The sequence below is a fragment of the Candidatus Electronema sp. JM genome (assembly GCF_048287415.1).
GTDB lineage: Bacteria > Desulfobacterota > Desulfobulbia > Desulfobulbales > Desulfobulbaceae > Electronema.
Genome location: NZ_JBLWEN010000015.1, coordinates 1 through 44,625, shown reverse-complemented (window position 1 = coordinate 44,625; position 44,625 = coordinate 1). Strand labels below are relative to the sequence as shown.

The window sequence follows — 44,625 nt, the reverse complement described above, 5'->3', positions numbered from 1 at the left end:
TGCTGTAATTTCAAGTTCCATGTCTTCCTCTGTGTGCGGTTATATTCGTGCTGGACAGCAGAAATATAACACATGCGGGGAAGCATGGATTTTTCAAGATTTATAGGTCACAACTTGGGTTGTTGATAAGCAAATGATTCACGGCGCAACTTTTGGCGATGAATCAGAGTTGTTTATTATATAAATTATTTGGTTAGAGTTGGAGGCGGCAAGCAAAGCCATAACGAGGTGCAGCTTTTTATGGCGAAGTGTGTTTCTTTTAGATGGTCAATAGCGGAAAAATTGATAGAACAAGAATTGCCTTTCGTCTTATAATGAAATTACATCAGAATACATCAGAAAAATGTCATTAAAATAAACATACATCGCATCGCAATAACGGTGCATTCTGTTTTATTATTGAGATAATCGTTGACGGAATATCTGAAACTGACAGAACGAGATCGGGTTGTATAAGATAACAACCTATCTCTATCTTTGAGTAAGAGATGAAAATTTGGGAGATATTCGCCGGACTTGGGGTTCCTGGTCTTGCTATTGGTACGCTTTATATGCTGTTTCGGCAATTTCATTGGAAATTGCCGACGGTACCCAAAAGTTGGACAGGGCCACTTTTGCTAACTTTTATGCTCATAGTTGGAGGTGTAGTTTTTTATACATTGCATATTTGGGCACCTAACAAGTCTATAGATAATAATACCTACAAAAAAACAAAAAGAGATCTTTGGGTGCGTATTACATCACAAAATGTGATTTATCATACAATTCGTCAAGATTCGTCAGACAAAGATTACCTTGTAGTGTCTGACGGAAAAGTCACTGGCATCGTATCTGATCCAGCGAGCCATGTATATTTATTAATTCGTCGTTTTAACAGACCTCAATTTCTCAAATCATCTGAACAATGGATTCCAGAAAAATATTGGGGTATAAAAGAAGCAGTTGTTAAGGCAGGAGGCGATTGGGAAGGGATAATCTGTGATTACCCAGAGATAGAACATAATACTCCTGATTATGGTTATTGGGAATTAATGGCGATAGCAACATATGATAAAAATAAAATTGATTCTGAGATTGTTTGGCAAACATGCGGCATCAATCATTCAAATATATTGATAATTGGCAATACAGATAATACCTCTTGTTCTGAGACAGTTATTTCTATGCGGCCACCAATAAGTAAAAAAGGATATTATATAGATAAGTCGTTAGCTCCAAAAGAAACAACCTATTGTGTGTATTAATTTTCATGAAAATAAAAATTTTACATCCAGATAAAAATTTTACTTTCAGCGATTTTTTCGAGCTAGCCTACTCAACTGAAGATATTGTCCAAGAGTTTGGCTATAAATTTTCTTTTGAGCTGCTTACGTTGCCGAGAGAACATATCGCTGAAACTGCAGTGAAGGATTTTCAAGGGAGAATGATTAGAAGTTTGCCGAAAATCAGCCTGACTTCCGAAATCGGGAGAAGAGATTTTTTGATCGCTCCCGTATTGCTTAATCTTCTTGAATTTATAGATATAAAAATTTCTGCCGAATATCCTATAGATGTTGAGAAGAATTTGCGCGGGACTTTGGATTATTTAATCCGATCGGAGAAGAAGCTAACAGTAATTGAAGCAAAAAAAGGGGACATTGAGAAAGGCTTCACTCAGTTAGCTGTCGAACTGATCGCTATGGAAAAATACGAAGACGGGCAGCAGGATATTCTTTTCGGTGCTGTCACCACTGGCGATTTGTGGAAATTTGGCAAATTGGAATGTGCGGAAAAGAAACTCACAAAAGATATAAACAGCTATAGAGTTCCTGCTGATTTGCAGGAGCTTTTCAGTATTTTGATAGGAATATTGAAATAAACTTATGCCAACTGCATCTCATCTTTTCTCATCTGCTGCAAAAATTTACATCGCCGGGCATCGCGGTTTAGTTGGCAGCGCGATTTGCCGTGCGCTGGCGCAGGCTGGCTGCGTGAATCTGCTCACCCGCACCCACGCCGAGCTGGATTTGACGGATCAGGCTGCCGTGCGCCGCTTTTTTGCTGAGGAAAAGCCGGAATATGTCTTTCTTGCCGCAGCCAAAGTCGGCGGCATTCATGCCAACAACAGCAGCCCGGCTGATTTCATCCGCGACAACCTGCTGATTCAGACCAACATCATTGACGCGGCATGGCGCAGCGGCGTGAAGAAGCTGCTTTTTCTTGGCTCTTCCTGCATTTATCCCAAATTCGCACCGCAGCCGATGCGGGAAGAGCACCTGCTCACTGGCTCGTTGGAGCCGACCAATGAATGGTATGCCATTGCCAAAATTGCGGGCATTAAAATGTGCCAAGCGTACCGTAAGCAGTACGGTTTTGATGCCATCAGCTTGATGCCGACTAATCTTTATGGGCCGGGCGACAACTTTGATCTGCACAGCTCGCACGTTCTGCCTGCGTTGATCAGGAAATTCCACGAGGCAAAAAACAATAAACTGCCGGAAGTGGAAATTTGGGGCACTGGTGCGCCAAAGCGGGAGTTTCTTCATGTTGACGACCTTGCTGCAGCCTGTCTGTTCTTGATGGAACACTACAGCGATGCGGAAATTGTCAATGTCGGCTCCGGGCAGGAAGTCACCATTGCCGAACTGGCGGCCTTGATCAAAGATGTTGTCGGCTTCACAGGCAGAATTCGCTACAATACTGCCATGCCTGACGGCACACCGCGTAAGCTGCTTGATGTCTCCAAACTCTCTGCGCTTGGCTGGCAGAGCAAAATCTCTCTTGCGGAAGGCGTGGCATCAACCTACGCTTGGTTTCTCCAACATGGGCAAAATTCCCGCCTCTGATTTGCAATGCACAGCCTGCTTGCTTTCCTTCGCCTGCTGTATAACCGCCGCACCTTAATCACTGCGATGGCGGCGCGGGAGCTGCGTGTTCAATATGCAGGATCCTCGCTGGGGTTGCTCTGGACGCTGATTCATCCTGTGGTGATGATCACCGTATTTTGGTTCGTCTTCAGTATTGGATTTAAAGCGAAACCACTTAATGACGTGCCCTTTGTGGTCTGGCTCACGGCTGGTCTTGCTCCATGGTATATTTTTTCTGATATCATCAGCGGTTCGACCGGCATTATCGTCGCGCACGCTCATTTAGTGAAAAAAACGCTCTTTTCCTCCCAACTGCTGCCGCTGGTGAAAATGCTTTCCAGCTTGGCGACGCACGGCATTTTCATGGTGGTGCTCTTAGTGCTGCTGATTTTCCAGCGGATGCCAATTAGCCTGTATTATTTGCAAGCCCTGTATTATCTTTTTTGCCTGCTGACACTCTCGCTCGGCATTGCGTGGGGCTTGGCCGCCCTGAATGTCTTTATCCGCGACGTGGCCCAACTTGTTGCAGTTGCTTTGCAAATAGCTTTCTGGGTTACGCCGATTTTTTGGGATATCAGCATGATGACACCAAAGGTGCAGCGGTTGCTCAAGCTCAATCCGGCCTATTACATCGTACAGGGCTACCGGGAGTCATTCATCACTTTTCAGCCATTCTGGTCGCATCCTTTGCATACGGCCTATTATTGGCTGATTGCCTTGAGCACCTTGGTCGGCGGCGCATACATCTTTCGGAAGCTGAAACCTCAATTTCCTGACGTGCTGTAATCATGCCAGATTCGGTCATCGCGGTCCGCAACGTCAGCAAAGTGTACGCTCTGTACAGCAAGCCAGTGCATCGGTTGCTGGAGGTGTTTCATCCGGCAGGCAAAAAATACCACACGCCATTCCGCGCCTTAGACAGCATCAGCTTTGAGCTGGGCAAAGGCGAAGCTCTTGGCATCATTGGCCGCAACGGCAGCGGCAAATCTTCGCTCCTCCAGCTCATCACCCGCATTCAGCATCCGACCAGCGGCACGGTAGAAGTGCATGGCCGCATCTCTGCCTTGTTGGAGCTGGGCGCAGGTTTCAACCCAGAATTTACAGGCCGGGAGAATGTCTATCTCAATACTGCGATTCAGGGGCTTTCCGAAGAGGATACCGATGCCCGCTTTCAGCGCATCGCCGAGTTCGCTGATATAGGTGAATTCATTGACCGCCCGGTGAAGACCTATTCCAGCGGCATGTATGTCCGCCTCGCTTTTGCCGCTGCGGTCAGCGTGCAGCCGGAAGTGCTGATTGTGGATGAGGCGTTGGCTGTCGGCGATATTTTCTTCCAACAGAAGTGCATGACGCACATGAAGAAAATGATGGCAGGCTGCACTATTGTTCTGGTCAGCCACGACATGCACTCCATCGTCAATCTCTGTAACCGTGTGTTGCTGCTGGAGAACGGCAGAATCACCTTTGATGGCGATCCGGTGCAGGCGGTGAGCCTCTATACTAAAATCCTGCACGATGAGCAATTCAGCAGCGGCAGGAAAAAAAAGATGACAGCTGCAACCGCCGACCCGCCTCCTGCTGTGGAACGCAGTCCAGTTGAGGATATTTCTGAATGGCTTTCCGTGCCGCCAGAAAAACGCTCCGGGGCAGGACAGGCAGTAATTGAACGTCTGAGTGTCACCTGTGAAGGTAAACCGGTCAATTTGGTGCAAAAGGGCGATTTGATCAACATCCGCCTGCTGGTTCATGCGGAAACTGCCCTTGATGACATTATTTTTGGTTATAATATCCGCGACCGGGTTGGCAATGCCGTGTTTGGCGAAAACAGTCTATGTCTGAATGAGCCAGTTTCGCATCTTGCTGCCGGAACGAGTGTGGTTGAATACACATTTTATTGGCCTGAAGTCTATCCTGACACGTACACCATCACGGTCGGCATTGGTCAAGGACTGACTGCCCTTGATCATGTCATTCAATGCTGGGCGCACAATATGGTTTCCATGAATGCTATCGCACCAGGACGAGCTGTGCATGGCATGTTCAACAATAATCTGGTTTCGCTGGCGGTTTCATCATCTGGCAGTGCTGCATCAGCTTTATGAAAATAGGCTTTCTTCTCGGTTCTCCTGCAATCAGCGGAGGCAGCTATGTCATCTATGAACACGCCTCCCGCCTGAAGCGCAAAGGGCATCACGTTTCGATCATCACCCGGCAGAAAGTTCGCCAAGAAGAACACGCGTGGCATAGCTCTGCTGCCGAGCTGAACTGGCTGACCGTCAAACAGGCGCGGAAAGAGCAGTTTGATGTTGTGCTGGCCACTTGGTGGGAGACCTTTTTCTGGCTTCATCAGCTCAAAACTGTGCATTATGCCTATTTTGTTCAATCTATTGAAAGCCGCTTCTTTGATCCGCCCAATCCGCTCAATCCCCGCAACACGGAAAGCCTGATTTGGAAAAAGCTGTGCGAGAAGACCTATGCCTGCGCCATTCCGGTGATCACTGAGGCGGCGTGGATACAGAATTATCTGCATCAGCATCATAATAGCTGGCCGTTTTTGGTGCGCAACGGCATCCGCAAGGATATCTACTCGCCTGAGGGCAAAACGGTGGAACCTCGGCAGCCGGGCCGTTTGCGGGTGCTGGTGGAAGGACCGGTTGAAGTGTCCTTCAAAAATGTGCCGCTCTCACTTCGGCTGGCGCGGCGGGCAGGTGCTGACGAAGTCTGGCTGCTCACTTCATCGGCTCTCCAAGAGCATCCTGATGCGGACCGAGTTTTTTCGCGGGTGCCGATTCATGAAACTCCGGCGATTTACCGCTCGTGCGATGTGGTGCTGAAGCTCAGTTATGTCGAAGGAATGTTCGGGCCGCCGCTGGAGATGTTTCATTGCGGCGGCACTGCGCTGGTCTATGATGTCACTGGTCACGACGAATATATCGTGCATGACCAAAATGCCTATGTCGCAGCGACTGATGCAGAAGAGGACGTAGTGCGCCTGCTCCGGCAGCTCAAAGAAAATCCGGCAGAGCTGGAGCGGCTCAAGCAAGGCGCAGCGGTGACGGCAGCGGCATGGCCGGATTGGGAACTTTGTTCCATCCAGTTTGAGCAGGCTCTGCTGGCCATCGCGGCGAAACAGCCTGCGAGCCGGAAATATCTCAGCAAATACACCAAAGAGCTGTATGACCTGCTGCGTTTTTCTGTCAAAGCGAAAACCTGCAAGGAGTTTGCTCTCCGGGAAAAAGCGGATAGGCAGGGCAGGCCAGACGCTTCCGGCGGACATAATTTTGTCCGCTTTCTTTGGGACGGCAAGGGCAATTTCAACGAAAAAAAAATACAGTTCGAACATTACTGGAGCGGCGATTGGACAACACTGTCTTTCACACTGCACACTGAGGAATGTCCTATTTGGCTCCGGTTTGTTCCTAGTGTCCGCATCGGCATCCTTGAGATTTCCTTCCTTCTTGTGCGGAATATAACTCAAAATAAGGAAATCATCCTGCTGCACTATGAAGAACCAGAGGAATTTAGGGATCTCCTTTTAGAAGGAGATATTGCATGGATCATCCCGGAACAGAAGAATATTCTTCTTTCTTATGGCACGCATCCCTCTTTCATCCTGCCGCAGATTCAGCAGGAGCATTTTTGCCTTGGCGACACACTGGAAGTGTCGTTGAAACTGCGGGAGAGCAGTATTCAGCAATTTTTTGCCGAGCAGCAGCAGAAAAAAAAGCAGGATGAAGACACACAATTCAATACAGCGCGGTTGCACTGGGATGGCGAAGGGCATTTCAAAAGAAAAAAATCGCTGCTACAGTCGTATCGCAGTGGTGAATGGGTTGAAATTTGTTTTGAACTGCCTGTAGCCGAGGTGCCGCTCTGGCTCCGCCTTGACCCCAGCCGCCGCACAGGCATCTTGCAATTTGCTTCGCTGGTCGTGCGGAATGCGACGCAAGATAAAGAAATCCTGCGTGTTGCTGCCCAAGAGGACTTTCGGCGGCTCTTTCTGAGCGGCGATTTAAAATGGATTTTTCCTGACCGGCCAGACATCGCTCTTGCCAGCGGAGCAGAACCGATGTTGATTTTGCCACGCGTGGAGGCGGAGCAAGCTCGTCCCGGCGATCAGCTTCAACTTGTTGTCCGGCTGAAGGAATATGGGGTGCAGGAATTTTTTGACAGCCACCCGCTTCATTTCGCTCAAGGAAGCCGCCCCGTTGCCGTTTCGTGGCGGGAACGGCTTCTGCGGCTGATTAGGTGTTGAATTATTTGATGATGAAATTCGACCGGCTGCAAGTCGGCAGCTTCGTTGTGCAGCTAAAGCTGACGAGGCCGACTTCTCGCGGACCTCGCAGTCAACTTTGAAATCGGCATAGCCTTTTAGGCAAAAAAACTTGGGTTACGCCAAATTTTTGCAACTGAAAATGGCCGCCGCATGGACTTCCGTCCGGCTCACGCCCCGGTAGCTGCTCTCCTTCAGCCTGAAAGCCAAATCCACCGCCCCTTCTGCCGCCGCCTCAAACTGCGCGGCCATGAAAAAACCGATGCCCTTGACCAAGCCGCCGTTGAACGGCACGGCAAAGCGCAGATGCTCGCGCAGCGTGTTGACCTCGCGCAGCCGGATGTTGCGCAGCAGAAAGACCGGCTCCGGGTTGCCTTGGCCGAACGGCTCCAGCAGCCGCAGACTGTGCGCCAGCGCACGGAAATCTGTGCGCTCATCCAGCACTGCGTCAATGACGAGACCGGCTGGCGGCAGGCCGCTGTCCAGAACGCGGACAGCCTCGGCAAAGGCGGCGCGGAATTGGGCAAAATCATCGTCCCGCACGGTCAGGCCAGCCGCCATCGCGTGGCCGCCGAAATGTACGATCCACGCCCGGCACTGCTCCAGTGCCTGATGCAGATTCAGGCCCGGCACCGATCTGCCTGAGCCTTTGAGCATTTTTTCTTGGCCGCTGTCGCCGGTGAAGACCAGCGCAGGCAAATGAAAGCGGTCAACCACGCGGGAGGCGATGATGCCGATCACGCCGGGATGCCAGTCCGGGCCATTCAGGACAAGACTCCTCTGCCCTGCCGCAACTTGCTGTTCCGCCTGCTGAATTGCCGCTTCCAGCACCTCGGCTTCCAGCTCACGGCGGAGAATGTTGGCCGCCTCCAGCTCCTCAGCCAGCACCGCCGCCGCGCCTGCGTCCTGCGTCAGCAGCAGCTCGGCGGCCAATTGCGGATTGCCCAAACGTCCGGCGGCGTTGATGCGCGGCCCAAGCTGGTAGGCGACATGTTCCGCAGAAACAAGCTCTTCCCGCAGACCGGCCCGCTCGCACAGCGCGGCGATGCCCGGCCTGCCGCGTCCGCCGATGACCTCCAGTCCGGCGCGGACCAAGATTCGATTCACCCCGGTCAGCGGCATCACATCAGCGATGGTGCCCAAGGCGGCAAGGTCGAGAGAATCACGCAGATTCGGCATCTTGTCCTGCGTCCACCAGCCCTTTTCCACCAATTTTCTGCGCAGGGCCACAAGCAGGAAGAAGGCCACGCCCACGCCGGCCAGCTCGCCGTCGGCAAAGGCGCAGTCCGCCTGCCTCGGATTCACCACTGCGTCGGCCAAGGGAAAATCTGCCGCATCTGCGGGCGGCTCATGGTGGTCGGTGATGATGACGGTGAAGCCTAAGTCCTTGGCGCGTCGGACTTCCTCCGGCGTGGAGATGCCGCAGTCCACCGTGATCAGCAGCGCGGGCATGAGCACCTGCTCCGCCAGCTCGGCCACAGATTTCATGGTCAGGCCGTACTCGTCGGTCAGGCGGTTGGGAAGATGCCGGATCGGCTCAAGGCCGGTTTTACGCAGGAAATCAGCGAGCAGCGCAGTGGCGGTGATGCCGTCCACATCGTAATCGCCGTGAATGACGATCTGCCGCCGCTGGACAACGGCCTCGGCGAGCAAATCCGCCGCCTTGTCCAGCCCTTTCATCGCGCTGGGCGCAGGCAGATCAGCGAGCTGCGGCTGAAGGAAGCAGCGGGCGGCCTCGGCGGTGGTGAAGCCGCGCCGGAAGAGGATTTCGGCAATGACTGACGGCAGTTGCAGATCGTCAGCCAGCCGCTGGCAGCAGGCGGCATCAGCTTGGGAAAGCGGCGGCGGAAGGGACAAATTCCCTGTCCTGTTGTTTTGATGGCACATAGCTTTACTGCTTACAATCCGCCTTATCTAACTATGCTGGCAATTCTCACTTAATCGGATCCCATTTCGCGTCCTTCCGCCACTCCGCATCGTCCTTCTGCGCCAGCCGGAACTCGCAGTTGGTGACTTGCTCGCCGTTCAGGGTGACGACCACCATCTCCTGCCGGGCCGGATCAGCCCAGCGCCGGACCAGCGGCAGGCTGCCCAGCGTGCTCTGCTGATTCTCAGAGTAAATAAACTCCTCCACACCCGGACTGACTGTGCGGCGGCCATCCGGCTCGCCCAGATAACGCAGCACATCCTTGCGGGTTGATTCGCCCGCCTTGATCAAGGCCGCATCCGAAGCCAAGTGCCGCACCGGCTTGTAGGAGCAGCCGACAGACAGGACAAGGCAGGCCAGCATCACAATGATCATCCGCCACATGACAAGAACCTCCGCTCAGGTTTGCAGTTACAAGGAAAGGCGGCCCGCGCCGCTGCGTCCGCCGCTCTGTATCTTACACGCTTCTTCGCTGCCATGCCAGCCCGGAGCTTATGGTTTGCCCTGCGGGGCTGAGGAGCAGCGGCAGCCTGCGTCTTTTTCCTGTGTCCCGCAGCAGGACGAGGACGGCGTTGCCGCAGTCTTGCCGAAGCGGCGTTGCAGGCCGTGCAGCAGCGGGCGCACGGACAGGGCGAAGAGGACAACGACCGCCCCCAGCATAACCCAGTGCGGCAGCATCGCGCCGTGCTTGCCGACTGTCGCTGCCGCTTTGATGCCGAGCGAAAGATAGATTGCGTCCACAGTCAGGCCGCAGAGCAGGCTGACCACAGCGATGGAGAGCAGATACAGAGCTGTCGCCCGCTTGCCGAGGATGCCGATGAGCACGGTGATGGAGGTGGCGTTGGTGGCTGGCCCGGCGAGCAGAAAAACCAGCGCAGTGCCCGGGCTGGCTCCTTTGAGAATGAAGGCGGCAGCAATTGGCGTGGAGGCCGAGGCGCAGATGTAGAGCGGAATGCCGACCGCCAGCATCAGCAGCATGGAGGAAAAACCTCCGCCCAGCCAGGTGGAAAATATCTCGTCCGGCACCAAAGCAGTGATAATGCCGCCCGCGATGATGCCGATGAAGAACCAGCCCGCGATGTCCGGCCAAAGATCGTTGACCATGTATTGCACACCGGCTTTCAGCTTGGCGGCAATGCCCTGCGGCGGCGCAGGACTTGCAGGCGCGGCAGTCCCGGCCATGCGGAAGGGCGATGGCGCAGACTGCGGCTCCGCTGGCGGCGTGAAGGAGATGAAATTCTCCAGCAGACCGGCCACGGCGGCGGAGATGAAGGCTGAGACTGGACGGGCCACGGTCATGATCGGATCGAGCAAGGCCCAGCTCATGGCGATGGAGTCCACCCCAGATTCCGGCGTGGAAATAAGGAAGGCCGCCACCGCGCCGTTGTTCGCGCCCTGCTTTTTCAGCGTGGCAGCGGCGGGCAGCACCCCGCAGGAACAGAGCGGAATCGGAATGCCGAGCAGGGCTGCCTTGAACACCGAGCTGAAGCGGCCTTTACCCAGATGCTTGGCCACGTAGGCGGGCGAGAGAAAGGTTTTCAGCAGACCGCCGACGAGCAGACCGAAGAGGATGTAGAAGGCCGCCTGGTTGAGCAGCTGCCACGAGGCTTGGACAACCTCGGCGAGGAACGAGAACATGATGGCACCTTATGGAAGGAAAGGACTGTGTCTGCGCATCTAAGCGCACTCTGCGCCTGCCGTCAACTGGAAACAGCCAATGCGGCGCGGCGCAAATTTCGCCCTGCTTGACAGGCGGCAGCAAATCACGTACATTGTGGCTGTCATTCCTTTTCTTTCTTCTTTCCACCGCACCTTCACCAGGAGGAAACGCTATGTTCGGCATAGGTTTTCCTGAAATGCTCGTCATTTTGGTCGTGGCCTTGCTTGTGGTCGGGCCAGACAAACTGCCCGACTTGGCCCGCTCGCTGGCCAAAGGCGTGAACGAGCTGCGCGGGGCGATGAATCAGATCAAGGAGAGCCTGAACGAGGAAACGAAGGCGATCACTTCGGTGAAAGACGATCTGCGCCAAACCGCTGTGCAGATGAAGGACAGGCTGCTGGCGGATGACGAGCTTGGCGGCACGCCGCGCCGTCCGCCGGTTGTGCAGAATGCCGACAACATTGAGCTGGACGCTGACATGCAGGAAATGGCGGAACGCTTGGAAGAGCGGGAAGCAGGCGATGCGGCGGCAGTCCACGAGGAGGCTGGTGAAGAGCGGGTGGTCGGCAAAAATCCGCCGCCGCCAGAACCGGCTCCGCCTTCCGCCACAGCATGATTCTTCCCCTGCTCGAACAGCTCCGACCGCATTATGAGGAGCTGCGGAGGCGATTGCTGTATTCGCTGGCGGCGGTGGCGGGCTGCTCCGCGCTGGCGTGGCTGTGCATTGATCAGCTTGCGGCCTTTGCCCTCAGCCCGCTGCTGGCGCACACGCATCCGGGCAAATTAGTTTACACCCATCTGACCGACGCGCTTCTTTCGTATCTCAAGCTGGCTCTGCTCTGCGGCGCAGCGGCCAGCTTCCCTTTTCTGCTTTATCAGGTCTGGCTCTTCGCCGCACCGGCCTTGCTGGCCCATGAAAAACGGCTGGCGCGGCGGATTGTCCTTTGGTCCAGCGGCCTGTTTCTGGCAGGCGGCCTGTTCGCCTTTTTCATCGTCCTGCCGAACACGCTGGCCTTTTTCATGAGCTATGCAGGCGGGCATCTTCAGCCCATGCTCAAGCTTGATCTGTACTTGGCCTTTGCCGCCCGGCTGGTGTTTGCCTTTGCCATTGCTTTTGAAATTCCCTTTCTGATGGTCATGGCCGCAGCCGCCGGGCTGGTGCGCCGCGAGTATTTCCGCAGCAACCGTAAAGCCTTCTACCTTGCCATCGCTGGCCTGGCCTTTCTGCTGGCAGCAAGCGATCCCACTGCCACAGCCCTGCTCGCCCTGCCGCTTTTCGGGCTGTATGAGGCAGGTATTATAGCTATGCGGGTTTTTGTTCGGGAGGAACAAGCTGCAGCGGGACCTTAGGCGCCTGTTAACACTGTTGCAGAAGTTAATAACTTCCTGTTATTGTTACCAGATGAAAACAACCCAGCAGCACTGCGAAAAAACAGCCGACACATTTCCGCGTCAGAGAGGAAATGTCACATTTGACAACCTCACGATGTTGAACACAATACTTCATATTCTTGAATATGGGTGCAAATAGAGAGGGATTCCAGATTGCAGAAAAAGTGGATGATCCTGTCAATGCGGATACCTTTTCTCGCGGTAGTGCAGAAAACTGCATCTGCTTGCCGCTGCCCCTGCAATGTGCCGTGATTTTTCACTTTCTCCAAGCCAAGCCGGAGACGCGCCGGAAGGCCGCAGACTGACGATTATTGATAACATCTTTAAATCCAACAAATATCGATACGATTACCACAAGAGGAATAAAAAGATGTCGAAATATATGCCAAATAGCTGGTGTAAATTTTATAAGACCTGAATCTATATGTGCTAAATTGTGCGTTCTAAACTTTGGCCCATTTTTTCTCGATGGAATCCACTCTGTTTTTAAAGCAACTGGATCGTTAAAACATGATGGATCGATCTGATTTAGATTGGGAATCGTTTCTATATCACTTCTCAGCAGATTTTTAGTTATCGTTTGTTTCATTTTGTCAGACATGATTATCTCTGCTTTGCAATTATAAAAATATGTGAATATTTCACATTAATAATGTATGTATAAGTACTCAATTCAATTCTTTATAAATCCCGACATTCTCTTCACGGCAGCCTCCTTTCTTTCATCTTGAATCGCACTGTTTAATGCGAATTAGGATTTGAAAATAGGGGTCAGCAGCAACAGAGCGGCAGATAATTTTCCATAGACATGAACAAGCAGCCCTTGTGTTAAGCGAACTTTTGAAGCTGTCTGGATGCCGGTTTTCTTGTCAATCAAGTTGAACAGGGACTCAATTGGCTGCCTGATGCGGCTGACATTTGTTGAAAGGATTATTTCATCCGTCATGTTGAGCTGCTGTCCTTTTTTTCACCGGCGTGTTCAGAACGGTGTTCTGTTCTTCAAGAAACTGCTTCAACGCCTTGCTGACATATGCTTTATCCGCAAAGACAGAAGTGTCATGCAGATCGTCGGCACTTTATTTGGATCAGTTGCCTTTCGATACTCGCCAGCATTGCTCAGGATTCCGTCAAAGAGCTGTTTATGGAGTTCCTCCGGGATTGCCTGAAAGAATGACTCAACAACTTTCGGCGGCAATTTCTTCAGTGCTTCGGCGAAATCTTCCGCAGGCAATTGGCTGTTGCAGAAGTCTTTGATCCGTTCTATTGCCGCATCAAGAGAAATAGGATGGGTGACAGGAAAATTCTGCATAAGTTCTGCAAGGTATTTCCTGTCGTGTGAATCAAAAGAGTGGCGCAAAGCAATCATAAAAATTTTTGCAGGAAGCATCTTGCGTTTTCATCCGCTTTTTTGCGACGCTCCAGATAATCAGCATAAGAAGGATATGACGCATAGTTTTCCGCCTCTGCTTCGGTCATGTCCATTGTGAATGAATACCAAGAATTGGTTTTCAGAACGAAATATTCCCCTTCATTCCATTTCTTGCCTTGGAAGTTTTTTGCAAAGTTGCAAAGGAAAGTTTAGAATAGTAATCATAGATAACCTGATCATGAATGACCTGATCGGGCGGCGTATCTGTCCACGGTGTTTCTTTATGCGTCATTGCGCTCAAAGCAACAGCGGACTGATATTCACATAAGGATCGAGGATGAATTTCAGCATATCCGCATCTTCACCTTGTATCTGCTGCTCTGATGGAGTTGCAGGCGCAAGGAATAGACTGCTTGCTGAAATCCCTATAGGCAAGATAAATAGACCTGTTCACCGGGGCCGTATTCCCACCGTTCAAATGCAGCATCAATGCACGGCCTGCCCGCAACAAGTGCCCATGCCTTTGCGTAATAGGCAAGTTTCTGCAATTTCATCGGCGTGATGTTCTTGTCAGGATAAGAAATCAGGATGAATTCGGCAAGTGCGGCGGCGTTGATTTGGCACATGGCAGACTGTATCGAGCAAGGGTTTGAAAGGGAAATGCACAGCCCGACAGGCTCTGAAAAAACAGGAATGCAACATCAGTGTATCATCTCCTGATGTTGATAATTTTTCAATTATACTATTTTTTTGTAAAAATAGTTTTTGGGCAGCATGAGCTGCCCAAAAACTCATAATGCGTTATCTATAAAAGACAAACGCTTTTTTGCCATAATCCGAAGCCTTGATCACCTTACCGCTGCGCCAGTGGCGAAATTCGGTAACAAATACAGGGGTTCCTTTTCTTCGCTTCTTCTTTGCTTGTTTCAAAGTCAAGTCACATCACACCTCCTCCGCAATATTTCCTTGACTTTGAAGGCCGACAGAGATAAAAGATAGGTGCGAGCTACTTTTTTTCCGGGCCTTACAAGGTCAAAGGGCTGCCTGTCTGCGATAGATTTGGCAGCCTTTATTTTTGTAGTTTTTTCAATCTATTAATTCTGTTTTGCACGAACGCAGGGTTCACGTTAAATACTTCTGCGATTTCATTGATATTTCTTCCTTTTCTGGTCAATTCTTCTATATATGGCTTCGGCCATTAGCAATGCACCTGCTTGCTCCCATGCTTGCCATTCAGGATCCATATAAGGAGGAATATCACTCCGCCTTCTCATAAGTGTATTTCCAACGCCTACTAACGAACAAATAGATTTAAATGTTTTTAAATAAGAGTAATGGCAAATACAATGAGATACTTCATGTGCTACTGTTGCACGGAATCTTCTCGCTTCTGGGGAACAAGGATATTGCAAAGCAGCATCATAAAGTTTATTGTGGACATATGATATTTTTCTTGCTGCATCAGTAAAACCCATAACGCCAGTTCCAAAACTGCTCAGATCGAAATATCCTGTTTTAATATCAGGTTGTATTTGCGGAACAATCAATTCAAAAATGTATTCTATATCTATAGACTGATCACTCCTTAACGGCTCTGGATGATGTTTCTGAAGAAATAGAAGAGAATCATTCTCGATTTTTTCTCTGCTTAACGGCTGAACCATTGGAACTTTTTGACTATAACTCATAGCTATCTACCTATTGTTCTCCTTTATCTTATTTAACATCTCTTTGAGATGTTCTCTTAGTTGATCTTCATTGTTTTCAGCCTCACGACATAAGCTCCAAGCAAGATCGTCATCTTGGCCGAATAATTTAGAAAGAATATTGGACATGCTTCCTGTTGCACGTTGTATCTGCGCAATTTTAAGTAATTCTACAAAATCACACTCTAAAGCAGATGCTAATTTCTTTAGCTTGCTTTCGTCTGTTGGAGGTTGTTTTACTCCATTTTCAATCTCAGACAAATAGCTTGCAGAAATATCAGTCAATTCTCCCAATCTTCTCAAAGTTAACTTTCTACTTTTCCTCCTTTCGCACAGAAATTCTTTAAAAGTTTTCATGGCTCCTGTCTCCTTATGTGTGTTCACTGAATTTGCGAACATTATAACCCTGCGTTGAAATAGAGTCAAGCGAAAAATCGCCAAACTTGCGAACAAAACACGCGGCCCAAATAACTAGGCGGCTGCCTGCCATAAAAGAAAAAGGGCTGCCACCTTTCAGCCGCAACCCTTGAATTGACGTGGTGCCCGGAACGAGAATCGAACTCGTACAGCTCTAAGAACCGAGGGATTTTAAGTCCCTTGCGTCTACCTGTTCCGCCATCCGGGCGATGAGGAATGATGCGCAGAGAATACCGCCTGTCCGCCCTTTTGTCAAGAGAGCGGACAGGCCTGCCGCGCGTCAGGAGAGAAAATCAATCTTGTGGTCGTTGGGCCGCATGTCCGGGCAGAGGCGGATTTCAATCGCCGCCTGATGCTTGGCCTCCAGATCGGCGATGTCGTTGCGCTTCTTGTTGAGCAGATAGAGGCCGACCTCCAGCGGCAGGCTGGCCTCCACCCGCCTGACTTTCTTGCGGCTGATGCCGGTCTGAATCCGGCGCAGATAGTGCAGCGCCTGCGTTTCCACCGAGCGGAGCACACCGCGTCCGGCGCAGTATTCGCAGACATGATAGCTGCCCTTCTCAATCGGCGCGCCCATCTTCTGGCGGGAAATCTGCATCAGGCCGAAGCGCGAGATGCGGCTGATGTCCACCTTGGCCTTGTCGCGCCGCATGGCGTTCTTGACCTGCCGCTCCACCTCCCTGATGTGCGAGCTGCTGCGCATGTCGATGAAATCCACGACAATCAGGCCGCCGAGGTCGCGCAGGCGGAGCTGCCGGGCCAGTTCTTCCGCCGCCTCCATGTTGGCGAGGAAAATAGACTGCTCGAAATCGCCCCGCTGCGAGGTGCGGCCTGAGTTGACATCAATGGCCACCAGCGCCTCGGTGGGATTGATGACGATGGAGCCGCCGGACGGCAGCTGCACCTGCGGCTGGTAGATGGACTCAATCTGCTCCTCAATGCTGTGCTGATTGAAGATCGGCTTCACGCCCCGGTGCAGCCTGACCTGAACTCTGCGCTGCGTCTCCGGCAGACTGGCGACAAAGCGGGCGGCCTGCTCGCAGGCATCCTGGGTGTCAGCGATGATCTCCTGAATATCCGGGGTGAAATGATCGCGGAGGAAACGGACGATGGTGTCCTGATCCTCATAGACCATGGAAGGCGAAGGCATGGTCTGGCCGCGCCGCCGGATATCCTCCCAAAGTTTGAGAAGCTGGCTGAGGTCTTCTTCCAGTGCCGCCGGGGTGATTTCCGCGCTGGCGGTGCGGATGATGTAGCCGATGCCTTCGGGCAGGCTGAGATTGGCCATCATCTGCCGCAGCTCGCTACGTCGCTCGTCACCGGAGATTTTGCGCGAGATGCCGGAGCTGTCGCTGCCCGGCATGAGGACTAAGCAGCGGCCTGGCAGCGACAAATACGTGGTGATGTTCGCCCCTTTGTTGCCGGTGATCTCCTTGACCACCTGCACCAGCACTTCCTGTCCCTTGCTGATCACGTCCTCGATCTTCAGCTTGCGCCACTGCTGCTGGCGGATGAGGGCGCGGGTCTGCTCGCTGATGTCTTCCTTGTAGTATTCCGGGTGGATGTCAATGAAGGGCAGAAAGCCGTTGCGCCCGGTGCCGATTTCGACGAACGCGGCCTGCAAGTTCGGCTCGATGGAGACAATCCGGCCTTTGTAGATGTTGTTCTTGGTGCGCTCGCTGACCGTGGTCGAGACATGGAAGGTCTCCAGCCGCCCGTCCTCGACAATGGCGATGCGGCATTCCTCCGGCTCCTCGGCGTTGATCAGCAGCTTGGCGCAGACTTTCTTGCGGCTGCGCTCCGGCGGCTCATCGTCGCTGATCACATCATCGTCTTCATCCTCATCGCGGCTGCGCGGAGGAGGCTGCGGCTTCTTTTTCTGCCGACCCTTCTCTTTATCCTCAGCAGCGGGCGGCTCCGGCACTGCGGCTTCCTCAGCTTGTCCCGAAGAAGACTCGGCCTCAGTCCGGTTTTTCTTGCCCCGGCGACGGGAACGCTTCTTCTTCGCAGGCGGCGGAGCATCCGCAGCACCGGCTGCTGGAACAGGCTGTGCAGAAGATTCTTCCGCCGCTTCCGCAGAAAGTGTCTCCGCAGCAGCAGACTCTTCTTCCCGCACCGTCTCTGTCACCGGCGGCGCAGCTTCCGCCGGAATTGCTTCTGTCGCCTCCTCGCTCTTTTTCTTACGAGGGGCACGTTTTTTCGGCACCTTTCTTTCCGGCGCGGCTTCTGACGAGACAGCCGCTTCCGCCGGAATTTCAGGCGGAATCACCTCCGCCACTGGTTCAGCCGCAGCCTCCTCGCTCTTCTTCTTGCGAGGAGCACGCTTCTTCGGCACCTTCTTTTCTTCCGGCGCAGCTTCCGCTGCAACCGGAGCTTCCGCCCCGACTTCAGGCGGAACAGTCTCAGCCGCCGGTTCAGCCGCAGCCTCCTCGCTTTTCTTCTTGCGTGGAGCGCGTTTCTTCGGCGCTTTCTTTTCCGGCGCGGCTTCCGCAGCGCCCTCTTTCAGTGGATTTTTTTCCTGCTCTTCAGCGGGCTTCTCCGCTTCATCGGTCATAATTCAGCATCCTGAATGAAAAAAGTAAACAATCTAAGCAGCCGCGCTCATTCCGAATGCGCCTCATCCGGGCCTGTCTGATAATAGAGCCTGCCGTTGTGTGTCCGCTTGTGCAGCAGAGCGTCCCGGACCAGCGCGTCAAGCAGCTGCTCAACCCTGTCCGCGCCCCCCGCAGGGAAAACGCGGTTGATGTCGGCAGCCGTGCAAGGCCGCCGTTTCAGCATTTCCACAATCTCGTCCTGCAAGGCCAGCCGGTCGGCGGCCCTGCTGAGATCAAACTGCTTCCGTCCGGCTGGCCCGTTCTCCTCCTGGGCTGCGCCGCCGGAAAGCATGTCCACAGGCCGGGACGGATCGCGCCGGAGAAACTCCGCCGCGACCGCCTCCATCCGCGCCTGCGGCAAAGGCCGGGCGAACGGCTCCAGCGGAGGCCGGATCACCGTGTTGAGCTGGATGCGGTCGAGCCGCATCCGCGCCGCCGCCGCGCAGAGAGCCGCCACTTCCTCATCCGTGTCGTTGATGCCTTGGGCGAGCAGAATTTCCAGCCATATCTGGCCGTGAAACTCGTGCGAAAAGACCGTCAGCCCTTCGATGATTTCAGCCAGATCAAGGCATTTCGCCGGGCGGTCAATCCGCCGGAATCCCGCAGGCAGGGCGGAATCCAAAGAAGGAATGACCACATCCGCTGCGGCCAGCTCGCGCCGCACCTGCGCGTCCCAGAGCAACGTGCCGTTGGTCAGCACCGCGACCGGCTGCGCTGTCCGCTGTTTCAGATGCGCCAGAATCTCGCCCAAGCCGGAATGCAGGGTCGGCTCGCCGCTGGCCGTAACCGTGACGAAATCCACTGCCGCCGCCCGCTCCTGATCAGCGAAAAAGGCATCAATTTCCGCCATGACCGCCGCTGTTGGAGCGTATTCCGCCCGCTCGCAGGTCAGCAGCGTGGTCGCTCCCACCTCACAATAAATGCAGTTGAGGGAGCAGATTTTTTCCCGAAAAAGGTCTATGCCCAGCGAGCGTCCGAGCCGCCGCGAGTTGACCGGGCCGAAGATGTAGTTCATATGGAACGTTGCGGAGATGCGGAGGCCGCTGCCGCCGGAGGAATCCACCTTGGCAAGGATGAGGTTGAAGGGCTGAAAACTTGACTGCGCAATACCTTGCTGTATAAAAGAAAATTCAGCTTTGCGCAAGGGCAAACTGCGCCGCTGCGTGCGCCTTTTCCCTTGACACAGGCTGGGCGGAAGCGTAAGTTTGAGGCAGAATCAGCCAAACTGCAAGCTCTTCCTTTCTTTTACCATCTCACAGGAGCGCGTCAAGGTGCATTCCCTCAGACCTTTTTTGCCTGCCGCAATTTTTTTCTGCTGCTTGGCCCCTGCGCTGGACGCGGCGGCTGAGTCCGTCAAAGCACTGCAATGGGAAATCAACGCCGACAAGCTGACCCGGCTGGAGAATCCGGCCCGGATCACAGCGGAGGGACATGTTGAGCTGACCAAAATCGAGAAAACGACAGGGGCGAAACCGGCTGAGGCGGCCACAGAACGCGGCTGGAACGAGCTGCTGGGCGATGCCGCTGGCGCGGACGCGGCTGGCAACACTGCGGAACACGCGGCTTCGAGCGGAGATGCTGTGGCCCATTCCAAAGCGATGCCGGTGATCAGCGGTAACGCCGCCGCCGCGCCGGAAACAGCCACGATGTCCAAAGTGATGGGCACCATCAAAGCCGACCGGATGACCTACGACCTCAATTCCGGCACGGTGCAGGTGAACGGCAAGGTCTTGATTGAAATCGGCACAGATCAGCTTGCTGCGGACAGCGGCTTGGTCAACCTGAAGCAGGAGACCGGCCAGTTTGAAAATGCGGTCATCATCCGCCAAGAAAAAGACCTGCATTTTGAAGGCAAGAAAATCGAAAAAACCGGCGAGCTGACCTATCGCATCGAAGACGGCTGGATCATCACCTGTAAACTGAAGGACGGCGAAGTGCCGCCGTGGAGCTTCAAGGCAGCGGAAACGGAGATCACCGACAACGGCTACGCCTATCTCAAACACGCCACCTTCCGCATCAAGGATGTGCCGGTGCTGTACACGCCGATCATGATTCTGCCCGCCAAACGCAATCGGCAGACCGGTCTGCTTTTCCCGCTCGCCTCCATTTCCGACCGCAACGGCTTTGGCATGGAGCTGCCGTTCTTTATGGATATTTCGCCGAGCGCGGACATCACCCTGTATCCGCACTATCTCGCCAAGCGTGGCCTGATGGCCGGAGCCGAAGGCCGCTACGCGCTGGATCAGGGCGACAAGGGCACTGTCATGGCCAGCTTCCTCGCCGATGATCTGGAGGCGGAAGGCCGCTACACCTACACGGATCAGAACCGCTACTGGCTGCGGGCCAAAGCCGATCAGCAGATCGGCGAGTGGGTCACCCGTCTGGATATTGACCTGCTCTCCGACCACGACTATCTGAGCGAGTTTGATTTTGGCCGCACCGGCCTGAGCACGAGCGACCGTTATTATCTGGAGCAGTTTGGCCGGGGCTTGCAGGACAAGACCGTGGAGCAGCGCACCAATGCCCTGCGCACCCTGCGCACTTGGGGCAACGGCATGTCGCTGCAAGCCAATGTGGACGGCATAGACGATGTCAGAGACGAGAAAACAAAAAACAGCACGCAGTCCCCGCTCTGGAAGCTGCCGGAGATCAAGCACAATGGCCGCTTCGCGCTGTATGACGAAGTCAACACCGATCTGTCGTGGAACACCGATTACGTGCATTACTGGCGCGACAAGGGAGTAGGTGCACAGCGGATTGACCTCTATCCCAAAGTGACCACGGCGATGCCGCTCTGGGCGCAGCGGCTGAACGCCTCAGTCAGCGTCGGCGCACGCGACACGATGTACTCTGTCACCAGCAACGGCGACAAGACGTGGGATGACAGCAGCTCAGAAAACCGCCTGTTTGGCTCGGTCGAATCTGAAGTGTCCACTTTGCTGCGCAAGGATTTCGCCTCAGATGGCGAAAGCTGGAGCCATGCGCTCCGCCCTTTCCTCAAGCACACCTATGTCACGGACGACGACAAGCTGGTGCCCCAGTTTGACGAAGTGGACAGTTTCGGCAATCAGAACAGCCTCACTTACGGCCTCAACAACTTTTTCACCACCGGCGAGGAGCAGGCTGAACGGGATTATGCGTATGTCAAGATTCAGCAAAGCTACGATCTCCGCAGCGAGGCTGGCGACAATCCGTTCCTGCCAGTCGAGCTGCGCACCGCGTGGTATCCGACCCAGCATCTGACCTTCAAATACGAAACCGACCTGAATGTTTATGATGACGGTTTTGTCCGGCATTACGCGGAAGGCGATTACATGAGCGGGCGGGGCGATCTGTTCTCTCTTGATTATCTGTTCAACAAAAATATAGGAGCGGATGACACCAATTCCGTCCGGCTCTCCACGCTGATCAATCTGATGTACGATTTTTCGGCAGGCTACTCGCTGGAGAAATCCTTGGAAAATTCCGTCACCGTCGCGGAAAAATTCCGCCTGATCTATCATGCCCCCTGCTGGTCGGTGGAGCTGACCGCAGAAACCACTCCAGAAAACGAGCAATTTATGGTGATGTTCCAGTTAGCTAATATTGGCGCACCCTTTGGCGTGGATTTTTAGGGCTGTGAGCCGGATTGATGTCTTCAACGGCGACGCGGACGGCATCTGCGCCCTGCACCAGCTCCGCTTGGCGCGACCGCAGCCTGAGGCCCGTCTGCTCACCGGGGTGAAGCGGGACATCGCCCTGCTGCGGCAGCTTGAGGAAGAGCGGGACAGTCACGTCACCGTGCTGGACATTTCCTTGGAGACGAACCGGGCCAGCCTGCTCAAGCTGCTCGCCAATGGCTGCACGGTGTTCTATGTTGATCACCATTACGCGGGCGAGGTGCCGGTTTCCGAACGGCTGACCGCGCACATCGACCCGGAGCCGCTGCTCTGCACCTCGCTGCTCGTCAACTGGCTGCTGGAGGACAAACACGCGCTCTGGGCGGTGGCCGGGGCCTTCGGCGACAATCTGGACGAAGCCGCGTTTCAGCTTGCCCGGCGGCTTGGTCTCAGTCAGGATGAAACAGAGCGGCTGCGCGAGATCGGCATCCTGCTCAACTACAACGGCTACGGCGCGGCCTTGGACGATCTCTATTTTCATCCAGCCGAGCTGTGCCGCCTTGTCCGGCCTTACGAAAATCCGCTGGCCTTTCATGCCGAATCCCCGGCCCTGCGCACTCTGCGCGAGGGCTATCAGAACGACATGGACAGAGCCTTGTCCTTCGCGCCGCTGCATGAGGACAAGGCAGGGCGGGTCTTCCGCCTGCCTGCCGAAGCATGGGCGCGGCGGGTTTCCGGGGTCTGCGCCAACGCCTTCGCCCAGCAGCGGCCCGCGCTGGCCCATGCCCTGCTGACTGACAACAGCGACGGCTCGCTCTTGGTCAGCGTCCGTGCGCCTTTGCAGAACCGAAACGGCGCGGACCTGCTCTGCCGCCAGTTTCCGACCGGCGGCGGGCGGGCGGCGGCGGCGGGCATCAATGCCCTGCCCGCTGACCAGCTTGACGATTTCATCAAGGCCTTCAGCTGCCAGTTCGGGCGGCAGGCTGTTTGATCACTTTGAACTTCCGCTTTTTCCATGCGTATAACTTCCCTTTCCAGCTCCGCCCTGCTGTTCGCCGCCCTTCAGCTCGCCCTGCCGCCTGCCCCGGCAGTTGCGCAGACAGGCAAGGCCCCCAAAGCCGCTGACTTGGTGCAGGACGGCCAGCTCATCGACCTTCAGCAGCCGAAGTACCGCCAGCTCTTCCGCGAGCTGGAACAAAAATACGGCTTCAATCAGGACGAGCTGCGCCAGATTTTCCAAGGCCAGAAAATCTCCAAGAAGGTGCTGGAGCTGATGGACCGGCCTTGGGAGGCCAAACCGTATTACAGCTATTCCCCGCTCTTCGTCACCGAGCAGAACATCCGCACCGGCAAGGCCAAGCTGCGCGAGCACAAGGAGCTGCTCGACCGCGTCGAGGGACAGTTCGGCGTGAACCGGGAAACCATTGTCGCCATCTGGGCGGTGGAGACCAAATTCGGCACCAATCAGGGCGGCTTCGATGTGCTGCAGACGCTGAACACCCTTTTTGACGCATACCCGCGCCGCTCTGACTTCTTCCGGGGCCAGCTGATTGATTTTCTCCGTCTCTGCAAGGAGAACGGCATTGATCCGCACGGCATCAAAGGCTCTTATGCCGGGGCGTTCGGCCAGACGCAGTTCATTCCCTCCTCGTTCCGCTCCTTTGCAGTCAGCTTTGACGGCGACCGCAAGCGCGATGTGTGGAACTCTGTGCCGGATGTGCTGGCCTCCATCGCCAATTACATCGGCAAGCATGGCTGGGTGCTGAATGCGCCGGTCTATGCTGAACTGGGGCCGGAGCTGAAGGACAGCCGATTGATTGCCGCCTTCAAACAGGACAGAAAAGGCCGCATCGCCTGGCAGACGGTCCGTGATACCCAGAAGGCGAATCTGCCGCCTTCGCCGGGCAGCCGCCCGCTCTCCATTGTCGGCTTGGAGCTGGATCCGCAGCAGTCGGCGCAGGCGTTCCGCTATGTGGCAGGGTATCCCAACTTTCAGGCCATCACCGAGTGGAATCATTCCAACCGTTATGCAATGGCTGTGACAGAGCTGGCTGAGGCGTTCAAAAAGCCGTAAATCAGAGCATCGCGCTCAAGACCTTGTCCACCGCCTTCGCCTGCTCCATCCGATTGCGCAGGAAGGCGGTGGTGAGATGCTTGCTGTTGTCCTCAATCAGGCTGCACAGCTCCCGAATCATCTTATTGTCCGCCATTGTTGTCACTCGTTCCAAATTAGCGGCAAAGTCACGGACAATCTGGCCGCTTGCGCCGCGCATGGACATGATCTCGGCATAAGTGCGCGGATTTTGTGAATGTACCCGCGCCATCGCCAAAATGGGATAGAGCGAAGTCAGAGTGCAGTGCCCGGCAATTTCATCAGCCGTGATGCTGTTCTGCGCCAAGGTCATGGCTAAGGCCACAGAGACGGCGGTCGGCAGCTTCTGACCGATGCCCATCAGCAAGTCGTGGCGGACAGCGGAATCATGCTGGATGCTCGCCCCGTGTTTGTACAAAAATGCCTCAAACTCGCTGCAAAATTTGCCGCTCCGCCGGGTGCGCACCACCACCGCGTTTTTGTTCTTCATCGCTGCGGCCTGCGGCCCCCACAAATTATGCACCAGCATCACTTCCACACCGCTGCTTGTCGCGTCCAGCGCGGCCTGAAGCGTGCTTTCTGATTCGCCTGCCAAGAGAATCAAGGCCTTGCCGTCAGCCAGCAGCGGGCCGTACTGCCGCACCGTGTCTGCTGTGACTGAAATTGGCACACAGACCAGCACCACGTCCACCTCTGGGATCATCGCTTCTGGCCGCAGCTCGGTGCTGCGCCCGCTCATGAAGACGCGATAGCCCTCATTCTCCAAGCGTTCCGCAAACCATGCGCTCATGTCGCCGGTGCCAATAAACCCAATTGAACGGATATGCCGGGGCCGCATGTCAATCCGGGGAAAGCAGCCCAGCAGCCGGACGATGTTTTTCTGCCCGACTATCCGTTCCTCAATCTGCGCGACTGCGCCCGCCACCGTTTGATCTTCAATGTGGCCTTCCACCTCAAGATATATCTGGAGCTTCTGGGTCTGCGGGTCGTTCTCCGAACTCATGTCAAGGATGTTGATGCCGCGCCCGGCAAATTCGCCAAGAATGTCAACGAGCAGGCCGACGCGGTCGTCGAGCGGGCCGGTGACTAAGGCCGTCGCGTCATAGCCGGTCGGTTTGGCCAGCTCGCGGCCAAGGATGGCGTAGCGGGTGCGGCTGTGCGGGGCCACCTCGCGTTCCGCAATGTGCAGGCCGCAGGCGGTCAGCATTTCGTCAGCATCAAGCACGCCGCAGAACTGCTCCTTGCCCTGCGCCCGAACCTCGGCAATCGCCGCGCTGAGGTCGGCCACGCTGGTCAAAGCTATTTCCGGGAAGGTCGCGCTGATGTATTCTTCGCACAGCCGGAACACCGCCCGTCTGCCCAGCAAGGTTTTCAGGGTTTCCGGCTGGCTGTTTGGTGTGAACACGCCGAGCGAAAGGCTGACTGGCAGCATGATGTTGTCTATCCACCAGCCGTCCTTGATCTGCGCGAAAAGACGGAACTGAGCCTTCTTGCCGCCTTCACGGGTGTTATAGACGGGCACAGCCGCCCGGTCTATCTCGCCTGCGGCAAATGCGGCCAGCAAGCTGCTCGTGTGGGGATAAACTTTCAGCGCGGCAGCAGGGTCATGCAGCGATGCGGCCTGCCAAACGTGGGAATGCGGCGGGCCGGAAATACCGATAGTCAGCATGGCAGACATAATGTGGCAGAACAATGCAAATAAAAAAGCAGAGATGCTTCCGCATCTCTGCTTTCTGCGACTCAGTTTTTAGCTACAGGGTACTGTATTACTGATAAACACCCAGAGCCTCAAGAGTCTCGATGGTCATGCCGCCGCCCTCAGGCAGACCCTTGGAGCGCTGGAAGGCGCGGAGAGCCTGCTGGGTTTGGGCACTGTAGTTGCCGTCAACCGGACCAGGATCAAAGCCTTCCTGAGACAGGGCCTTCTGCACGCCCAAAACTTTGGTGTCTTTGATTTGATCCTCGCACAGCACTGCACGCCAAACGATCTGGCTGTCGCTGACTTTGACGCGCTTGGTGATGGTCTGGAACTCAGGCTCCACCGGAATGCGGCGCTCGCTGGCCTCGCGGACAACCTCTTTAACTCTGATGACTTTGGTCTCAGGCGGAACCGGAATTCTGTTGGTTTTGGCCGGCTCGATCATGATCTTTTTCCGGACAGTCTGGTATTCAGCCGGGATAACCTCTTTCTCCACGCGGGCCGGAGAAACAACCACCTCTTTGGTGACGGTCTCGAACTCAGCCGGAATGGTGACGGGCTTCTCGCCTGCCGGGGTGACCAGAATCTTTTTGATCACGGTCTTGTACATGGCCGGAGTCTCAACCAAGCACAGTGTCTCGCAGTCGGTCAGGCCCAGCTTCACATCCTCAGGAGAACACGGCACTGCGGTTCTGATCCATTTGTTGGAGGCAGCCTGCACCAGCACTCTCTCCTTCACGGTTCTGAACACCGGCGGGGTGGTCACGATCCGGTTGGAGCCGGGCTTCACCATCACCTGCTCCTGCCGGGTCTCGTACTGAGCCGGGATTGCCCGCAGCCGCTCAGAAGCCGGACGCAGGACGATGCGCTCAGTGCGCCATGCGAACTTCGGCGGGATGGTCTCAATCCGCTCAGAAGCATCCTTGACCACGATGGTCTTGTCAACCCATCTGTACTCAGCCGGAATGCTCTCAATCCGCTCGGTGGCCGGCTTAACCATGATCCTTTCGGTCACGTTTTTGTACTTGGCCGGAGCGATACAACGGGAATAGCACTCGCCGGGTTTGGCGTTGACCGGAACACCAGGCGCGCCGCCAGACAGCATCTGATCCGGGCTGGCACCCTTGTCCTCATAAACCACTTGTTCCTGCACTGGAGCCTGCTCCTGAACTGCTGCAATCTCCTCCTGCATCGCCTGCGCCTGCTCGGCCACAGGAGCCTGCTCCTGCTGAACGCCCGGAGCTGCCGGAACATAGCCGCCGCCAAAATCTTGATTCGGTGCGGTGGTTCCTGCCTGAGCAATGCCAGCCAGAGCCAAGAGAGCTGCGGCTCCGAGAGCAACGCGATCCTTCTTCATTTACCTGCCTCCTTTCCTTGTTTGTGGGTTGCAGCAACAATTTGCAAAACTGTGCGCAGCGTACTTGGTGCCACGCTGTTCCTGTCAGCCAAGCTGCGCACTGCGTGCATCGCAGGCCAGCTTCTTAGAGAGGAATTTTTTTCCTATGCTGTTTTCTATACAGCAGACGGCTTGCATCTGTCAACTGCTTGCGCAGTTATTTTTCTCTTTCAGATGCTATGTCCTACTATAGCATTCTCGCCCGATGAAGGCAATACAAAAAACTGTACAATGCAAAAAAAAACCGTTCAGCCAGACAACTGGGCGTTACAACAAGATGGACAGGAGAGCCGCTATCTGGCGAATCGTATTTTTTGAACATCATACCACCCTGTCGTTGCCTCCATCCACAGGCAGCTGGGCGGCGGTGGTGCAGGCGAAGAGCGGCCCGCAGAGTTCAGCAGCTAATTCAGCCACATCTCTGCTGCGCACTTCCACGCCGAGCAGGTTTCGGCTTTTGTACTCCGCCACAGTCAGGCTGTAGTGCGCCGCCCGCGCCTGCAAAATCTCCTCTGTCCAGATGCCGGTGTCAAAGACTGCATTCGGATGCAGGGTGTTGATGCGGATGCCGTCCTGCCCCCACTCTAAGGCCGCGACCCGCACCAACTGGGTCAGCGCGGCTTTGGCGGCGGAATAGGCCGCCGCGCCGGGGCCGGGCGCAGGCACATTTTTTGAGCCGATCACTGCCACGCGGCCCTTGCCGGGCGCGGCCTTGAGCAGCGGATGCGCCTCGCGCAGCAGGGTCAGATTGGCATCGAGATTCACCGCCATCACCCGCCGCCACAGCTCGCCGGGCAGCTCGGCAACCGCCTTGCTGGGCGGAAAAATCCCGGCGTTCAGCACGAGCATGTCCAGTCCGCCGAAGCGCAGCGCGGTCTGGTCAAGAGCCGCCGCGACCTGCTGTTCATCGGTGATGTCGCATTGCAGGCCGAGAAAGGCGGGAGATGTGGACAGTTCGGCAATTTTCGGGTCAATATCCACGCCGACTACTGCCGCGCACCGCTTGAGGAACGAATCCACGCAAGCCTTGCCGATGCCAGAAGCCGCGCCGGTGATCAGGGCGATTTCCCCCTTGAAGACCGGAGCCTTGCCGCCCTTCCTCAGCTTGGCCTGCTCCAAGTCCCAGTATTCGACCTCGAAGAGATCTCGCTGCGGCAGAGGCCGCCAGCCGCCGAGCCGTTCCGCCCGAAGGATGCAGTCCATCGTGCGCTCGTAAATGTCAGCAACAATGCCGACTTCGGCAGCAGATGCGCCGACGCAGCACAGGCCCAACTCCTGGTCGAGCAGCACACGCGGGGCCGGATCGAGCATGACTTTGCGTTCCTTGGCCTCCGGCTCATGCGCCTCGAAATAACGGCGGTAGTCCTGCGCGTACTGCTCGACATCCCGCCCGATCAGCGGCAGGGCTTTGGTGCGAAGGACATGATCCGGCGTGGCCGGGCCGCAGGCCAGCTCACGGACATCAGCCCGGCGGGCGAAGTCCAGCCCGCGCTGGCTGCCAGTGACATGCAGCAGCATCGGCCTGCCCGCTTTTAGTGAAACAGCCTGCCGCAGCTTGGCGATTTCACGGCGGTCAAAGCGCGGCTGTTGCGATGCAGGCTCTTCTAATTCCCAAGCAGCCTGCGCTTGCAGATAGTCTTCCGCCATGCTCACCAAACGGATCATCCGCTCGTAGGACTCCCGCGCCGTGTTGCCAAAGGAGAAGATGCCGTGGTTCATCAGCACCATGCCGATGGTCTGCGGCCCGGCTTGCGCGGCGAAAAGGCGGCCTGCCTCGCGGGCGAGATCAAAGCCGGGCATGACATAGGGCACAATCACTGCCACGCCGCCGTACAGCTCCTCAATCTGCCGCAGGCCGTCCGGCGTGTTGCAGATGGTCACCACCGCGTCGGCGTGGGTGTGATCCACATAGCGGAAAGGCAGCAGGGCGTGCAGGATGGTCTCCACCGAAGGCGCGGGCGCGTCGCTGCGGACGAGCTGGGTTTGCAGCCCGTTGACCATCTGCGGATCGGTCAGCCGCTTCAGCTTGGCCAGCGCGAGCATAGGCCGCAGCCGCACAGGCGCGAATCCAGCAGCCTCAATCGTCGCCAAATCCCAGCCGCTGCCTTTGACGTACAGTATTTCCTCGTCCTCGCCGAGCAGGTTCTTCTCCGTGATCTTCACCGAGGTGTTGCCGCCGCCGTGCAGCACCAAGGCAGGCTCGCGGCCCAGTAGGCGGGAACTGTAAACCCGCAGAGCCAGCTCGTCGGCGCAGGCTGCGGCCTCGCTGTCATTCCATAAAGTGCGCATGATCTTTCGTGGTTGCAGGGATAGTTAGTGCTGATGCGCCATGATCTGGACCACCGTAGATAGTCTGTTGTCCGCGTCAAGCGCCATGAAGGGCCGTTTTGCCTGATTTGAGGATGCAGGCAGCGACATGGACGAGTTTGCGCATCATGGCGCAGATGATGACCATCGGCGGTTTTCCGTTCGCGGCGAGGCGGGTCATCCTGCTGTCTCGACGCAGCCGCTCAAGCCTCCCCCTGTTCGGCCAACAGCGCGTCAACTTTCTTGCGGAGCTGGCGCAACTCAGTGAACATCTCCGGCAGGCGGCGGAAAACAGCGGAAGCCTTGCCCCAGAGTTTGATGTCAATGGCCGGGATGCCGCCCACTATCGCCCCTTTTTTCTGATCGTTGTGGACACCTGATTTTGCAGCCACCATCACCCCGTCTTCGAGCTGGATATGACCGGCGACTGCGGCTTGACCCGCCAGCACCACATTGCGGCCCAGCGTGACGCTGCCCGCGATTCCAACTTGGCCGACCAGGATCGAATTTTCGCCGATCACGCAGTTGTGGCCGACCATGACTAAATTGTCCATCCGCACCCCGCGCTTGACCCATGTCATGCCAAAGGCGGCCCGGTCCACGCAGGCATTTGCGCCGATCTGCACGTCGTCATCAAGGCGCACGATGCCGACCTGCGGCTTGCTGACGTGCTCGCCAGTGGCGGGATTGGTGGCAAATCCGAAGCCGTCGCTGCCGATCACCGCTCCATGATAGAGCACCACGCGCTTGCCCAGAATGCAGCCTTTGGCCACCACAGCATTGGCATGAAGAACGCAGTCGTCGCCGATCTGCACATCGTCGCCGATCACCACGCCCGGCTCAATTTTCACCCGGTCGCCGATCCGCACCCGGTCGCCGACGCAGACCAACGGCCCGATGCTGATCTGCTCGCTGATCTGGCAGTCGCGCCCAAGCACCGCCCGTTCGTGAATGCCGGTCGGCTTGAACTCCTCTGCCAGCAGCCAGCAATGGATTGTGGCCGCCGCCAAATCCACATTGCGCACTTTAATCAGCGGAAGAGTGCCGCTGCTGAAATCCACCGGCACGATGCAGGCAGAAGCCCGGCTGACAGCCAGCTTGTCCGCCAGTTTCGCGCTGTTGATGAAGGTGAGCTGGCCGGGTTCCGCCAGATCAAGGCTGTTCAGGGCCGTGACGGTCAGACTGCCGTCGCCCTCCACGGTGCCGCCGATCAGTTCGGCCAGTTCGGCCAGACTTGCTGTTTTCATAACGCTTGAATTAAAGTCGTAGCTGAAACAAAATATAGTGCAAAGTGCGCATTAGGTGTCTTCAACCTATTGCAGAAGGACAACGCAGGTCTGGCAAATAGTTTTCTGTAAAGAAATGAGCAGGTCAACTGCAGCATGACGGTAATATCGTTGAAAAAACTGTGTCAGGTTTTTTCATACTGCTGGCCGGGGAGCTGCCGGATGAGTGATTTCAGCTCCAAGCCCAGCAGGAGACCGTGCAACTCACCCATCGGCAGACCGCTTTTTGCCGCCAGTTCTTCGATGTCGGTCGGATAGGCACTGAGCAGGGCGAGCAGCTGCTGTTCCGGCTCAGAGAGTTCAACAGGCACAGCCTGCGGAGCTTGGCTGCCCCTGCTTTGCGCAATAGGCAGCTCGGCCAAAATATCCTCGAACGAATGCACCAGCTTGGCTCCCTGCTGAATCAGATGGTGGCTTCCTTCGCTTTGCGGGGAATCAATCCGGCCCGGCACTGCGAAAACTTCGCGGTTTTGCTCCAAGGCAAGACGGGCGGTGATCAGTGAGCCGGAGCGGGCCGCAGCCTCAATCACGACCACGCCGAGCGACAGGCCGCTGATGATCCGGTTGCGGGCTGGAAAACGAGAGCCTTCCGGCGGCGTGCCGAGAGGATATTCACTGAGCAGCAATCCTTGCGCCCAGACTTGCTCGTATAACCTTCTATGAAAACGGGGATAAATTACATCCACGCCGCAGCCAAACACAGCGGCGGTCTGACCTCCGGCGGCCAGTGCGCCCGCATGGGCTTGGCCGTCAATGCCTTCCGCAAGACCGCTGACCACAGTCAGACCCGCTTCCGTGAGCTGGCGGGCAAGCTGAAAGCTCACCTTGCGGCCATAGTCGGTGGCGGAACGGGAGCCGACCAGCGCGACGGCAGGCCGATGCAGGCAGGAAAGATCGCCCCGGCACCAGAGCAGCACTGGCGGATCGTGAATGGTGCACAGCTGGGGAGGATACAGCGGATCAGCACAGGGCCGCAGCCGCACCTTGGCGGCTGCGGCCCGTTCCTGCTCGCGGACAGCCCATGCGCGGGCCTGAGCAAGAACGGATTGACTGCTGAAGAGAGCGGTGATTTTAGGGCCGATGCCGTCAACCTGCGCAACAGCCGGTCCGGCAGCCAGCACTGCTGCCGGGCTGCCGAAAAAGGAGGCAAGACGGTGGATCAGGATGCAGCCAAGCCCCGGCAGGGCGGCCAAAGTCAGCCAGTCCCTGATCCTGCCGTCAGAATCTGCCTGCGCGTCAGTCGCGGACAAACGGCTCTAAATAACGGCTGCGGTTCGGATGCCGCAGCTTTTTGATGGCTTGCGACTCAATCTGCCGGATGCGCTCGCGGGTTACAGCAAAACATTGCCCCACTTCTTCCAGCGTGTGATCACAGGCCACATCAATGCCGTAACGCAGCCGCAACACCTGCGCTTCCCGCTCGGTCAGATCATCCATCACTTTCGACAGGCAGCGTCTCAGGCTTTCGGAGATGGACAGCTCCTGCGGATCAGGATTCACCTCGTCAATGATAAAATCACTGAGCATGGTGTCGTCTTCATCGCCAACCGGCGCATCCAAGGAAATCGCGTCCTTGGCGGTTTTCAGCGCGGCGTTGACATACTCCACGTCGGTGTCGAGCTGAACTGCCAGCTCCTCCGGGGTTGGCTCCCGGCTTTCCGCCCGCTGGAATTCGCGGGTGAAGCGCAGCATCCGATTGATTGCCTCAATCATATGCACTGGCAGCCGGATCGTGCGGCCCTGATCAGCAATGCCCCGGTTGATGGACTGCCGGATCCACCATGTGGCGTAGGTGGAGAACTTATAGCCCCGGTTGTAGTCGTATTTCTCAACCGCCTTCATCAGGCCGATGTTGCCTTCCTGAATCAGATCGGCAAGCATCATCCCGCGATTGAGGAATTTCTTGGAGATGGAAATCACCAAGCGCAGATTGGCCCGCACCAGCGCTTCTTTGGCCTGCTTGGCGGTGAGACGGCCTATCTTCACCTCGGTGAACAGGGCGTTGAAGCTGCGGCAATCCATGCCCACGGTTTCAGCCAAGTCAAAGCTGATCTGCCGCTCCAGCTCGTCAATATCCGCATGATGCTCGCCCGCTTTGTCAGCCAGCAGCAGCTCGCGCCGCGCTTTGATCCGCACCTCGCGGAATTTTTCGCTGAACTCTTCCACCGTTTTGACCACCGGCAGCAGGCTTCTGAAACTGACCCGCCACTGCCGGAACAGCGCGGCGATCTCCAGCCCAATGTGGCGGATGCCGTCAGTCAACGGCTCTTCCTCCTCCGGGCTGCCGAGTTTTTCTTTGAGCTGACGGAACAAACTGACGCGCTGCTGCTCCAGCCGGCTGGCCCGCTCCACCGCGTCAAGGAAGGTCTCCCGGATATCAGCCAAGCCGCTGTCGTCGTTCTCAGAAATCCCATTCAGCACCGAGCCGATGCGCAGGCTGCCCTGAAGCAGGCCGTTGCGCAGCGTATTGAGCGCTTCCAGCCCCATTGTCAGCTGAAGGACGGCGTTCTGTACCCGCGCCTCGCCTTCTTCAATTTTTTTCGCCAGCTCAATCTCCTCATGATAACTGAGCAAGTCGAGCTCGCCCATTTCCCGGAGATAAATATTCATTGGATCCGCCCATGAATCTTCTTGAACCGGCCTTTCTTCTTGTCCGCCTTCGCAGGTATATTCCTCGCCGCCCAGCTCGGCATCCAGACTCTGTCCCAACTCTTCTTCGTCTTCATATAATTTTTCTGAAGACAACAGCTCTAACTGGTTCTTCATGCAGATACCTCCTCCGTACCGTCAAAAAACGCAGTTTTTTCCAAGCGGAATCCGCCGATTCCGCCTGTTCCCGCCCATGCTGCGCGGCATTTTTCCTGCCCTCCTCGGTCAGCAGCTCTCAACCCATTGCTAGCTGCTGTCGCCCGATTGTCCGCCTTCCCGTCGGGCTGCGCAGAAAAAATTTTCATTTTTCAGTTTCACTCTGCTGCTCTTTTCTTGCTGAGTTTTTTCAGCCCCTGTTTTATATAATACAACTTTTTGCACAGCATGTACAGAATTTTCAATAGCCACGCTGTGGTTTTTTCTTGCCGCTGGCAACCGGAGGGGTCTCTGCTGCTTTTGGGCAGCACCGCCGACTGTGCGGCCAGTCAGGAATAAGTCTCAACAAGATAAGGCACACTGTATCACTTTTTCATTTTTTTGCAACAAATTTCAATTGACAAAAGGCTGTTTTTTTATATCCGGCTGAATTTGCCGCTGCAAGTTCTGCACTGTTTCCGTGTCTTCAGTTTGATCAATCTGCTGAAAAATCTTTTTGTTGTCCCGCTTTTTCTTTTGGTCACGCAGCCAAGCACGTATTACAGCGTAGGCTGAAGCACCTTGCTCTTCGTCTTCATCCGGCGTGTCCTGCGCTGCCCCACGCAAGATGAGTTCCGTGACCATCTGCCGGGCCTGGCTGCCGTCCGGCAGATGCGCAAGAAGCTGCTCCGGTAAGATCGGCCCAGCCGCCGCCAGCCGCTGCAAGGCCTGCGTCAGGTCCCGCAGCGGCTGGGCGCAGGTGTGAACGTGCTCCATCAGCAGGCCGTCAACCATCAGCTTGTCGAAATGTTCTGGATACTGCACAAGAAAATTGAATAACTGCCGCTGGTCATTAGGGAGGTGAACGGGTGCTGGTGCCGCCGTGATTTCCACATGTCCGCTATCTTCTGCTTCTGGGAAAAACTCTGGCGGCGGAGCGAAAGGCGGAAGCTGCTCCGGCTCCTCCTGCCGCTGCGGCAGGCCGCCAGGCAAAAAATGCTGCGGCGACACACCCAGCTTGCTGCTGAAATGCGCGGCCATCAACTCCTGCTGCCCTCGATCAGGTGCCTCCCGCACTAACTCGGCCAGCTCGGCCATGATCCTGCTCTTGCCGGTCAGCGTGACCCCGTGCTCTTCCACCAGCGCATCAAAGATGAACTCCGCCAGCGGCTGGGCCTTGCTGATCAACTCCTGAAGTGCCGCTGCTCCCTGCTCCCGGACAAAGGAATCCGGGTCATGGCCAGATGGCAGCAGAGCGGCTTTGGCCTCCATCCGTTCCGCCAGAAAAAGCGGCACAGCCCGCTTGGCCGCTTTCTGCCCTGCCGCATCGCCGTCAAACAGCAGCACGGCTTCGTTGCAGCAGCCGCGCAAGGTGCGGACATGCTCTTTGGTCAGAGCGGTGCCCAGCGGCGCGACCGTGTTGCTGATGCCATGCACATCCAGCAAAAGCAGGTCAAAATTGCCCTCGACCAGCACGGCACGGCGGCTTTGGCGGATCGCATCCCGATGTTGGTGCAGGCCGAAAAGGACGCGGCCTTTGCTGAAGACCAAGCTCTCCGGGGAGTTCATGTACTTCGGCTGGCCGTCGCCGAGAATGCGTCCGCCAAAGGCCGCTGTTTTGCCGCCCGCATCAAGAATCGGAAACATGATGCGGTCGCGGAACCGGTCGTACCAGCCATTCTTTTTCGCTGCGATCAGCCCGGCCTGCGCGACCGCCTCTGCCGGGAAGGTTTTGGTCAGGCGCGAGGCAGCAAAATCCCAGTCATTCGGAGCATAGCCAAGCTGATAGCGGACAAGGAATTCCTGCGGCACGCCGCGCCGGATAAGATACTGCCGGGCCGCTTCAGCCTGCGGAGCTTTGAGCAGCACTTCATGATAGAGCTGCGCCGCCGCCTGATTGACCGCATGAAGCAGGCCGCGCTGCTGCCGCTGCGCTTCCTCAGCTTCGCTCAATTTGGGTTCCGGCAGGCTGATCTGATACCGCCCGGCCAGCGCCTTCATGACCTCCGGGAAGCTCAGGTTCTGATATTTCATCAGAAAGCTGAAGACATCGCCGCTTTCGCCGCAGCCGAAACATTTATAGCTTTGCCGCTGCGGATTGACGGAAAAGGAGGGCGTTTTTTCGCCGTGAAAAGGGCAAAGCCCGGTGAAATGCCCGCCCGCCCGCCGGAGCTGCACATGCTCGCCGACAATTTGAACAATGTCCGCTGCCTCGCGGATCCGTTCTTTGGTCTGCTCCCAGTCCGCCTGTGAATCTTTGGATGCCATGCTGCTCCTTGCTGTTCTATCTGATCACCGAGCAGACAAATATACCGCAGCCTTTCGCTCCGCGCATTCCCCATGCACCGCCGCGCAATTTTTCTTGACGCAAGACCGCAATTCAGTTAGACACAGAGCTGCGTTTCACGGGGGGTGCTTCTGCGGAAGCTGAGAGAGGCCCGGCCTCAACCCTTGGAACCTGACACGGTTAGCACCGCCGCAGGGACAGTGGAGCTTCCGCAGCTATTTCCTTGCCACTGCATTCCTTCGCCGCTCATCTCACGCAGACCATGAGCTTCAAAGAAAAATACGTCAATCCCTTCACGGACTACGGCTTCAAGCGGCTGTTCGGTGAGGAGCCGAACAAGAACCTGCTGCTTGATTTTCTCAACGAGCTGCTGAAGCACGAGCAGGGGGAACTCAAAGACCTGACCTATCTGAAAACTGAGCGGCTCGGCGACACGAGCTTGGACCGCAAGGCGGTCTTTGATATCTACTGCGAAAACGAGCGCGGCGAGAAGTTCATCGTCGAGCTGCAAAAGACCAAGCAGAATTTCTTCAAAGACCGGACGCTGTACTATTCCACCTTTCCCATCCGCGAGCAGGCGGAGCGGGCGGATTGGAACTTCGAGCTGAAGGCGGTCTATCTGGTCGCAATCTTGGATTTTGTCTTTGACGCGGACAAGGCCGAGCCGGACAAATACCGCTACGATGTCAAGCTCTCGGACATCGCGACGAACAAGGTCTTCTACGACAAGCTGACCTTCATCTATTTGGAGATGCCCAAGTTCAGCAAAACATTGGAGCAGATAGAGACGCGGTTCGAGAAATGGCTGTATGTGATCAGGAATCTGAACCGGCTGGACAGAGTGCCGGAGCAGCTGCGGGAGCGAATCTTCGAGCAGCTTTTCGAGGCGGCGGAAGTCGCCCGCTTCACGCAGGAGCAGTTTCTTTCCTACGAGGACAGCCTGAAGCATTACCGCGACATGAAAAACTCCCTTGATACGGCGAGGGAGGAAGGCATGGCACTGGGCAAAGCGGAAGGCAAGATGGAAGGCCAGCTTGAAATAGCTGAGAAACTGCTGCGGAAGAAGATGTCCGTGGCAGATGTGCATGAAATAACCGGGCTGCCGGAAGAGGAAGTCCGACGAATATGCGGCAGAATTTTTCAGGAGGAGAGACCATGAAAGGAAGCGGATTTCTTCTTCCTGCCATCAAGTTCCTGCTGGATGGCAAATAACGAACAGCAGCCAGCCATTATCATGCAGATAACCCTGAATGGCGAGCCGGTTGAGACTGCCGCCCGCACTTTGCGGGAGCTGATCGTCAGCCAAGGCTTGGAGCCGGACGCGATTGTCGCGGAAGTCAATTTTGCCCTGATTAAACGGGAACAATGGCAGCAGCATGTCCTGAAGGACGGGGACAGCGTGGAGCTGCTCAGTTTTGTGGGAGGAGGCTGAGATGAGAGAGGAGATGCAGGCGCAGGCGGATGACGCGCTGCTGCTTGGCGGGGTGCGTTTCGGCAGCCGCCTGTTCACCGGCACTGGCAAGTTCGCCTCGCGGGAGCTGATCGCCCCGATGCTGGCGGCCAGCGGTTCGGAGCTGATCACGGTCGCCTTGCGCCGGGTTGATCCCAAGGCGGGCGAGCAGGACATTCTGCGCTACATCCCGCCGTCGGTGCGGGTGCTGCCCAACACCTCCGGCGCACGCACTGCCGAGGAGGCGGTGCGCATCGCCCGCATCGCCCGTGAAGCTGGCTGCGGCGACTTCATCAAGATTGAGGTGATCAGCGACATGAAATACCTCCTGCCGGACAACGCCGAGACCCTGCGGGCCACGGAACTGCTGGCCAAGGAAGGCTTCATCGTCCTGCCCTACATGATGCCGGACATCACCGTGACCAAGCAGCTCCATGACGCAGGCGCGGCGGCGGTGATGCCGCTCGGCTCGCCCATCGGCAGCAACCGGGGCTTGGAGATGAAGGCGATGATCAAGCGGATCATTGAGGCGAGCAGGCTGCCGGTGGTGGTGGACGCAGGCATCGGCAGGCCCTCGCAGGCCGCCGAGGCGATGGAACTGGGCGCGGACGCGGTCTTGGTCAACACCGCCATCGCCACCAGCGCGGATCCGATTCAGGCGGGCCGGGCTTTTGGCCTTGCGGTGCAAGCCGGGCGGCTGGCGCGGCTGGCGCAGTTGGCCGGAGAAAAAGAATACGCCGAAGCCTCCTCGCCGCTGACCGGCTTTCTGAGGAGCTGAGATGTCCTTCTTAGACACAGTCACCAAGCTGGAATCCTTCGACTTCGACCGCCATTTCCGCGCGGTGACAGCAGCGGACGTGCGCCGTTCCTTAGAACGCGAGGATTTGGATTTCCGCGACCTGCTCAACCTGCTCTCGGTTCCGGCCCAGGACTTTTTGGAGGAGATGGCCCGGCGGGCGCGGCAGCTCACCTTGCAGCACTTCGGCAGGGTGATCAGCCTCTACGCGCCGCTCTACATCTCCGATTATTGCGCCAACGCCTGCGCTTACTGCGGCTTTCACGCCGGGGTGGATTTCCCGCGCACCAAGCTGACGCTGGCCGAGATTGAGCAGGAAGCGCAGGCCATCGCCGCCACTGGCATCCGCCACATCCTTGTCCTCACCGGCGAGGCTCCGGCGCAGACCCCGCTCTCCTATCTCCTCGACACCGTGGCGGTGCTGAAGCGGCATTTCTCCTCCATAGCCTTGGAGATATTCCCGCTCGATGTGGAGGAATACCGGCAGCTCTGCGAGGCCGGGGCGGATTCGCTCACCGTTTATCAGGAAGTGTACGACCGCGCTGTGTATCAGGAAGTGCATCCGGCGGGACGGAAAGCGGACTATGCCTGGCGTTTGCAAACCCCGGAGCGCGGCGCGCGGGCCGGTTTCCGCGCCCTGAACATCGGGCCGCTCTTCGGCCTTGGCGAGCCGCGCCGCGAGGCATGGCTGGCCGCGCTGCACGCCCGCTGGCTGGAGGAGGAGTTCCCGGAGGTGGAAATCTCGCTCTCTCTGCCGCGCATGACCAAGGCCGCTGGAGCAATTGCCCCGCGCCATCAGCTTGCCGATCTTGAGTTTGTCCAGTTCATGCTCGCCTGGCGGCTGTTCATGCCGAGGCTGGGCATCACCATTTCCACCCGCGAGGCCCCGGCCTTCCGCGACCGGCTGCTCCACCTTGGCGCAACCCGCTTCTCCTCCGGCTCGAAAACGGGCGTGGGCGGCTACGCGGTCAGGAAGCAGGAGGAAGCCCCGGTGCAGTTCAGCGTCACCGACGACCGCAGCGTCGAGGAAGTGGCGGCGATGCTCCGCCGCAACGGGTATCAGCCGATTTTCAAGGACTGGGAAAGGGTGTGATCGTGATACGTATCATGCCGCTGTCGTGATAGGTATCACGACGATGCCATGATACGTATGATGATTTTGCCGTGATACTCGATGCGGCAGATTCGGGATACTAAACCTTTTTCGCAAGCATAGAGGGGCGCGGCGGCAGCGGGTGAGAAAAGGCATCGCAGCGGCTTTGCTTTTGCAGAACATGAACATCAAGAATGGATACTGAAAATGGCAAGATTTATCAATACCAAAAGAGCCGTCTCAGAGTTAGAGGAACTCATCAGGAACGCTGGCGAGAAACTGTATCTCGTGTCACCATACCTGAAGCTGTCCAAGGATTTCAAAGAACTGCTTGCCTATAGAAACAGCAAGAACAAAGTCACAACCGTTATTTTCGGGAAACAGGAACTGAAGCCTGACGAACTGAATTTCTTGCAGGGGCTGCGCTTCATTGTTTTGTATTACCATGAGGACTTGCACGCCAAGTGCTATGCGAATGACGACAAGATGATCATCACATCTTTGAATCTCTATGAGTTCTCGATGGCGAACAACAAGGAGATGGGTGTCCTCATCGACAGGAACGACCCGGCGGACAAGAAGACATTTGACGACGCGATGGATGAGGTGAAATTTATCATTGACAACAGCAAGCCTCATGAGTTAATTGCCGAAAAGATAAATGGCTCCGAGCGGGTGCGTGAACAGTCAGCGCACCAGAAAGCAGCGGACAAACCTGCGGCTGCTCCAACGAAGCAGTCTGCCACAGGGTATTGCATCCGCACCGGCGTGGAAATTCCATTTAATATCGAAAAACCGTTCTGCTATGAGGCGTACAAGTCTTGGAGACAATTTGAGAACGGCGACTATCCAGAAAAGTATTGCCATTTCTCCGGTGAGCCATCCAATGGAGAAACTTGTTTCAACAAGCCAATCCTGACGAAGAATTGGAAAAAAGCTCAACAGTTGCATGGCTGTTGAATATAGGTGCTGCGTTATGCTGCCCGGATTGCGATAATGTCCGTCTCATACAGCCTAAAGAGTGGCAGGAAGACCAATCGGCATCCTCCGCCGCGCGTTTCTGCAAAAGTCTACGGTCAGCTCCTCGACAAAACGGCGAAAAACATCTGTCTTCGTTCCTGTATCAGGATATCACCATGTATAGTTATGATAAAATAAAAACATTGCTTAGAAGCAATATAATTCTCTACGCAATCATCTCTCTATTAGTTGTTGTCGCCTATTCAAAAGTTCTCAATAATAATTTCATCGGCTACGATGACGACAAATATGTGACGGAAAACGTTCATGTCCAGCAGGGCATCAGCAAAGACAGCGTTCTCTGGGCGTTCAGTTCGCTCCATGCAAGCAACTGGCATCCTGTCACGTGGCTGTCCCACATGCTGGATGTTGAGCTTTATGGCATGAATGCTGGCGGCCACCATTTCAGCAGCCTGCTGCTGCACCTGATAAACAGTCTGCTGCTGTTTTTTGTGCTGAAGAATATGACAGGAGCACCGTTGCGAAGCTGCGCTGTTGCCGTGCTCTTCGCAGTCCATCCTCTGCATGTTGAATCTGTCGCTTGGGTTGCAGAACGCAAGGATGTTTTAAGCACTTTCTTCTGGCTGCTGACTACCTGGAGCTATATTCGCTTTATAAAAACTAAGAAACGTGATGCTTATCTGCTGGCTGTTTTATTCTTTCTGCTCGCGCTGATGGCAAAACCAATGGCAGTCACCCTGCCATTTGCGCTGCTGCTGCTGGATTATTGGCCTTTACAAAGGCTTGGCAAGAACGATGGTGAAATTCACACCAAAACAACCCAGCTGCTCTATGAGAAAATTCCCTTCTTTTTTTTGAGCATCGCTTCATCCAGCATCACCTTCTTTGCGCAGAAGCATGGAGATGCCGTAGCAGGATTAGCGGAATATCCTCTTCAGATGCGCATAGCCAATGCGCTGATTTCTTATATCACCTATCTTCAGAAAACTTTTCTTCCACAGAATCTCGGCATTCTTTATCCCTATCCCAACGCAATATCTGCATGGCAGGCTGTCGGCGCAGCTTTTATGCTGGCTGGCATCACCTTGCTGGCGGTACGGCATAGAGAACGCCTTCCGTGGCTTGCGGTTGGCTGGTTCTGGTATCTTGGCACACTGGTGCCGGTAATCGGATTGGTTCAGGTCGGTGTGCAGGCTCTTGCGGACCGCTACACCTATATTCCTATGGTCGGAATATTTATTATTGCATCATGGGGATCAGATGCACTGATTCGTAATTGGAAATATAAAAATATTGCGCTTGGGACTGCTGCTATTGTAATTTTCCCTGCCTTAACAATCAGCACAAGAATGCAGACTTCCTATTGGAGAGACAGTGTCACTTTATTTGAACATACGTTGGACGTGACTGAAGGAAATTACATCATTCACAACAACCTTGGCTTCGAATTCGCTCTGCAAGAACAGTATGAAAAAGCCCTTATGCACTACCAAGAAGCTCTGCGCATTTATCCGAATTTTGAACAGGCGGCTGTGAATTATGGTTCTGCATTGTTTTCATCTGGAAGAAAAGAAGAAAGTTTTGCTTATTATGAAGAAGTGCTGAGAAAAAGTCCTCGATTTGCCAATGTCCATTACAATTTTGGCACCCTGCTTCTCAAGGCTGGTCATCACGATAAGGCAGCCTTCCATTTTCAAACTGCCTTGCATCTCAAGCCGAACTATGCTGCCGCAGCCAATGGGCTTGGCGCAGTCATGCTGTACAAAGGAAATATTGAGCAGGCAATTTTTTTATTTAAAAAATCATTGGAAATTGATCCAGAATATATGGATGCAAAAAATAATCTCAAAAACGTGTCTGATTATCTTCAGCAAACAGGAACGAAGTGAAATATCACAAAGCAAAAAGCGAGTGATTGTCGCATTGGCAGGGTGTTATTCGTACTGGATTACAATAAAAAACAAAAACTCACGACACTGCCCGCAAGATGCTGGCGGCAGTGTCGCGTAAAGGAGAAAATTCAGTTCTCCCGCACCAGCCGGATGTCCCAGGCCTCAGAGCGGCCTTCGTTGTGGGGGTTTTCGACGATGCGGAACTCAAAAATCCGGGTCGGGTCTTGAAAATAATAATCGCCTTCCAAGGTGGATTTGGAAAGGTGGAAGAACACCGTTTCCGCTTTCAGCGTGTGATTTTCCTGCATTCTGAAGAAACGGAAAAAGCCGAAGCCCCGGTCGGCATTGAAGTTGGCCACTGTGCCACGCTGCCATTCCCCTTCTTTATTGGCGGCAACATCCTCCGGCTGCGGCTGGAAGGGCAGCAGGCCGGGGATGAGAAAACCGGAGAGGAAAGAATCCGCCGCCTCGCGCAGCTCACGGCTGACATTGTTGAAGCCGATCACGTCCACCCGGCAGCCCATGTTCTGCAACGCCGTGACAAGACGGATGAAATCGCCGTCGCCGGTGAGAAGGATGACCCGGTCAAGGTTGCGGGCCTGAAGCAGCGCGTCAATGGCCAAGTCCATGTCGGCATTGGCCTTGGTGGTGACATTGCCGTCCTCGTCTTCGTAGCGGCGCACAAATTTTTTAATGATTTTGAAACCGCACTGGCGCAGAATGTTGTGGTAAAAATACACCTTTTGCCGGTAATCCGGCTCTTTGCTGGTGCGGTCGCGGTCTTCGGCCAGATAGCAGTTCGCTCGAACCAAGATAGAGGTGGGATTGTTGGCGATGTCAACTAAGACATCATAACGCATCCCGTAACCGCCGCTCATTTTGATATTTTCTGCATCAACGTAAATTCCAGTTTTTAACATGACAAAGTGAAGGGTAAAGATTGATTCAAGAAAACTGCTGCCGAGAAAAAATACCGCAAGAGGAGAACTCTCCCCTTGCGCATGGATGCAACAGAACTATTCCCACTCGATGGTGGAAGGAGGCTTGGAGGATATGTCATATACCACCCGATTCACGCCGCGCACCTCGTTGATGATGCGGGTGGAAATCCGGCCCAGCAGGTCGTAGGGCAGCTGCGACCAGTCGGCGGTCATCGCGTCGCGGCTGTCCACCGAGCGCAGGGCGATGACGTGCTCGTAGGTGCGGCCATCGCCCATCACGCCGACCGTCTGAATCGGCAGGAGCACGGCGAAGGACTGCCAGACCTTGCGGTACCAGCCCGACTGCTTCATTTCCTCCAGCACGATCACGTCGGCCTGACGGACAATGCGCAGCCGCTCGGCAGTGATTTCGCCCATGATGCGGATGCCGAGGCCAGGGCCAGGGAAAGGCTGGCGGAAAATCGCCTCTTCCGGCAGGCCGAGTTCCAAACCCAGCTCGCGCACCTCGTCCTTGAACAGCTCGCGCAGCGGCTCGATCAGGGCGAGGTGCATCCGCTCCGGCAGGCCGCCGACATTGTGGTGCGATTTGATCGGCGCTTTGCCCCGGAAAACTACGGACTCGATCACGTCAGGATAGAGCGTGCCTTGGGCGAGATATTTAACCTGCCCCAGCTTCTTCGCCTCCTGCTCGAAAATCTCAATGAAGCCGTAGCCGATGCGTTTGCGCTTCTCTTCGGGATCAGCAATGCCCTTCAGCCGTTCCAAGAAGTAGGCTTCGGCATCAATGTCAATCACCTGCAAGTCGGTGCGCTCGCGGAAGAAGCGGAGCACGCCCGCGCTCTCGTTGGTGCGCATCAGGCCGTTGTTGACGTGAATGCAGGTGAGCTGGCTGCCAATGGCCCGATGAATCATCGCCGCGACCACAGTCGAATCCACGCCGCCGGACAGGGCGCAGATCACCCGGTCGCTGCCGACTTTCTCCCGCACCGCCGCCACGGTGGATTCAATGAAGGACTGCATCGTCCACGAAGCGTCGCAGCCGCAGATGCCGAAGATAAAATTGCGCAGAATGTCCGTGCCGATCAGCGTGTGCGCCACTTCCGGGTGGAACTGCACGGCGACAAAAGGTTTTTCCTGATGGCGCAGGGCTGCATAGGGCGAATGCTCGGTGTCGGCAATGGCGATGAAGCCGGGCGCAAGTGCCTCGACGCGGTCGCCGTGGCTCATCCAGACCTGATGATGGGCAGGTTTGGCCTCCAAGCCGCTGAACAGCCCGGCAGTCTCGCTGATGCGCAGCTCGGCCTTGCCAAACTCGCGCTTCTCGGCCCGCTCCACCCGCCCGCCAAGCTGCTGCGTCATGAGCTGCGCTCCATAGCAGATGCCCAACACCGGCACGCCCATATTGAACAGGCCGGGATCGGAGAGCGGCGCATCCTCGTCATAAACCGAAGCCGGACCGCCGGAAAGGATGATGCCCGCAGGCCGCAGCTCCTTCAGCTTGGCAAGCGGCAGGGTGTAGGGGTGAATCTCCGAATAGACCTTTTGCTCGCGGATGCGGCGGGCGATAAGCTGGGTGGTCTGGGAGCCGAAATCAAGAATGATGATGCTGTGGCTGTGCATGAACGCGAAGCTGTGGAAGGGCTGACAACTATCGATGAAAATAAGCAGAAGGACAATATGTTACACTTCTTGCTGGAGGCATTGCAAGCATTCTGCCTCAGCAAAAATAAACTATATTATCACCGCCGAGGGAGAAAAGCAAATGAATGCGTCTTCGCGGGCGGAAAAGGCAGGAGCATTTTTTGCTGCGGAACGCCGCCGCGCTTGGTATGCTTCAC

The 44,625-nt window shown here is 55.7% G+C and carries 40 protein-coding genes, 1 tRNA gene and 1 riboswitch; of the genes, 19 read left to right on the top strand and 22 right to left on the bottom strand.

What is annotated here, in order from left to right:
- Positions 1 to 488: 488 nt before the first annotated feature.
- Genes ACNKH6_RS03760 through ACNKH6_RS03735 form a run of 6 tightly spaced genes read left to right on the top strand, consistent with a single transcriptional unit; the run spans position 489 to position 7,101 of the window.
- On the top strand, positions 489 to 1,244 hold the full coding sequence (locus ACNKH6_RS03760) for a hypothetical protein (protein WP_417914210.1): 756 nt from the start codon (positions 489 to 491) through the stop codon (positions 1,242 to 1,244).
- A gap of 5 nt (positions 1,245 to 1,249) precedes the next feature.
- Complete coding sequence (locus ACNKH6_RS03755; RefSeq protein WP_417914209.1) at positions 1,250 to 1,858, top strand: hypothetical protein; 609 nt, start codon at positions 1,250 to 1,252, stop codon at positions 1,856 to 1,858.
- 4 nt (positions 1,859 to 1,862) lie between these two features.
- Positions 1,863 to 2,825: a GDP-L-fucose synthase gene (gene fcl, locus ACNKH6_RS03750; RefSeq protein WP_417914208.1), complete on the top strand. Its 963-nt coding sequence runs from the start codon at positions 1,863 to 1,865 to the stop codon at positions 2,823 to 2,825.
- Between the two features lie 6 nt (positions 2,826 to 2,831).
- A complete protein-coding gene (locus tag ACNKH6_RS03745; protein ID WP_417914207.1) occupies positions 2,832 to 3,632 on the top strand; it encodes an ABC transporter permease in 801 nt (266 codons plus the stop codon).
- A 2-nt stretch (positions 3,633 to 3,634) separates the two neighbouring features.
- Entirely contained in the window at positions 3,635 to 4,948 is a 1,314-nt protein-coding gene (locus tag ACNKH6_RS03740) for an ABC transporter ATP-binding protein (RefSeq protein WP_417914206.1), read from the top strand.
- The gene (locus ACNKH6_RS03735) at positions 4,945 to 7,101 is read left to right on the top strand and encodes a glycosyltransferase family 4 protein (protein WP_417914205.1); all 2,157 of its coding nucleotides are present in this window, start codon (positions 4,945 to 4,947) and stop codon (positions 7,099 to 7,101) included. Before ACNKH6_RS03740 ends, ACNKH6_RS03735 begins: the two co-directional genes overlap by 4 nt.
- A gap of 135 nt (positions 7,102 to 7,236) precedes the next feature.
- Here the strand turns inward: ACNKH6_RS03735 and recJ are convergent, their stop codons facing one another.
- From recJ to ACNKH6_RS03720, 3 genes are all read right to left on the bottom strand, one after another.
- Positions 7,237 to 8,976, bottom strand: coding sequence for a single-stranded-DNA-specific exonuclease RecJ (recJ, locus tag ACNKH6_RS03730; protein WP_417914204.1), 1,740 nt, complete (start codon positions 8,974 to 8,976; stop codon positions 7,237 to 7,239).
- A gap of 76 nt (positions 8,977 to 9,052) precedes the next feature.
- Positions 9,053 to 9,430 carry a hypothetical protein gene (locus ACNKH6_RS03725; protein ID WP_417914203.1) on the bottom strand — a complete coding sequence of 126 codons (378 nt, stop codon included), beginning with the start codon at positions 9,428 to 9,430 and terminating at the stop codon, positions 9,053 to 9,055.
- A gap of 108 nt (positions 9,431 to 9,538) precedes the next feature.
- Complete coding sequence (locus tag ACNKH6_RS03720) at positions 9,539 to 10,684, bottom strand: SO_0444 family Cu/Zn efflux transporter (protein WP_417914202.1); 1,146 nt, start codon at positions 10,682 to 10,684, stop codon at positions 9,539 to 9,541.
- Positions 10,685 to 10,878: 194 nt separating this feature from the next.
- Here ACNKH6_RS03720 and tatB point away from each other — a divergent pair, with 194 nt between their 5' ends.
- On the top strand, positions 10,879 to 11,322 hold the full coding sequence (tatB, locus tag ACNKH6_RS03715; RefSeq protein WP_417914201.1) for a Sec-independent protein translocase protein TatB: 444 nt from the start codon (positions 10,879 to 10,881) through the stop codon (positions 11,320 to 11,322).
- Positions 11,319 to 12,056 (top strand): twin-arginine translocase subunit TatC, encoded by a 738-nt coding sequence (tatC, locus tag ACNKH6_RS03710; protein WP_417914200.1) that lies wholly within the window; start codon positions 11,319 to 11,321, stop codon positions 12,054 to 12,056. Before tatB ends, tatC begins: the two co-directional genes overlap by 4 nt.
- A gap of 298 nt (positions 12,057 to 12,354) precedes the next feature.
- Here tatC and ACNKH6_RS03705 read toward each other — a convergent pair whose 3' ends face one another.
- The 8 genes from ACNKH6_RS03705 to ACNKH6_RS03670 all read right to left on the bottom strand — a co-directional run bounded on the left by ACNKH6_RS03705 (position 12,355) and on the right by ACNKH6_RS03670 (position 19,328).
- Positions 12,355 to 12,699: a hypothetical protein gene (locus tag ACNKH6_RS03705; RefSeq protein ID WP_417914199.1), complete on the bottom strand. Its 345-nt coding sequence runs from the start codon at positions 12,697 to 12,699 to the stop codon at positions 12,355 to 12,357.
- Positions 12,700 to 13,110: 411 nt separating this feature from the next.
- Positions 13,111 to 13,485: a hypothetical protein gene (locus tag ACNKH6_RS03700; RefSeq protein WP_417914198.1), complete on the bottom strand. Its 375-nt coding sequence runs from the start codon at positions 13,483 to 13,485 to the stop codon at positions 13,111 to 13,113.
- Between the two features lie 407 nt (positions 13,486 to 13,892).
- Complete coding sequence (locus tag ACNKH6_RS03695; RefSeq protein WP_417914197.1) at positions 13,893 to 14,093, bottom strand: hypothetical protein; 201 nt, start codon at positions 14,091 to 14,093, stop codon at positions 13,893 to 13,895.
- 519 nt (positions 14,094 to 14,612) lie between these two features.
- Positions 14,613 to 15,155, bottom strand: a complete 543-nt coding sequence (locus ACNKH6_RS03690; RefSeq protein WP_417914196.1) for an ImmA/IrrE family metallo-endopeptidase — start codon at positions 15,153 to 15,155, stop codon at positions 14,613 to 14,615.
- 6 nt (positions 15,156 to 15,161) lie between these two features.
- Positions 15,162 to 15,530, bottom strand: a complete 369-nt coding sequence (locus ACNKH6_RS03685) for a helix-turn-helix domain-containing protein (protein ID WP_417914195.1) — start codon at positions 15,528 to 15,530, stop codon at positions 15,162 to 15,164.
- 180 nt (positions 15,531 to 15,710) lie between these two features.
- A tRNA-Leu gene (locus ACNKH6_RS03680) sits at positions 15,711 to 15,798 on the bottom strand.
- A 72-nt stretch (positions 15,799 to 15,870) separates the two neighbouring features.
- Positions 15,871 to 18,144 carry an Rne/Rng family ribonuclease gene (locus ACNKH6_RS03675; RefSeq protein ID WP_417914194.1) on the bottom strand — a complete coding sequence of 758 codons (2,274 nt, stop codon included), beginning with the start codon at positions 18,142 to 18,144 and terminating at the stop codon, positions 15,871 to 15,873.
- 47 nt (positions 18,145 to 18,191) lie between these two features.
- Positions 18,192 to 19,328: a radical SAM protein gene (locus ACNKH6_RS03670; RefSeq protein ID WP_417914193.1), complete on the bottom strand. Its 1,137-nt coding sequence runs from the start codon at positions 19,326 to 19,328 to the stop codon at positions 18,192 to 18,194.
- A gap of 148 nt (positions 19,329 to 19,476) precedes the next feature.
- On the opposite strand from ACNKH6_RS03670, the gene ACNKH6_RS03665 reads away from it, so the two are divergent.
- The 3 genes from ACNKH6_RS03665 to ACNKH6_RS03655 are packed head-to-tail and all read left to right on the top strand — an operon-like array spanning position 19,477 to position 23,857.
- Complete coding sequence (locus tag ACNKH6_RS03665) at positions 19,477 to 21,798, top strand: LPS-assembly protein LptD (RefSeq protein ID WP_417914192.1); 2,322 nt, start codon at positions 19,477 to 19,479, stop codon at positions 21,796 to 21,798.
- Positions 21,782 to 22,774 carry an acetyltransferase gene (locus ACNKH6_RS03660; protein ID WP_417914191.1) on the top strand — a complete coding sequence of 331 codons (993 nt, stop codon included), beginning with the start codon at positions 21,782 to 21,784 and terminating at the stop codon, positions 22,772 to 22,774. Before ACNKH6_RS03665 ends, ACNKH6_RS03660 begins: the two co-directional genes overlap by 17 nt.
- 24 nt (positions 22,775 to 22,798) lie before the next feature.
- Positions 22,799 to 23,857 carry a lytic murein transglycosylase gene (locus ACNKH6_RS03655; protein ID WP_417914190.1) on the top strand — a complete coding sequence of 353 codons (1,059 nt, stop codon included), beginning with the start codon at positions 22,799 to 22,801 and terminating at the stop codon, positions 23,855 to 23,857.
- 1 nt (position 23,858) lies between these two features.
- On the opposite strand, the gene ACNKH6_RS03650 is transcribed toward ACNKH6_RS03655, so the two are convergent.
- Both ACNKH6_RS03650 and ACNKH6_RS03645 read right to left on the bottom strand, forming a co-directional pair.
- Positions 23,859 to 25,553: a prephenate dehydratase domain-containing protein gene (locus ACNKH6_RS03650; RefSeq protein ID WP_417914189.1), complete on the bottom strand. Its 1,695-nt coding sequence runs from the start codon at positions 25,551 to 25,553 to the stop codon at positions 23,859 to 23,861.
- Positions 25,554 to 25,641: 88 nt separating this feature from the next.
- Positions 25,642 to 26,931, bottom strand: a complete 1,290-nt coding sequence (locus tag ACNKH6_RS03645; RefSeq protein WP_417914188.1) for a peptidoglycan-binding domain-containing protein — start codon at positions 26,929 to 26,931, stop codon at positions 25,642 to 25,644.
- A gap of 51 nt (positions 26,932 to 26,982) precedes the next feature.
- On the opposite strand from ACNKH6_RS03645, the gene ACNKH6_RS03640 reads away from it, so the two are divergent.
- Entirely contained in the window at positions 26,983 to 27,288 is a 306-nt protein-coding gene (locus ACNKH6_RS03640; RefSeq protein WP_417914187.1) for a hypothetical protein, read from the top strand.
- 3 nt (positions 27,289 to 27,291) lie between these two features.
- Here the strand turns inward: ACNKH6_RS03640 and ACNKH6_RS03635 are convergent, their stop codons facing one another.
- The 7 genes from ACNKH6_RS03635 to dnaG form a co-directional block, all read right to left on the bottom strand.
- Positions 27,292 to 29,259: a bifunctional aldolase/short-chain dehydrogenase gene (locus ACNKH6_RS03635; protein WP_417914186.1), complete on the bottom strand. Its 1,968-nt coding sequence runs from the start codon at positions 29,257 to 29,259 to the stop codon at positions 27,292 to 27,294.
- A 76-nt stretch (positions 29,260 to 29,335) separates the two neighbouring features.
- Positions 29,336 to 29,458 (bottom strand): hypothetical protein, encoded by a 123-nt coding sequence (locus tag ACNKH6_RS03630; RefSeq protein ID WP_417914185.1) that lies wholly within the window; start codon positions 29,456 to 29,458, stop codon positions 29,336 to 29,338.
- A gap of 22 nt (positions 29,459 to 29,480) precedes the next feature.
- Positions 29,481 to 30,524: a UDP-3-O-(3-hydroxymyristoyl)glucosamine N-acyltransferase gene (gene lpxD, locus ACNKH6_RS03625; protein ID WP_417914184.1), complete on the bottom strand. Its 1,044-nt coding sequence runs from the start codon at positions 30,522 to 30,524 to the stop codon at positions 29,481 to 29,483.
- A gap of 164 nt (positions 30,525 to 30,688) precedes the next feature.
- The gene (gene dprA, locus ACNKH6_RS03620) at positions 30,689 to 31,813 is read right to left on the bottom strand and encodes a DNA-processing protein DprA (RefSeq protein WP_417914183.1); all 1,125 of its coding nucleotides are present in this window, start codon (positions 31,811 to 31,813) and stop codon (positions 30,689 to 30,691) included.
- Positions 31,800 to 33,329 carry a sigma-70 family RNA polymerase sigma factor gene (locus ACNKH6_RS03615; RefSeq protein ID WP_417914182.1) on the bottom strand — a complete coding sequence of 510 codons (1,530 nt, stop codon included), beginning with the start codon at positions 33,327 to 33,329 and terminating at the stop codon, positions 31,800 to 31,802. The genes dprA and ACNKH6_RS03615 overlap by 14 nt, the downstream gene beginning before the upstream one ends.
- A 129-nt stretch (positions 33,330 to 33,458) precedes the next feature.
- Positions 33,459 to 33,620, bottom strand: a complete 162-nt coding sequence (locus ACNKH6_RS03610) for a hypothetical protein (protein WP_417914181.1) — start codon at positions 33,618 to 33,620, stop codon at positions 33,459 to 33,461.
- 141 nt (positions 33,621 to 33,761) lie between these two features.
- Complete coding sequence (dnaG, locus tag ACNKH6_RS03605) at positions 33,762 to 35,615, bottom strand: DNA primase (RefSeq protein WP_417914180.1); 1,854 nt, start codon at positions 35,613 to 35,615, stop codon at positions 33,762 to 33,764.
- A 130-nt stretch (positions 35,616 to 35,745) separates the two neighbouring features.
- Positions 35,746 to 35,850: riboswitch (TPP riboswitch) on the top strand.
- 46 nt (positions 35,851 to 35,896) lie between these two features.
- Here dnaG and ACNKH6_RS03600 point away from each other — a divergent pair.
- The 6 genes from ACNKH6_RS03600 to ACNKH6_RS03575 all read left to right on the top strand — a co-directional run bounded on the left by ACNKH6_RS03600 (position 35,897) and on the right by ACNKH6_RS03575 (position 41,843).
- Positions 35,897 to 36,793: an Rpn family recombination-promoting nuclease/putative transposase gene (locus ACNKH6_RS03600; RefSeq protein ID WP_417914211.1), complete on the top strand. Its 897-nt coding sequence runs from the start codon at positions 35,897 to 35,899 to the stop codon at positions 36,791 to 36,793.
- A gap of 75 nt (positions 36,794 to 36,868) precedes the next feature.
- Entirely contained in the window at positions 36,869 to 37,066 is a 198-nt protein-coding gene (gene thiS, locus ACNKH6_RS03595; protein ID WP_417914179.1) for a sulfur carrier protein ThiS, read from the top strand.
- Position 37,067: 1 nt separating this feature from the next.
- Positions 37,068 to 37,862, top strand: coding sequence for a thiazole synthase (locus tag ACNKH6_RS03590; protein WP_417914178.1), 795 nt, complete (start codon positions 37,068 to 37,070; stop codon positions 37,860 to 37,862).
- A gap of 1 nt (position 37,863) precedes the next feature.
- Complete coding sequence (gene thiH / locus ACNKH6_RS03585; protein ID WP_417914177.1) at positions 37,864 to 38,973, top strand: 2-iminoacetate synthase ThiH; 1,110 nt, start codon at positions 37,864 to 37,866, stop codon at positions 38,971 to 38,973.
- A gap of 207 nt (positions 38,974 to 39,180) precedes the next feature.
- On the top strand, positions 39,181 to 39,933 hold the full coding sequence (locus ACNKH6_RS03580) for a phospholipase D family protein (RefSeq protein ID WP_417914176.1): 753 nt from the start codon (positions 39,181 to 39,183) through the stop codon (positions 39,931 to 39,933).
- A complete protein-coding gene (locus tag ACNKH6_RS03575; RefSeq protein WP_417914175.1) occupies positions 39,870 to 41,843 on the top strand; it encodes a tetratricopeptide repeat protein in 1,974 nt (657 codons plus the stop codon). The genes ACNKH6_RS03580 and ACNKH6_RS03575 overlap by 64 nt, the downstream gene beginning before the upstream one ends.
- Positions 41,844 to 41,974: 131 nt before the next feature.
- Here ACNKH6_RS03575 and ACNKH6_RS03570 read toward each other — a convergent pair whose 3' ends face one another.
- Positions 41,975 to 42,766, bottom strand: coding sequence for an NYN domain-containing protein (locus ACNKH6_RS03570; RefSeq protein ID WP_417914174.1), 792 nt, complete (start codon positions 42,764 to 42,766; stop codon positions 41,975 to 41,977).
- Between the two features lie 96 nt (positions 42,767 to 42,862).
- Positions 42,863 to 44,407, bottom strand: a complete 1,545-nt coding sequence (guaA, locus tag ACNKH6_RS03565; protein WP_417914173.1) for a glutamine-hydrolyzing GMP synthase — start codon at positions 44,405 to 44,407, stop codon at positions 42,863 to 42,865.
- On the opposite strand from guaA, the gene ACNKH6_RS03560 reads away from it, so the two are divergent.
- Positions 44,396 to 44,625 (top strand): hypothetical protein (locus ACNKH6_RS03560; RefSeq protein WP_417914172.1); only part of this gene is annotated, 230 nt, incomplete at its 3' end. The two genes, guaA and ACNKH6_RS03560, sit on opposite strands and share 12 nt — an antisense overlap.

Coding starts and splice junctions, on each gene's coding strand:
- ACNKH6_RS03760 (WP_417914210.1), top strand. CDS start 489: ATGAAAATTTGGGAGATATTCGCCGGACTTGGGGTTCCTGGTCTTGCT.
- ACNKH6_RS03755 (WP_417914209.1), top strand. CDS start 1,250: ATGAAAATAAAAATTTTACATCCAGATAAAAATTTTACTTTCAGCGAT.
- fcl (WP_417914208.1), top strand. CDS start 1,863: ATGCCAACTGCATCTCATCTTTTCTCATCTGCTGCAAAAATTTACATC.
- ACNKH6_RS03745 (WP_417914207.1), top strand. CDS start 2,832: ATGCACAGCCTGCTTGCTTTCCTTCGCCTGCTGTATAACCGCCGCACC.
- ACNKH6_RS03740 (WP_417914206.1), top strand. CDS start 3,635: ATGCCAGATTCGGTCATCGCGGTCCGCAACGTCAGCAAAGTGTACGCT.
- ACNKH6_RS03735 (WP_417914205.1), top strand. CDS start 4,945: ATGAAAATAGGCTTTCTTCTCGGTTCTCCTGCAATCAGCGGAGGCAGC.
- ACNKH6_RS03725 (WP_417914203.1), bottom strand. CDS start 9,430: ATGTGGCGGATGATCATTGTGATGCTGGCCTGCCTTGTCCTGTCTGTC.
- ACNKH6_RS03720 (WP_417914202.1), bottom strand. CDS start 10,684: ATGTTCTCGTTCCTCGCCGAGGTTGTCCAAGCCTCGTGGCAGCTGCTC.
- tatB (WP_417914201.1), top strand. CDS start 10,879: ATGTTCGGCATAGGTTTTCCTGAAATGCTCGTCATTTTGGTCGTGGCC.
- tatC (WP_417914200.1), top strand. CDS start 11,319: ATGATTCTTCCCCTGCTCGAACAGCTCCGACCGCATTATGAGGAGCTG.
- ACNKH6_RS03705 (WP_417914199.1), bottom strand. CDS start 12,699: ATGTCTGACAAAATGAAACAAACGATAACTAAAAATCTGCTGAGAAGT.
- ACNKH6_RS03700 (WP_417914198.1), bottom strand. CDS start 13,485: ATGCTTCCTGCAAAAATTTTTATGATTGCTTTGCGCCACTCTTTTGAT.
- ACNKH6_RS03695 (WP_417914197.1), bottom strand. CDS start 14,093: ATGTGCCAAATCAACGCCGCCGCACTTGCCGAATTCATCCTGATTTCT.
- ACNKH6_RS03690 (WP_417914196.1), bottom strand. CDS start 15,155: ATGAGTTATAGTCAAAAAGTTCCAATGGTTCAGCCGTTAAGCAGAGAA.
- ACNKH6_RS03685 (WP_417914195.1), bottom strand. CDS start 15,530: ATGAAAACTTTTAAAGAATTTCTGTGCGAAAGGAGGAAAAGTAGAAAG.
- ACNKH6_RS03675 (WP_417914194.1), bottom strand. CDS start 18,144: ATGACCGATGAAGCGGAGAAGCCCGCTGAAGAGCAGGAAAAAAATCCA.
- ACNKH6_RS03655 (WP_417914190.1), top strand. CDS start 22,799: ATGCGTATAACTTCCCTTTCCAGCTCCGCCCTGCTGTTCGCCGCCCTT.
- ACNKH6_RS03650 (WP_417914189.1), bottom strand. CDS start 25,553: ATGTCTGCCATGCTGACTATCGGTATTTCCGGCCCGCCGCATTCCCAC.
- ACNKH6_RS03645 (WP_417914188.1), bottom strand. CDS start 26,931: ATGAAGAAGGATCGCGTTGCTCTCGGAGCCGCAGCTCTCTTGGCTCTG.
- ACNKH6_RS03635 (WP_417914186.1), bottom strand. CDS start 29,259: ATGCGCACTTTATGGAATGACAGCGAGGCCGCAGCCTGCGCCGACGAG.
- ACNKH6_RS03630 (WP_417914185.1), bottom strand. CDS start 29,458: ATGACCCGCCTCGCCGCGAACGGAAAACCGCCGATGGTCATCATCTGC.
- lpxD (WP_417914184.1), bottom strand. CDS start 30,524: ATGAAAACAGCAAGTCTGGCCGAACTGGCCGAACTGATCGGCGGCACC.
- ACNKH6_RS03615 (WP_417914182.1), bottom strand. CDS start 33,329: ATGAAGAACCAGTTAGAGCTGTTGTCTTCAGAAAAATTATATGAAGAC.
- dnaG (WP_417914180.1), bottom strand. CDS start 35,615: ATGGCATCCAAAGATTCACAGGCGGACTGGGAGCAGACCAAAGAACGG.
- ACNKH6_RS03600 (WP_417914211.1), top strand. CDS start 35,897: ATGAGCTTCAAAGAAAAATACGTCAATCCCTTCACGGACTACGGCTTC.
- thiS (WP_417914179.1), top strand. CDS start 36,869: ATGCAGATAACCCTGAATGGCGAGCCGGTTGAGACTGCCGCCCGCACT.
- ACNKH6_RS03590 (WP_417914178.1), top strand. CDS start 37,068: ATGAGAGAGGAGATGCAGGCGCAGGCGGATGACGCGCTGCTGCTTGGC.
- thiH (WP_417914177.1), top strand. CDS start 37,864: ATGTCCTTCTTAGACACAGTCACCAAGCTGGAATCCTTCGACTTCGAC.
- ACNKH6_RS03580 (WP_417914176.1), top strand. CDS start 39,181: ATGGCAAGATTTATCAATACCAAAAGAGCCGTCTCAGAGTTAGAGGAA.
- ACNKH6_RS03570 (WP_417914174.1), bottom strand. CDS start 42,766: ATGTTAAAAACTGGAATTTACGTTGATGCAGAAAATATCAAAATGAGC.
- guaA (WP_417914173.1), bottom strand. CDS start 44,407: ATGCACAGCCACAGCATCATCATTCTTGATTTCGGCTCCCAGACCACC.